Annotated in this window: 36 protein-coding genes; 22 read left to right on the top strand and 14 right to left on the bottom strand. The window is 64.3% G+C overall.

Annotation, left to right across the window (positions count from 1 at the left end):
- Positions 1–365: 365 nt before the first annotated feature.
- From HZB53_09495 to HZB53_09470, 6 genes are all read right to left on the bottom strand, one after another.
- Positions 366–1,196: a carbohydrate ABC transporter permease gene (locus HZB53_09495; GenBank protein ID MBI5877873.1), complete on the bottom strand. Its 831-nt coding sequence runs from the start codon at positions 1,194–1,196 to the stop codon at positions 366–368.
- An 8-nt stretch (positions 1,197–1,204) separates the two neighbouring features.
- Complete coding sequence (locus HZB53_09490; GenBank protein ID MBI5877872.1) at positions 1,205–2,092, bottom strand: sugar ABC transporter permease; 888 nt, start codon at positions 2,090–2,092, stop codon at positions 1,205–1,207.
- A 103-nt stretch (positions 2,093–2,195) separates the two neighbouring features.
- Positions 2,196–3,644 carry an extracellular solute-binding protein gene (locus HZB53_09485; GenBank protein ID MBI5877871.1) on the bottom strand — a complete coding sequence of 483 codons (1,449 nt, stop codon included), beginning with the start codon at positions 3,642–3,644 and terminating at the stop codon, positions 2,196–2,198.
- 169 nt (positions 3,645–3,813) lie between these two features.
- Positions 3,814–5,190, bottom strand: a complete 1,377-nt coding sequence (locus tag HZB53_09480; GenBank protein MBI5877870.1) for a beta-lactamase family protein — start codon at positions 5,188–5,190, stop codon at positions 3,814–3,816.
- 5 nt (positions 5,191–5,195) lie between these two features.
- Entirely contained in the window at positions 5,196–6,473 is a 1,278-nt protein-coding gene (locus tag HZB53_09475; protein ID MBI5877869.1) for a M24 family metallopeptidase, read from the bottom strand.
- Positions 6,473–7,297: a DUF1684 domain-containing protein gene (locus HZB53_09470; GenBank protein ID MBI5877868.1), complete on the bottom strand. Its 825-nt coding sequence runs from the start codon at positions 7,295–7,297 to the stop codon at positions 6,473–6,475. Before HZB53_09470 ends, HZB53_09475 begins: the two co-directional genes overlap by 1 nt.
- 314 nt (positions 7,298–7,611) lie before the next feature.
- On the opposite strand from HZB53_09470, the gene HZB53_09465 reads away from it, so the two are divergent.
- The 8 genes from HZB53_09465 to ssnA all read left to right on the top strand — a co-directional run bounded on the left by HZB53_09465 (position 7,612) and on the right by ssnA (position 15,356).
- Positions 7,612–8,559 (top strand): pyridoxal-phosphate dependent enzyme, encoded by a 948-nt coding sequence (locus HZB53_09465; protein MBI5877867.1) that lies wholly within the window; start codon positions 7,612–7,614, stop codon positions 8,557–8,559.
- A 19-nt stretch (positions 8,560–8,578) separates the two neighbouring features.
- Positions 8,579–8,827 carry a hypothetical protein gene (locus HZB53_09460; protein ID MBI5877866.1) on the top strand — a complete coding sequence of 83 codons (249 nt, stop codon included), beginning with the start codon at positions 8,579–8,581 and terminating at the stop codon, positions 8,825–8,827.
- Positions 8,828–8,849: 22 nt separating this feature from the next.
- Positions 8,850–9,377 (top strand): maleylpyruvate isomerase N-terminal domain-containing protein, encoded by a 528-nt coding sequence (locus HZB53_09455; GenBank protein MBI5877865.1) that lies wholly within the window; start codon positions 8,850–8,852, stop codon positions 9,375–9,377.
- 50 nt (positions 9,378–9,427) lie between these two features.
- A complete protein-coding gene (locus HZB53_09450) occupies positions 9,428–10,408 on the top strand; it encodes an ornithine carbamoyltransferase (GenBank protein ID MBI5877864.1) in 981 nt (326 codons plus the stop codon).
- A gap of 20 nt (positions 10,409–10,428) precedes the next feature.
- Positions 10,429–11,670: a threonine synthase gene (gene thrC, locus HZB53_09445; GenBank protein MBI5877863.1), complete on the top strand. Its 1,242-nt coding sequence runs from the start codon at positions 10,429–10,431 to the stop codon at positions 11,668–11,670.
- Between the two features lie 487 nt (positions 11,671–12,157).
- Positions 12,158–13,540: a pyridoxal-phosphate dependent enzyme gene (locus HZB53_09440; GenBank protein MBI5877862.1), complete on the top strand. Its 1,383-nt coding sequence runs from the start codon at positions 12,158–12,160 to the stop codon at positions 13,538–13,540.
- 19 nt (positions 13,541–13,559) lie between these two features.
- On the top strand, positions 13,560–14,027 hold the full coding sequence (locus HZB53_09435) for a hypothetical protein (GenBank protein MBI5877861.1): 468 nt from the start codon (positions 13,560–13,562) through the stop codon (positions 14,025–14,027).
- Positions 14,028–15,356, top strand: coding sequence for a putative aminohydrolase SsnA (gene ssnA / locus HZB53_09430; protein MBI5877860.1), 1,329 nt, complete (start codon positions 14,028–14,030; stop codon positions 15,354–15,356).
- Positions 15,357–15,409: 53 nt separating this feature from the next.
- Here the strand turns inward: ssnA and HZB53_09425 are convergent, their stop codons facing one another.
- Together HZB53_09425 and HZB53_09420 are read right to left on the bottom strand one after the other, a co-directional pair.
- Positions 15,410–16,495, bottom strand: a complete 1,086-nt coding sequence (locus HZB53_09425) for a beta-galactosidase (GenBank protein ID MBI5877859.1) — start codon at positions 16,493–16,495, stop codon at positions 15,410–15,412.
- A 126-nt stretch (positions 16,496–16,621) separates the two neighbouring features.
- Entirely contained in the window at positions 16,622–17,527 is a 906-nt protein-coding gene (locus HZB53_09420) for a homoserine kinase (protein ID MBI5877858.1), read from the bottom strand.
- Positions 17,528–17,853: 326 nt separating this feature from the next.
- Here HZB53_09420 and HZB53_09415 point away from each other — a divergent pair, with 326 nt between their 5' ends.
- Genes HZB53_09415 through HZB53_09400 form a run of 4 tightly spaced genes read left to right on the top strand, consistent with a single transcriptional unit; the run spans position 17,854 to position 21,179 of the window.
- Positions 17,854–18,858, top strand: a complete 1,005-nt coding sequence (locus HZB53_09415) for a diacylglycerol kinase family lipid kinase (protein MBI5877857.1) — start codon at positions 17,854–17,856, stop codon at positions 18,856–18,858.
- Between the two features lie 17 nt (positions 18,859–18,875).
- Positions 18,876–19,733: a hypothetical protein gene (locus HZB53_09410; protein MBI5877856.1), complete on the top strand. Its 858-nt coding sequence runs from the start codon at positions 18,876–18,878 to the stop codon at positions 19,731–19,733.
- Entirely contained in the window at positions 19,724–20,632 is a 909-nt protein-coding gene (locus HZB53_09405; GenBank protein ID MBI5877855.1) for an alkaline phosphatase family protein, read from the top strand. The genes HZB53_09410 and HZB53_09405 overlap by 10 nt, the downstream gene beginning before the upstream one ends.
- 19 nt (positions 20,633–20,651) lie before the next feature.
- Positions 20,652–21,179, top strand: a complete 528-nt coding sequence (locus HZB53_09400; protein MBI5877854.1) for an NUDIX hydrolase — start codon at positions 20,652–20,654, stop codon at positions 21,177–21,179.
- Here the strand turns inward: HZB53_09400 and HZB53_09395 are convergent.
- Entirely contained in the window at positions 21,176–21,430 is a 255-nt protein-coding gene (locus HZB53_09395) for a hypothetical protein (protein MBI5877853.1), read from the bottom strand. The genes HZB53_09400 and HZB53_09395 overlap by 4 nt on opposite strands.
- A gap of 283 nt (positions 21,431–21,713) precedes the next feature.
- A complete protein-coding gene (locus HZB53_09390) occupies positions 21,714–22,442 on the bottom strand; it encodes a histidine phosphatase family protein (GenBank protein MBI5877852.1) in 729 nt (242 codons plus the stop codon).
- 161 nt (positions 22,443–22,603) lie between these two features.
- Here HZB53_09390 and HZB53_09385 point away from each other — a divergent pair, with 161 nt between their 5' ends.
- A complete protein-coding gene (locus tag HZB53_09385) occupies positions 22,604–23,350 on the top strand; it encodes an ROK family protein (GenBank protein ID MBI5877851.1) in 747 nt (248 codons plus the stop codon).
- Here the strand turns inward: HZB53_09385 and HZB53_09380 are convergent.
- Entirely contained in the window at positions 23,347–24,423 is a 1,077-nt protein-coding gene (locus HZB53_09380; protein MBI5877850.1) for a hypothetical protein, read from the bottom strand. The two genes, HZB53_09385 and HZB53_09380, sit on opposite strands and share 4 nt — an antisense overlap.
- Before the next feature lie 599 nt (positions 24,424–25,022).
- Between HZB53_09380 and uvrB the strand changes: the two genes are divergently transcribed.
- From uvrB to HZB53_09335, 9 genes are all read left to right on the top strand, one after another.
- Entirely contained in the window at positions 25,023–27,077 is a 2,055-nt protein-coding gene (gene uvrB, locus HZB53_09375) for an excinuclease ABC subunit UvrB (protein ID MBI5877849.1), read from the top strand.
- Positions 27,074–27,922, top strand: a complete 849-nt coding sequence (locus HZB53_09370; protein ID MBI5877848.1) for a metallophosphoesterase — start codon at positions 27,074–27,076, stop codon at positions 27,920–27,922. The genes uvrB and HZB53_09370 overlap by 4 nt, the downstream gene beginning before the upstream one ends.
- A gap of 27 nt (positions 27,923–27,949) precedes the next feature.
- Complete coding sequence (locus tag HZB53_09365; protein MBI5877847.1) at positions 27,950–28,795, top strand: arginase family protein; 846 nt, start codon at positions 27,950–27,952, stop codon at positions 28,793–28,795.
- Between the two features lie 151 nt (positions 28,796–28,946).
- The gene (gene secD, locus HZB53_09360) at positions 28,947–30,494 is read left to right on the top strand and encodes a protein translocase subunit SecD (protein ID MBI5877846.1); all 1,548 of its coding nucleotides are present in this window, start codon (positions 28,947–28,949) and stop codon (positions 30,492–30,494) included.
- A 33-nt stretch (positions 30,495–30,527) separates the two neighbouring features.
- Positions 30,528–31,454 carry a protein translocase subunit SecF gene (secF, locus tag HZB53_09355; GenBank protein ID MBI5877845.1) on the top strand — a complete coding sequence of 309 codons (927 nt, stop codon included), beginning with the start codon at positions 30,528–30,530 and terminating at the stop codon, positions 31,452–31,454.
- Between the two features lie 133 nt (positions 31,455–31,587).
- Entirely contained in the window at positions 31,588–32,535 is a 948-nt protein-coding gene (locus HZB53_09350) for an alcohol dehydrogenase catalytic domain-containing protein (protein ID MBI5877844.1), read from the top strand.
- 238 nt (positions 32,536–32,773) lie between these two features.
- Positions 32,774–33,403, top strand: coding sequence for a hypothetical protein (locus tag HZB53_09345; protein MBI5877843.1), 630 nt, complete (start codon positions 32,774–32,776; stop codon positions 33,401–33,403).
- Entirely contained in the window at positions 33,400–36,054 is a 2,655-nt protein-coding gene (locus tag HZB53_09340; protein MBI5877842.1) for a hypothetical protein, read from the top strand. The genes HZB53_09345 and HZB53_09340 overlap by 4 nt, the downstream gene beginning before the upstream one ends.
- Positions 36,055–36,175: 121 nt before the next feature.
- The gene (locus HZB53_09335) at positions 36,176–38,869 is read left to right on the top strand and encodes a hypothetical protein (protein MBI5877841.1); all 2,694 of its coding nucleotides are present in this window, start codon (positions 36,176–36,178) and stop codon (positions 38,867–38,869) included.
- A gap of 18 nt (positions 38,870–38,887) precedes the next feature.
- On the opposite strand, the gene HZB53_09330 is transcribed toward HZB53_09335, so the two are convergent.
- The 3 genes from HZB53_09330 to HZB53_09320 are packed head-to-tail and all read right to left on the bottom strand — an operon-like array spanning position 38,888 to position 42,127.
- Positions 38,888–39,652, bottom strand: coding sequence for an NAD-dependent deacylase (locus HZB53_09330; protein MBI5877840.1), 765 nt, complete (start codon positions 39,650–39,652; stop codon positions 38,888–38,890).
- Between the two features lie 2 nt (positions 39,653–39,654).
- Positions 39,655–40,035, bottom strand: coding sequence for a response regulator (locus HZB53_09325; protein ID MBI5877839.1), 381 nt, complete (start codon positions 40,033–40,035; stop codon positions 39,655–39,657).
- On the bottom strand, positions 40,028–42,127 hold the full coding sequence (locus HZB53_09320; protein MBI5877838.1) for a GAF domain-containing protein: 2,100 nt from the start codon (positions 42,125–42,127) through the stop codon (positions 40,028–40,030). Before HZB53_09320 ends, HZB53_09325 begins: the two co-directional genes overlap by 8 nt.
- Between the last annotated feature and the right edge of the window lie 248 nt (positions 42,128–42,375).

Here is a 42,375-nt window from a genome sequence, read left to right as displayed (position 1 = left end):
CCCAGCGAAAGCCGGGGCCCAGAGTCAACACCCCTGGATGCCGGCTCCCATGAAAATGGATCGCATCCTGTGGTAGGGCCAGGTCTTTGACCTGGCCGACTGGACGGGTCAAAGACCCGTCCCACCATTGGCAGGACTATTATCATGCGCGGGGTGTGCGCCCCCGGCGCATCACCAACTTTCGCCGGCATGACGGCTTGGCCGCCAGCCGCGCCCAAGTTTCTGGGGCCACAACATGGCGGCCCCACCATGATATTCTCGCAATGACGCCTGAACGGTTACCAATAGACAAAGGCCCGTTTCGGTGTGAAACGGGCCGGACCGCAGCCCTCGCGGGGCTTGAAGACCCGCGAGGGCTATGCTGCTTATCCCTTGACCGCGCCCATTCGCACGCCTTCCAGGAAGTAGTTCTGGAAGACCAGGAAAAATACGATCATCGGGATTGCCGCGAGCGATGCGCCGGCGAAAATGATGCCGTAGTCGGTCATGAACTCGCCCTGCAGGTTGGCCACACCAACGGTCAGTGTGTAGTTCTGGGGGCGATTCAGTGCAATGACCGGCCATAGGAACTCGTTCCAATTGCGCACAAAAGTGAAGATCGCCAGCGCGGCAATCGCCGGTTTACATAGCGGCAGGATTACATTCCAGAAGACGCCGAACTCGCCGCAGCCGTCGATTCTGGCCGCGTCAATCAACTCGCCGGGCAGCGTCTGGATATACTGGCGCATCAGAAAGATGCCGAACACCTGCGCGGTGCCGGGCAGGATGAGCGCCCAGAGCGTGTCCAGCAATTTGAACTGATTGGAGATGATGAACAGCGGCGCCAGCGTCACATGGATCGGCACCATCAGCGTGCTGATAACCAGCCAGAACATCAGGTCGCGACCGGGAAACTGCTTCTTGGCAAAGGCATAGCCCGACAAGGTGTCGAAGATCATGTGAAACGACGTCACGCCGCCCGCGACCAGCAGGCTGTTGATCATCCAGTTGGTATAGTTCTTCGTGCCGCCGAGCAGGCGCCCGAAGTTGTCGAGGCTCCATTCCGGCCACAGGAGCGGCGTTAGCGGCGGTGTGCCCCTAATCGCGGTGAACGCGTTGACGAACAGCCAGTACATCGGAAAGAGCGAGATGATCGTCGTGGCGATCAGCGCGGTCCAGACGAGCATTCGCTGCGATCGTGAGCGGGTGGCGGGCATATGCAATCCTAATATTCGACGTCGCTGCGCAGGGCGCGAAACTGGAACACGGCCAGAACGCCGATCATCACAAACAGCACGAACGCCTGCGCCGAGGCGACACCGAAGTTCAAATCCTTGAAGCCGTTGTTGTAGATCTGCGTCACAATCGTCTGAGTCGAGTTGCCGACGCCGCTCGGCACCATCACATATATGCGTTCGAACACCTCAAACGAAGCGATCGTGTAGAGCACGACCAGATAAAGCGTCGTCGACTTGATGAGCGGCACGGTGATGTTCCACCACTTGCGGATCGGACCGGCGCCATCCAACTCGGCCGCCTCATAGTACTCGGTGGGGATGCTGCCCATGGCGGCGCTGTACAGCACGATCGCCGTGGCTGGCACAGTTAGGACCGCCGAGAGCGTGATGCTGCCGAGCGCGATATCCGGGTTGGACAGCCAGCGCACCGGCGCGATGCCGACGAGGCGCAGCAGGTAATTGGCGAAGCCCCACTGGGCGTTATAGATGTACGCCCACGTCATGCCGACGATCAGCGAACTGGTCACCGCCGGCAGGTAATACGCGGCGCGGAAAAACGTGCGCATACGATGGCTCAGCGGCTGGATCAGGCTCGCCAGCACCAGGCCGATGACGATACTGCTGGTCACCGTGAACGCACTGTAGATGAGCGTGTTCTGGATGGCGGATACAAACACGCCATTGAGCCGCGTGAAGGCGTCGACGTAGTTCTGGTAGATCGGATCCATCCAGGCGCCGCCGCGCACGAGACTGTACTTCTGAAACGAGATGACAAAGGCCCACAAGGTCGGAAACAGCACGAACACGGAGAAGGTGAGCATGCTGGGCAACACAAATAGATAAGACCAGCCGTGTTTGCGGACGAAATTGACCATAAGCGGACGCCTCAATGGCGGCAAGGTGCCACGTGCAGATAGATAGTGGCCGGCGGCGGAAATCCGCCGCCGGCCGAGTATTTCGCGAGCGAGACCGACGGAGCTACTTGCCGGAGATCAGCTTGTTCGCCTCGGGTGCGATCTGCTTCATCCCATCTTCGGGCTTCACCTTGCCGTAGATGATGTTCTGCAGTACCGGGTGAATCAGGCGTGTCAGCGGCGCCCAGTTGTCGATGATCGGCGTGACGTACATATCCGGCAGCATCGGGATGAATTTATCGAGCGGGTCGGCGATCTTCACCGACTTGCGCGCGCCGGGCGCCAGGTAGAAGCCGGTCGCCGCGGAGCCGCCTGGCGGCACGTCTTCCTGCACTTCGCCGCTCGTCAGATAGCGACCGAGGTCCATTGCCGCCTGCAGCTTGACTTTGTCCTTGATCGCCGTGACGGCAATCAAGCCGATGGCGCCGATCGTCAGCTTGTTGCCCTTGACCGTCGGCATTGGGTAGATCTCGAAGTTGACCTTGTCCGCCTTGGCCTGCGCGGCGAAACCGGTCGCGTCCGTGATCATCGCGAACTGCTTCTTGCTGAAGCCGCCCTTGACGGCCGCGTCCTGCATGGAGCCGAAGTCCGGCGGCGTGACCTTGGCTTCCAGCGTCAGCGACGCATAGCGCGCCAGGCCGGCGGCCGCGGCCGGGCTGTCGAAGCCGAACTTGCCGTCCGCCATCATCGGGCGAACGCTCTTGTCTTCGGCCATGAACATCGACCATGTGTTCACGACGCCGGGATCCACAAAACCGGCCCAGCCGTAGACCTGATCGCCGCTGGCGCGCTTGAACGTGGTCTTCTTGGCGGCATCGACGAACTGCTCCCAGGTCCAGTCCTTCGGCGGGAGCGGCACGTTGGCTTCGGCGAAGACATCCTTGTTCACGTACATGCCCATCGGCACGACCCACAGCGGCCACGCATACGCCTTGCCGTTCTTCAGGCGCACGGCATCCAGCAGGTTCGGCAGGATGTCGGCCTTGTCGCTGGCGGTCATGAATTCGTCGATCGGCGTCAGCAGATCGTCCTTCACGAACGCCGGCAGGCGGTCGGACGGCAGGCGCAGCAGGTCAATGCCCTGCCCGGTCTGCACGGCGGTCGTCAATTTGGTGAAGCCTTCGTCGTTGGGCGGGTAGCCGGTGATCTCGACTTTGATGTCGGGATTGTCGGCCATGAACTGCGCCACGGCGAGGTCAAACGGATTGGCGAACTGGTTGCCGGGCGTGTAGCCGAGCACCCACAGGTTCAGCGAGCCCTTGTAGCCGCTCGCGCTCTTGCGCAGGCCGCCCTTGGCGACCGGCTTCGGCGGTGCGGCGGGCGTCACGGCGGCGGCCGGCGCGGTCGTTGCGGCGGCCGGGGCCATCGTCGGCACGGCGGGCGGCTTGGTCGGCTGCGCGGCAGTTGTCGGCGCAGCGGCCGGCGCCATAGTCGGCGCAGCGGTCGGCGTCGCGCCGCAGGCGACAATGGCCATCAGAGCGATAGCCAGCGCCACAAATGTCAACTTCTTCATGATGCGTTCTCCTCCGAGAATAGGTTACTGCGTGTCAGAAGGTAGAAACCATGGGGCAAATAGCGGGCGTCGCGTTGCAGGACATCACCTCCTCAAAACGCTATGCACAGCCTGTAAAGTATAGCCATTTGCGCATGGCTGTCAAAGATCGCCAGCGTGCGCAGCCCGCCTATGGCCGTCGTGGCCGAATGCGCGTCCCATAGCGCAGCCAGCGGATCCGGCCCGCATCGTCACGCAGAAATTCGCCCGGCGCGTCCTCGGCGGGGTCGTCCAGCGCCAGCACGCGATCCACCCCGCAGAACGCCAGGCGCGTCGGCGACCTCGGCGGCTGAGGTGAATCCTTGGTCGGGTAGCCGCCGCGTGGGTTGAAGCGTGCCAACAGGTGGTCGTCTTCCACCGATACGATGACGTCTTCCAGCGCCACATTGAGCTCGGTCGGCGGCAGCGCATACGTGCCGGCATACTCGCCCAAGCGCTCGTGTGGCAGCGTCTGCACACCGGGTTTTGTCTCGCGCAAACCAAGGTACTGTTCAAGCGCCCACGCAACCATCTGGCGGTGCAGCATGGCCCCTTTATCAGCGTTGGTCAGAACGGTCAAGGCAAAATTGCGTTCCGGCACAAACAGGAAGGCCGACATCTGGCCATTGGTCGCGCCGCCGTGCTGCACGATCTGCGTGCCGTCAATCGTCTTGAGCATCCACGTCAAGCCCTGCATCATGCCGCCAAGGTCGCGCGCACAGAGCGGCGAGCGCATGAACGCCAGCGATTCCGGCGACAAGACGCGCGTACCGTCCGGCGCGCTGCCGTCGCCGAGATGGAAACGTGCGTAGCGCAACTGGTCTTTCGCGCTGGAAATAATGCTGCCACTCGGCCGCCGGCGCGGGAAGGACCAGCGCCGCGCCACCACGGCGCGCCCGTCGCGCACGTGGTGGCCAACCGCGAACCGGTGCGTGAGCACGTCGTCGGCGAAGAAGAACGAGCGGCCCATGCCAAGCGGCTCAATGACCAACGCGCGGATGGCCGCCTCCCACAACTGGCCGGTCACCACTTCGATGACGCGCGCGGCCACCCAGTAGTTGGCATTGTTGTATGACCAGAACACGCCCGGCGGCGTCAACTGCGGGAGTGTCGCCATGCTTGCGACGTAACGCGCGACCGCGTCGGGCCCGGGGCCGAAATCCTCGAAGTAATCGCCCGCCCAGCCGCTCGTGTGCGTCAGCAGGTGGCGCACCGTGACAATGGCCGCGGCCTCTTCATCCGGCAAGCGGAAATCCGGCAGGTACGTTCGTAGCGGCGCATCGAGATCAATCTTGCCCGCTTCAACGAGCCGCATGACTGCCGTGCCGGTAAACGTCTTAGTGGTCGAGCCGATCTGGAACAGCGTGTCACCCGTGACCGGCAGCGGATTTTCGACGCTGGTGATACCGTAGCCAAACGTGTGCGCCTTGCCCTCGATCAGCAACCCGACCGCGACACCCGGCACATTCAGGCGCGCCATGGCGTCGACGACAAACGCATCCAGTTCGCGAAAGTCGTGTTGGGTCATGGTCGTCACCGGATCAGAAACAGGTCGGTCTGCCGCCCATCGAGCCAGCGCATCGCGCCACCGCTTAGGAGCGCATCCTCCTCAAGCGCCATGCGCACGACCTGCCCGCCCCATTCCGGGACGGTGCGCTTGACGTTTAACTCGATGGAATAGCACGTATCGTCATAGATCGGGTAGTCGCCGCGCCCCGGTACCCCGCCCTGTTGATCCCACAAGCCGATGGTTGGTCCGGCCGCGTGGCCATGATGGCCGAGCGGGTGGCTGTAGATCGTCGGATCAACACCCTCGCGTTTGGCTTGGAGCAGAGCCGCCGCCAGCACGTCGTTGCCGGTGCGGCCAATCTGCATCGCCGCCATGTGGATATCCTGCAAGCGATTGCCGCCGGCCAGTGCGGCCCGCAGGCCGGCCGGCGCATCGTTCTCACCGGGCTTGAGGATGTACGCGTTCTGCTGGTGGTCGGTCGCCAGGCCGAGGTAGTAGAAGCCGACATCGCAGTGCAGCAGGTCGCCCGGCAGGATGAGCGTGCGCGCGTCGCTCTTATCGTCGGCCAGCTTGCCATGCGCCTGGATGTCGATGGTCGGATGAAACCAGGCGCGCAGGCCGAGCGACTGCATCGACTGGCGCAGCCACCAGGCCACGTCATCAGTCGTCGTGATGCCCGGCGTGATGACACGGCTGGAGAACGCCTCCGCGATCAACGCGTGTGCGAGCTCGGCGAGGCCGTCGTAGACGATCATCTCGCCGGGGATACGACGCTCCAGCCAGCCGACCGCCAGGCGTTCCGCGCCACGCACCCGCGCCATGAGCGACTCGCCGAGCGCGTTGGATAGCAGCGTGTATTCGTTGTGCGATAGCCCATCGCCAAACGCAAACGTGTCGGAGATGTTGAGACCGATGCTCCGCGGGTCACGTTCACCCACGATTCGTCGCAGGCATACGAATTGATCTTCGGCGTCCGGGTCCCAGCCTTTCTGGTAGAACTCGCCGTGCCCGTAGCGGTCGAGCGTCAGCCGCTCAACCGTGCCATCCGATTTGCGGAGGAACACCAGGATCGTCCGGCGGCGCGCCGCCATCGCCGGCTCGGGCAGCAGCGTCATGATCACCGGGTCTTCGTTGTACTCGCGGGCGCAGACGATCCAGATGTCAAAGTTCTCGCGCGCCATCAACGCGGGGATGACGGTATCCAGTCGCTCGCGCAGCCAGCGGTTGCGCACATCCATCTGCGCCCGCAGCGGCAGTATTTTTGCGCGATAGGCGTCCAGGGGAAACATGCCGCTCTCCATTAGTGCCGGCTGTTGTCGAACAATTCGCCGGCCTCGATGCGAATCGGCAGGTGGTTCTGCCGCGGCGGCAGCGGGCACGTGGCAAACGCCGTATACGCGCACGGCGGGCTGTACGCCTTGTTGAAGTCGAGTGTGATGCTGCCGTCCGGCGCCGTATCGGCATCCAGGTAGCGGCACGCCGGATACGTTGTGTCGCCGCTTGTGCGGTCGCGGAAGTAGACGCGCAAGGAACCCAGTTTGCCGAGCGCGACGAGACGGTGTTCCTGGCCGTGCAGTGCAAACACCAGCTCGCCCAGGCTCGGCATCGCCCCCACGTCCCCGGTGACGTCTGCAATCTCCACGTTACGCGGCAGATCATACGGCGCCAGCGTGGCAGGCACGCAATACGCGGCATCAATCGGATACCATTGTCGGCCCGGAAACCCCGCTCGCGTGTCCTTGCGGTGGTCCCACAGCCGGACGGCGAAGCGGCCGCGCCGCTCAATGACGACGAATCGCAGCCGCCCAAGCCAAACGACGGTCGGCGCGCCGGTCGAGTCCGGCCTCAGCACCGCCGTGGTGGCCGGCTGCCCATCGACCAGCGCCGGAGTGCCCGCCGTCACGCTCAGTGTGGCCTGCCCGCTGCGGAAGTCGATTGTGCCAACATGCGGTTCCGCCGAGCCGTCCGGGAGCAGCACATCGCACGCCGGGTCGGTCCCAAGCGTATTGAGTCCCTCATTCAACCAGTACAGGCCGGCCAACGCCAGCCAGCCCGTGTCGCCGTGCAATTCGTCTACCTTCTTCTGCCGGAACAGCCGGATACTGTCCAGGTACGTTTCGCTCATAGCTCGCTCCTGACCTGCCAATGCTGCCCACGTTGGGAGGGGGCGAGATTCTAAGGGGAGGTGCGCGGCGGCTGCGCCGCCGCGCACCTCCCCGTTAGCTTTTCCCCTGCTCCCCCGCGCGCGGGGGAGCAAGGGCCAGGGGATGAGGGCAACCTGGCGGCCGACTCCAAAATGAGAATTGCTGGCGCCACAGGCGGTCGACGGCCCGCTTCTACACGGTGCAGGCTGGTTGGGCGGGTCACTGACGTTCCTCATGGTCGAGTGGTGTATAATCTCGTCAGCACCATACAAATCCTCCACACGGGGCCGACATGCTGATTACACAGGAACAGATTGATGAAGCGCGCGGTATCATCAAGGGCAAACTCCACCGCACGCCGGTGGTGCCCGCGACGACAATCGGGAAGTTGATCGAAGCACAGTTGTATTTCAAGTGCGAAAACCTCCAGCGCACCGGTTCATTCAAGCCGCGCGGCGCGATCAACAAGCTCGCGCACCTCAGCGCCGAGGAAAAGGGTCGCGGGCTGATCGCGGTCAGCGCCGGCAACCACGCACAGGGCGTGGCCTATGCGGCGCAGCGCGAGGGTGCGCAGGCGACGATCGTCATGCCGGACAACGCGCCGCAGGCCAAAGTCGACGCGACGCGCGGCTACGGCGCGCAGGTCATACTCGGCGGCGATATTAACCACATCTTCGATCGCGCCTACGAGCTGCAAGCGCAGCACGGCTACACCTTCGTCCATCCCTACGATGACCCGTACGTCATCGCCGGGCAAGCCACCGTCGGCATGGAGATCCTCGAGGACCTGCCCGATCTTGACGTGATCGCCATCCAGATCGGCGGCGGCGGGCTGCTGTCCGGCGTCGCCGCGGCCATCAAGCTCAACAAACCATCCGTGCGCGTCATCGGCGTCGAATCGGCGTCCGGTACCGCACTGCAACTTGGCCTTAAGGAAGGCAAGCCGGTGCGCATCACGCGCGGCCCCACCATCGCCGAAGGCATGGGCGCGCCGTTCACGGGCGAGTTGAACATCGAACACGCTCGCGCCTACGTGGACGAGTTCGTGACCGTGGACGACGAGGAGATCAAGAACGCCATGCGCTGGGTCCTCCAGCGCAGTAAACTGCTGGTCGAGGGCGCCGGTGCTGGCAGCCTAGCCGCCCTGTTGAGCCGCAAAGCAGCCGTCAAGCCAGGCGCCAAAGTGGTGGCCATCCTCAGCGGCGGCAATATCGACTTCGAACGCCTGAAGACGATCATCTAATGACTGTGGAGAGCGCCTCATGAGCGAGGACTACATTCTCAGTATGCGCGTACAGGAACTGGAGCGACAAGTTGCCTTTTTGATGGCCGAGTTGGGCCTCAAAGACAAGTATGCCGGCCAGGCGCCAACGCAGCCGGCGGACGACGATGTGGTGGCGCTCGCCCGGTCGAAAGGCTTGATCGAAGCCATCAAACTTTACCGTCAGAAGCATGGCGTAGGACTGGCCGAGGCGAAAGCGGCGGTCGAAGCGCTCCTCACGGCGCGATAGCGACGAAGGAATAGAGGCCAACATGACGCAAGGCACATGGCCGCCCAGCAAAGCCGAGACAGTGGAGCGGCTGAATCAATGGTGGCGCGCGCTCCAGCAAACGCTTGATGGCTGGAGCGACACGCAGATGACCGAGCCGCGCGACGCGGCCGGCTGGAGCGTGAAGGATCATCTCTCGCATCTCATGGTTTGGGAGCGCGGGATCGTCGCCTTGCTGCGCCGCCAACCGCGCAATGAAGCGATGGGTTTCGACGAACCAACCATGCAAAGTATCAGCGAAGACGAAATCAACGCGCGAATTCAGCAGCGTTTCGCGACGGAATCCCTGGCTGCCGTGCGGGACGAACTGGACCGAACGCACGCCGCATTGATGGTGACGATTGAAGCCATGCCTCCCGGCGATTTGCTGAACAGCTACAACTACTTTCTGTCCGGCGAAGCAAACAACGACACAAGCCAGCCAGTCCTGGCCTCGATTTTCGGCAACAGCGGCGGTCACTTCGAGGAACACCTGCCCTGGATGCGCGCTATCGTTGCGCACATACCGTAGTCCGGCAGCGCCGATCAGTCGCAAGTCAACACCCTACATCAGGAGCACCAATGCAAACTGGTATGCGCGGTCGTGATTTCATCAGCGACCTGGACTTCAGCAAAGAAGAAATCGAGACGGTACTCGACGTCGCCTGGGACCTCAAGCGCAAGCGGGCGTTGAACGAGTCGCATGCGATCCTGCGCGACAAGGCGCTGGCGATGCTGTTCTTCTTCACCAGCACCCGCACGCGCGGCTCGTTCGAAGCCGGCATGGCGCAGTTGGGCGGGCACGCGGCGTTCATCGACTCGGACACGACGCAGATCTCGCACGGCGACACCGCGACCGAGATCGGCGAGATCTACGGCCGCTATTTCGACGGTATCGCCATCCGCCAGTGCGACTGGAACTTCGGCAACAAATATATCAATGCGGTCGCCAAGTCGTCGCGCGCACCGGTGCTGAACATGCAGTGCGACGTGTACCACCCGTTCCAGATCCTGGCCGACCTGATGACGATCATCGAGAAAAAGGGGCGCGACCTGCGCCGCAAGAAGATCGCCGTCTCCTGGGCTTATGCCGCATCGTACCAGAAGCCGATCAGCGTGCCCCAGTCGCTGATCCTGCAACTGACCCGCTTCGGCATGGACGTGGTGCTGGCGCACCCGCCCGAATACAAGCTGATGCCCGACATCGTCCAGCAAGCGCGCGACAATGCGAAGCGCTACGGCGGCGGCTTCGAGATCACCGACTCGATGGACGAGGCGTTCAAGGATGCCGACGTGGTCTACCCGAAGTCTTGGGGCGCCATGCTGACCACGCAGGACAACGCCGAGAGCGCGCGGATCGGCAAGCAGTACACGAGTTGGATCACCGACTCGCGTCGGATGAAGCTGGCCAAGGACGACGCGGTCTACATGCACTGCCTGCCCGCCGACCGCAACATCGAGGTCACCGACGAGGTGATCGACGGCCCGCAGTCGGTCGTGTTCGACGAGGCCGAGAACCGCCTGCACGCGCAGAAAGCCGTGATGGCGCTGACGATGTGCTAGGCGCGACCGTGAACTACCGTCTGCGGTGTACCGTTTGCGGCGAGACGTACGCGCCTGACAGCCTGACGTACGTCTGCCCGAAGCACGGCGACGACGGCCTGCTCGAAACGGTGCTGGCGTTTGAAGGCGATGCGCCCATTCGACCGCAGGCGGACGACGGGCACCCGAACTCGATGTGGCGGTACCTGAATCTGCTGCCGATCGCGGCCGAGCGCGTGCAGGGGTTGCTGGCCGCCGCCACACCGCTGACCAGCGCCGGCTGGACACCCTTGCACGCGGCCGAACGCCTCGGCCGCGCCCTCGGTGTCCCGCATCTGCGCATCAAGGACGACGGCCGCAACCCCTCGGCGTCGTTCAAGGACCGCGCCAGCGCGTTCGTCGTCGCCAAGGCGCTCGAGCGCGGCGAGACGACCATCACGACCGCGAGTTCCGGCAACGCCGGCGCCGCGCTGGCGTGCATGGCCGCCAGCGCCGGCATGCGCGCCGTGATCTTCGTGCCGCATACCGCGCCGCAGGCCAAGGTCGCGCAGTTGCTGATGTTCGGCGCAACGGTGTTTCTCGTGCGCGGCACCTACGACGACGCTTTCGACCTCTGCCTGAAGGCTTCCAGGAAGTTCGGCTGGTACTGCCGCAACACCGGATACAACCCATACACCGTCGAAGGCAAGAAGACCGTCTCGTTCGAGATCTGCGAGCAACTTGACTGGAGCGCGCCCGATCGGGTCTACGTCAGCGTCGGCGATGGCAACATCATCAGCGGCGTCTGGAAAGGCTTTACCGACCTGCATGCGCTCGGCTGGATCGACCGCACGCCCAAACTGGTCGGCGTGCAAGCGGCGGGCAGCGACGCGTGCTACCGCGCATGGCAACGCGCGCGAGCAACGGGTGCTCCGATCCAGATCGAACCAGTGAACGCCGACACGATTGCCGACTCAATCAGCGTGGGCCTGCCGCGCGACGGCGCGCGCGCGGTGCGCTCCGTCATCGCCAGCGGCGGCGAGTTCGTCACGGTGACCGATGACGAGATTCTGCGCTCGATGAAGGTTTTGGCTTCTGAGTCCGGCGTCTTCGCCGAACCGGCGGGCGCGGCCGGGTTCGCCGGACTGATCAAGCACGCGGCGGCCCGGCAGGTCGACCACGACGAGTCAGTCGTCGTGATCGTCACTGGCAACGGCCTGAAGGACGTGCCGTCAGCGCTCAAGGCGGCCGGCGCGGCCAACGTGATCGACCCAACGCTGGAAGCGGTCGAGCGCGCGATCTGACAGCTATGTGCCGCGCTTCCCGCCCCCGATAATACTGTTTCGATTTAAAGGTGCCCTAATCTGTCATGTATGTCCTGTGCGCACGCCGCCTCTAGCGGCGCGGCCGCTGCGAAGCAGCGGGCACAGGATGAAGCGCGAAGGCAGGGCCTATGTCCTTTGGCTCGTTACGCGCGCGAAACATCTGAAATGCCACATCCCAGATTCTTCGCGCGCGAAGCGTGTTGCGCTCCATCGGTCTTGCCTCCGCGCTGCTCATGACGTTCGCGGAATTGCTCGTAGGGCGACCCCGACCCGTTCGCCCCCTTTGGGGGGTTGCGGTCGCCCGGTGCTGGGCCGGGCAAGCCCGGCCCCTATAACAAACGTCATGTCGCGACGCATACCGCGCGCGGTATGGACCATCTCAGAATGACAGTGGATTAGGACATGTGTAACACAAAACAGAATAATGTCAAGAATGCCGGCGACCTGCCGGTCCGCAAGAGGTTCTATGTCTGCTATCCTCGGCCCCACCTTCGAAGAGATGCTGCACCCGCAAACGATCGACGCCTCCCTGCGCGCCCGCGCGCTCGACATGAAGGGACGCGACCCGCTCGACCCGATCAACCTGTTCAACATCACCTGGCGCGGCCCGAGCGACCAGATATACGCGCTGGTCTTGCCGCCGCAGTTGACTGGCGTGCAAACACCAATCGTCGCACTATATGGGCGCGATTTTCCGACCGGCGCGCACAAAGTCGGCGCGGCGTACTCGGTGCTCGTCGAGAAGGAGCTGTACGGCGAGGTCGATCCGCGCACGCACACGCTCGTCTGGCCGAGCACCGGCAACTACGGCATCGGCGGCGCGTGGGTTGGCTGCCGCATGGGTTTCGACTCGGTCGTGGTGCTGCCCGCCGGCATGAGCGCCGAGCGCTTCCAGCGCATCGAGTCGTACGGCGCGCGCATCATCAAGACGGCCGGGTCGGAGAGCAACGTCAAGGAGATCTACGACAAAACGCATGAACTGGCGCGCGACCCGAAGGTGCGCATCCTCAACCAGTTCAGCGAGATGGGCAACTACCGCTTCCATTACCACGTGACCGGCAACACAATCGCGGAGCTTGCCGGCGAACTGCAAAAGCGCGGCACCGGTTCCGGCGCGGTGTCCGCCTACTGCTCGGCGATGGGCAGCGCAGGCACGATCGCCGCAGGCGACCGGCTGAAGCAGGTCTGGCCGGACTGCAAGGTCGTCGGGCTGGAGCCGGTGCAGTGCCCCACCCTTTTCAACAACGGTTACGGCACGCACGACATCCAGGGCATCGGCGACAAGCACGTGACATGGATCCATCATGTGACCAACATGGATGCGATCATGTGCATCGACGACATCGAGTGCAAGAAGGGTTTGCAGGTACTGACCGAGGAGGCCGGCATGGAAGCGATGACCCGCCGCTTCGGCGTGCCGGATGACGCGGTGCGGCAGATGTCGCAGATGTTCGGCATCAGCGGCGTGTGCAACGTCCTGGGCGCGATCAAGACGGCGAAGCATTACCACATGGGACCGAACGACATGGTCGTCACGATCCTGACCGACGCGATCGACCGCTACCACTCCGTCATGGCCGATATGACGAAGACATACGGCGCGCTGGACGAGGCTGAGGCAACGGCCCGGCTCGTCTCGATCTTTCACGGCCAGAAGACCGACTGGATCAAGGAAGGCACCGAGGACAATCGCCGCCAGTGGCACAACCTGAAGTATTACACCTGGGTCGAGCAGCAGGGCATGAGCGTCGCAGAACTGGACGCGCAACTCGACCCCGATTGGTGGCTGGCGCACCAGGCGCGGGTCGCCGAAATCGACCGGCGCATCAGCGCATCGCGCGCCGCCTGAAGCGGATTCCGGTACTCCCATGTCTCCCGAAGATGTTGTCGTCGTCGCGATCATCAACAATGAGCGCGATTTCGCCATCGCCCGCGACGAAAGCTGGTACCGCATTCCGGCCGAACGTGCGCCGGGCGGCCTGCACGCCGACTATCTGGCACTGTACCAGACCAAGGCGTTCGGCGACGACGCGTACGCAATCAATTACTACGCGCGTATCACCGGCGTCGAGTTGCAAGAGCGCATCGCGCTATTCCCGGACGAGCCCGATCACCCGCGCGCGCACGCCCCCTACTACAAAGTCACGCTCGGGCCGTTGGTGCGCCTGCCGCATCCGATCATCAGCCGCAAGTGGCGGCGCGTGACGTTCCTGGTCACGACCGGCGAGCGATTCATGAACGCATGGGAACTCAACGATCTGGTGCTGGGCCGCGCGGAGGACGACATCGTCTGGCGTGCCATCCGCGAGTTGAACGAGGATGAGGCGGAGGAATAAATGCTGATCACGCACGGCGCCATCGCGACGCTTGGCAAGACGCCCCGGCTAATCGATGACGGTGCGCTGCACTTCGCGAACGGGCGCATCGATGCCGTCGGCACGACCGCCGAACTGAGCCGCCAGTTTCCCGGCGACGAGACGCTCGACGTACACGGCCAACTGGTGATGCCCGGCAACGTGTGCAGCCACACGCATTTCTATGGCGCGTTTGCGCGCGGCATGGCCCTGCGCGGCGAGCCGCCGAAGAATTTCGTCGAAATCCTGGAGAAACTCTGGTGGCGGCTCGATCGCGCGCTACTCATGGAGGACATCCGGTACTCCGCGCTCGTCTGCCTGGTCGACGCGATCCGGCACGGCACGACCAGCCTGATCGATCACCACGCCAGCCCCAGCGAGATTGACGGCTCGCTCGACACGATCGCGGCCGCCGCCATTGAGGCCGGCGTGCGTGTTGCGTGCGCATACGAGGTGACGGATCGGAACGGCGACGACGGCGCGGCCGCCGGGATCGCCGAAAACGTCCGCTTCCTGCAGGCGCAAAAGCAGCACCCGCACCCACTGATCGGCGCGTCGTTTGGCCTGCACGCGTCGTTCACGCTCTCTGACAAGACGCTCGACCGCAGCGTCGCGGCGGCACGCGCGCTCAACGCCGGCTTTCACGTTCACGTCGCGGAGGACAAAGCCGACCAGGCTGATTGTCTCAAGAAGTACAACCGCAAAGTCGTCGAGCGATTCGATGAGGCGCAGATACTCGGCGCGCAGACGATCGCGGCGCACTGCGTCCACGTGGACGCCTACGAGATGGACATCCTGCGCGAAACGCGCACGAAGGTCACACACCAGCCGCGCTCCAACATGAACAACGCCGTCGGCACCCAGGCCACGACGCAACTGCTCAAACGTGGCATCTGCGTCGGGCTGGGCAACGACGGCTTCTCAAACGACATGTTCATGGAGATGAAGGCGGCGTACCTGGCGCACAAGCAGGCGGCCGGCGATCCGCGTGTGATGGGCGCGGATGACGTGATGCGCGTGGCCGTCGGCAACAACGCGCAGATCGCCGCGCTGTTCTGGAGCGATCCGGTCGGCGCGCTGGAACCGGGCGCCGCCGCCGACATCGTCCTGCTCGACTACCGGCCGATCACCCCGCTCGATGCCGGTAACCTGCCGTGGCACATCATCTTCGGCGCGGGCGGCTCGAACGTCACGACGACCATCTGTGCCGGCAAGCTGTTGATGAAGGACCGCGTGCTGCTGACGCTCGACGAAGCCGCGATTGCCGCGAAGGCGCGCGAGCACGCCGCGCAAGTCTGGAAACGCATCTAGTCACTAGTAGCTAGCAACTAGCGGTGTCTTTGTGTTTGATTGTTGTGCGGCTATTATGGCGCGCCGGTGTTGGCCCGTTTCACGGCATCGTAAATCGGTTTGGGCAGGAACTGCGGGGTCACGAAGCTGAAGTAGTCCTGCACGCTGTGCTGCTCGGCCGGAAAGCGGAACGCCCACGGCGCAAACATGCGGCACCAGGCCCAATCGCGCAGGGCGATCTGGTACGCATCCAGCGTGTACTGCACGCGCTGGGACGGGCTGACCGCATAGGCCCAGCGCGGGTGATCGTTCCAGCCGCCTTCGGTGACGAAGGCAGCTTTGTCTTCGTCGCCGTTCTGCACCATAATGTCGCGCAGCAGTTCGGCGCGCCGGAAATTGATCGCCGCGATCGCCGGCGGCTCATCGGCCGGCGACTTGCGGCCGTAGGCGTGGATCGCCAGCGCATCGAATGAGTCGCGCGCGCCCTCGGCGTACATGGCGAGCAGATAGTGCAGGTCGTCCATCGCGCGCACGCCGTCACTCTCCAGCGTCGGCGACAGCGCGCCGGCCAGCACCACGGCGTCCGGGTTAGCTTCTTTGATACGCCGGTACGCCAGCTTGAGCAGGCGCGTATAGGCGGCCGGGTCCGGCGCGCGCCCGCCCCACTCGTTCGTCAGGTTCGGCTCGTTCCAGATCTGGATGTACTGGACGCGCCCGCGAAAGTGGCGCGCAAACTCGGCGACAAAGCTCGCGTAGTCGGCGAAGCGCTCGCCGCCCAGCAACTGCGATGGTGTGTTGATCGGTCGCGCCCAGTCGGGCACCAGATCGATGCGCGCGATAACCGTCAGGCCCTGCGCCCGCGCGTGGTTCACGACCGTGTCCGCGTGGCGGAAGTCGTAGACGCCGCGACGCGGCTCCGAATACGCCCAGGGAAAGTACTCGACAACCCACGGCGCGCCCATCTCGCGCACCATTTGCAGCGAGCGTTGAATCTTCCACTCTTCCACCTCGTCCGTCAGGCGCGTGTGGACGCCAGCCTTGGGGTTGTTCGTGTTGACTATCTGCTGCGGACCGACGTAGACGAGCGGTTGCGGGGGCGAAACGAAAACGACGACGGCCAGCAGGGTAATGACCAGTAGCGCCAAGCGCCGGCGGCTCATGCTCGTCACGGCGTAATCCGTAGGGGCAGACCTGTGTGTCTGCCCATCGCCGGGCAGCTCGCAAAGGCAGGCCACCGTGACCACCCGCTGGGCGAACACGCTGGTTCGCTCCTACGCCGCGGCGCGTTATGCCAACTCGATGCGCACGCCGTGCGGACTACCATTCAGCACCACCGCCCGGCCCGGCTGGCCGGCGCCCTGCGCCGTTTGTCTCATCGCGTCTGCGACGGCATCCGCGTTACCCATGACGATCGCGGCCATGCTCGACCCGGCCCCGCTCAGGAACGCGCCCAGCGCGCCGGCGCGCACGGCGGCCGCGCAGATGGCGTCAAAGCCGCGCACCAGTGACGCGCGATACGGCTGGTGCAGGCGGTCCTGCGTCGCCAGTTGTATCAGGTCGTAGCGTTGCTGTGCAATGGCCGCAACCCAGAGTGCGGCGCGTCCCACGTTGAACACGGCGTCGCCGCGCGTGATCATGTTCGGCAGCACCCCGCGCGCCTTCGCGGTAGAAAGCGAGGCGTCGGGCACGTAGACCACCACCTGCAACTGCGCGGGCCAGGCGAAGCTGACCGCGACCGAGCGCCCCTCGGTCATGTTGACGACGCACATCCCGCCCAGCAACGCCGGCGCGACATTGTCGGGATGCCCTTCCAACTCGACGGCCAGCGCCAGCAGTTGCTCTGGCCCCAGCGGGTTGCCATGCAGCCGGTTCGCCGCCACGAGGCCGCCCACGGCGGCGGCCGAACTGCTGCCCAGCCCACGCGCCAGCGGAATCAGATTGTTCATGCAGAGCCGCACCGGCGGCAGCGGCTTGCCAATTTCGTCGCACAGCCGCTGCATCGCCTTCACGACACGATTTGCGGCGGTACGCGGCAGCGTGGTATCGCCTTCGCCCCGGATAAATAACTCCAACTGGGGCGCGTCTTCGACTTCGATGGTATTATGCAGATCGAGTGCGAGGCCCAGGCAATCAAAGCCCGAGCCCAGATTGGCTGTTGTGGCAGGAATGTGGATGACGAACCGTGTGGACAATGAGCGCCTCTCGGCCGGGGCGAAAGTTGGCAGATGGCGCCCGATCGGCCGGTGCATTTCGGCGCGGCTATAGTAACACCGCCTGCCGTATAAGCAAAAACCCGAATGGTCATTGCGAGAATGTCCATGCCCGTATCGGGCACGCAGCGCTGCATGACGTTTGTTGTGGGGGTCGGGCTTGCCCCGACCCAGCAGCGGGCGACCGCAAAGGTCGCCTCTACGAGCAAAACCGCGAGGTCATTAGCAGGAGGCGAAGCCGACGAAGCAGTCTCGCCAGGCCGAGCGCCGAGATTGCTTCGCCCCCTGTGGGGGGCGCAATGACGCGCATGGGCGCCGTATCAGACCATTCCGAGAAACACTCCAATTGTAAAATCGTCCGTATTTGTCTAGAATCCCTCCAACCCGATGGACAGGAGGCAGCCATCAAGACCGCCAGACTCATCCTCAACCCAGTCGCCGGACGCGGCCGCGCCGGCACGCTGGTCGACGACATCCGGGGGGAACTGCGCGCCTGCGGCATCGAGACCGATCTGGCGCGCACCCGCTCGGTGCGCGATGCGGTCGATCTGGCGGAGCGGGCACACCGCGACGGCTTCGATCTGGTGATCGCCGCCGGCGGCGACGGCACGATCCATGAGGTGGCCAACGGCTTAATTCGCGCATCCAGCGACGGCGTGACGGGCACGCTCGGCATCGTGCCAATCGGCACGGGCAACGACTTCATCAAGTCGATCGGCGTGCCGAACGACTGGCAGGCGGCCTGCCATATCATCGGCGATGGCGCCACCCGCCGCGTCGACGTCGGCCGGCTGAACGACGACTATTTCGTGAATCTGGCCGGCATCGGGTTCGATGCGCAGGTGAGTATTGAGGCCGCCAAGATCAGATGGGCGCGCGGCATGGCCGTGTACGTGCTGGCGCTGGCGCGCAACCTGCTGCTCTCGTACCGCACGCCAAACGTGACGCTGGAAATGGACGGACGCCGGACACAACAGCGCATCACCATGGTTGCGATCGGCAACGGGCGCTGCGCGGGCGGCGGGTTCTGGCTGACTCCGCACGCCGAGATGGATGACGGCTTGCTGGACATCTGTGTCGCCGATCAGTTGAGCCGGCCGGGCATCATGGCGCTCATTCCGCACGTCATGCGCGGCACGCACGTTGGGCACAAAGCGATCACGATGTACCACGCGCGTCGAATCGTCGTCACATCGGACGAGCCGCTGCCGATCCAGTCCGACGGCGAGATCATCGATACGGCGGCGCACCGCCTGGAGGCCGAACTGGTACCAAATAAACTGGAGGTCTGCGCTCCGCGCAACCGGAATTGAACGTGCACACTCGACACTTGTCATGGGTCATCGTGCCGGGGCTGCTCGCCCTGGCGATATTGCTGGGCCTGACGTGGCAGACGTCCGCGGCGCCGGTCGCTGCGTCGTGGCCCGATGTGCCATCGCCGATTCGCGCCACGGGCGCAATCACCATGGACAAGTTCGTGTACCTGCCACTGATCTACCAGAGCACGGCCGCTTGCCAAGCGATACCGGCGGAGACATACGGAACACTGCCAGCGGGGGTAGTGTTACCGCTGCACCGCCCTGCCGAGGTCGATGCAGACATCAACCTCGGGTGGCGTGGCTACGCCCAATACGCGAACGCGCAACTTGTATTCAGGGCTATCGGTGGCGATACCGACCCCAACGCGCCTCAGTTTCCAAGTCTATTTGCTGACAACCGAGTACCTACGCTTACATCTGGATACCAAATATACGATTGGGACTGGGGGTGCAATTGCCGTCAGGGCCTTCACACTACGAATCCGAGTATTACTGTCCTCGGCATGGGAAGCGCGGCAAACGAAATCATCAGCGTGCCAAGCTCCGGTTACAATATCGGCAATGGGTATGGGGTGTTGATCCTGTATGCTGACACGACGCGCATCACTCTTAAGTACACTGCCGAAGACAGCGTCATAGCTGGATACACGCTTCATGTCGAAAACGTGTGCACAGAGCCGCGCCTGTTGCAGCTATATCGCGATATGAATGCTGCCGGACGCGGGCAGCTTCCAGCGCTACGCGGCGGCCAGGGTTTTGGTCGAGCCATAGGACAAGCAATAATAGTCGGCATTCAGGACAATGGTACATGGATGGATCCCCGCTCGTGCAAAGACTGGTGGCAAGGTCGAAATCTAAATTGTCAGTGATCTTTTTGTTTGTCGATGGCGTCGGGATCGGTGTGCGCGATCCGGCGGTCAATCCATTTGCCGTCGCGCATCTGCCGGTGCTGCGCGGATTGCTCGGCGACCTGCCGTTTCTGGATCGCCCCTCGCTTGAGGGCGCGCACGCACTCGTCATTCCGCTCGACGCCAATCTCGACATCGACGGGCTGCCGCAGAGCGGCACCGGCCAAACCACGTTGCTGACCGGCGTCAACGCCCCGGCGCACATCAACGAGCATTACGGCCCCTACCCCGACGAGCGGCTCGGCAAGCTGCTGGAGAACAACATCTACCATCGGGTACTCGACGCGGGCGGAACGGCCGCCTTCGCCAACGCGTACCCGGCCATCTTTATGGACCGCATCGAGCGTGGCACCGACCGGCGCTCCGCGATGGCGCAGGCGCCGGCGAACGCCGGACTACCCTATCGCGGGCACGCCGACCTGGCGGCCGGCCGCGCCGTGTCCGCCTCGCTGACCAACGAGCGCTGGCCGCATGCCGACAGTCCGTCGTTGATCACGGCGCACGAGGCGGGGCGCAACTTCGAACGGCTGTCGCGTGACTACGATCTCACGCTCTTCGAGTTTTTCCTGACCGATGTGGCCGGGCACCGTCCGGCGCGCATCTCGGCTGTTGCGATACTCGAGCGGCTTGACGAGTTCATCGGCGGGATTGTGGAGCTGATGGATTTGCAGAACAGCCTGCTGGTGGTCACGAGCGACCACGGCAACATCGAGGATAATTCCACACGGCGGCACACGCGCAACCCGGTGCCGGCCATTCTGGTGGGCAGTGGCCGGCACGAAGCCGCGCGTAGGATGCATTCGCTGGCCGACGTCGCGCCGGCTATTCTACATGCGATCGGGCTGGCGGACGCCGGCTAACACGATTGGGCGAGGGTTGATGAAACACTACGACGTGCTGGAATCGCGCCAACTGTTTCGCGGGCGCGTGTTCGGTCTGCGACAGGATCGCGTGCGGCTGCCCGATGGCCAGACCGCCAGTCTCGACATCATCGAGCATGGCGGCGCAGCCGTCATCGTGCCGGTGGATGAGCAGGGACGGATCTGGTTCGTGCGCCAGTACCGTCACGCCGCCGGCGAGGCGCTGCTCGAACTGCCGGCCGGCACGCTGGAGCCCGGCGAGCCGCCCGCAGCGTGCGCGGCGCGCGAGGTGCGCGAGGAGATCGGCATGGCGGCCGGTACCATCGAGCCGCTTGGCGGCAGCTTCCTTGCGCCCGGCTACTCGAGCGAGTTCCTGCACTACTTCCTCGCCCGCGAATTGACGCCCGACCCCGCGCCACATGACGCTGACGAGTTCCTGGAAGTTGTCCAGCTACCGGCCGCCGAGGCATACCGGCTGGCCGCCGCGGGGCTGATCCGCGACGGCAAGACGCTGGCCGGGCTCCTGCTCGCCCAGTCGCGGCTCTAACCCGTCGCGCGCTGGATGTGCCAGGTGTTGCCCAGCACGTCCTGGTGAATGTCGAACACGCCATCGCCGCAGTGCACGCGGAAGCAATGCCGCTCGACGCGGCCGCCCCAGCGGCGCGTGCGCACCGTCCAGCAGCGCTCGACGCGGCTGACGTGGTAATCACGCCCGTGCCAGCGGAAGCGCTGCGGAAAATATCCGAAGCGCCGCTCCCGCATCTGAATCGGTTCCGTGCGTTTGCGCAACCCGAGCATGGCTCGCCTCCGGCAGAAGATAAGAACGCCTGTTCTGTTCTGGATACTAGAACAGAACAGGCGTTCTGTCAAGTGCCGGGACGTGCAGGGTGTATTTCGGTTTTGGGGCGGCCATTGGGCCAACAAGCCGTCATGCCCGCGTAGGGGCGCATGGCCATGCGCCCGCATCCAGCGGTGTTGCCCCTGGACTCCCGCCTTCGCGGGCGTGACATATTGTAGTGCTTAAGGCTGGTTCGCCCCCAAACGCAAATGCTCTCGACATGCATGCCGGGCGCACGCGACGCTACGTGACCAGCGCGCGCGGCAGGAAGTCGACGCGATTCATGTAGACCACGCCGGTCTGCTTGTCCTGGAAGTCGAAGCGCGTCAGCGAGGTGTTGTTGAGCAGGAACCAGGTCGGGCTCGTCGTCGGATCGGGCAGATCGACCGCCGCGGCCAGCAGGTAGTTGAAAAATGCGCCGTGGCTGACGATGGCGACCCGGTCATCGCTATCGCCGTGACGGGCCAGCAGGTCGTGCAGCACCCGCTTGGCGCGCGGAAAACGCTCGCTGGCATGCTCGTACGGGCGATTCCACCAGCCGGCCTCGCTCACGCTGGCCGGCAGCTCGCAGTCGGGGAAGTGCTGGCTATAGTAGCTGCGCGTGCCGCCGGGGCGGCCGTGATTTTCGCCCGTCTCCTCGTCCTCAAGATAGATGCCGCCGACTTCGAACAGATCATCGCGCGCCACCAACGGCATGTGCAGCGCTTTGGCGATCGCGGTCGCGGTGGCCATTGCGCGGGTCATCAGGCTGCAGTAGATATGGGTGATGCGGACGTCGTCGATCTGCTGGAGATCGCGAGTCTGCGCGTACCCGGAACCCGCTGCATGGCGCAGGTGCGCGGCCAGGATCTCGGCCTGCTGCACGCCGATCTCAGTCAGGCGCGGATCGTCGCTGCGGCCCTTGCTCGATCCCGTCGAATCCCACAGGTGGTTGTTCTCCGATTGGGCGTGCCGGATGAAGTACAAGCGCATAATGAAAAAGGTCCCTTTCGATGGCGCCGGCTGTCGCGCAATCTTCCGCGCTTGCCAGCGACCGCCATTCGCGTACAATTCAAGCGACGGCGACAACGCCGAACGCGCAAACGATTATACACCACTGACTGGCGCACCGGGCGCGCCAGAGCGGAGCCCCAATGAGAACGCTTGGTATCGATATCGGCGGCAGCGGCATCAAAGGCGCGATCGTGGAAACCCACAGCGGCAAATTGATCGCCGAGCGCTACCGTCTGCCCACCCCGCAGCCGTCCAAACCGAAAGCGGTGGCGCGCACCGTCGCCGAGATCGTCGCGCATTTCGAATGGCGCGGCCCGATCGGCTGCACCTTTCCGGCGATCGTGCATCACGGCGTCATCCTCAGCGCGGCCAATGTGCACAAAGCGTGGATCGGCGCCGACTGCCGCCGCGTGCTGCGCGAGGCGATCAAGCAACCGGTCACGGTGACAAACGACGCCGACGCGGCCGGAGTCGCCGAGATGAAATTCGGCGCCGGCAAGGGCAAGCATGGCCTCGTGATTATGATCACGCTGGGCACCGGCATCGGCGGCGCGATATTCTACAACGGCGTGCTGGTGCCCAACGCGGAACTGGGCCACCTGCAAATCAGGGGCGTGGACGCCGAGGCGCGCGCGGCCGCGCGCGTGCGCACGGAGGAGAACCTAAGCTGGAAGCGTTATGCCCGCCGGCTCAACGAATACCTGTCATACGTTGAGTTTTTGTTCACGCCTGACTTGTTCATCATCGGGGGCGGCATCAGCGCCGATCACCGCAAGTTCCTGCCACTGCTATCACTGCGGACCAAAGTCGTGCCAGCCCGACTGCGTAACGACGCCGGCATCATTGGCGCTGGCATGATGGCACTCGGCCCCCGTCGGCGCACCTAGCGCCGTCGCATTACGCGCAGGGAGCGGTCGCTCGACCACGGCGCGTACGGCGCCATAGTGATCGCGGCCAGTTGCAGCAGCACGGAATCGTAGTTGACGCGCCAGCCCCTGAAGCTGCGCCAGGCCGCCTCGCTATCGTCTACCAACGGAACGCCGGCCGCCGCCATCTCCGCCCAGGCCGCGTCGAACTCCTGCCGGCTGATGCTGATCGGATCATCGACTTCAGGCGACGCATGATGCGGCGGAAGGAAGACGTCCGCGATGCGGCGCAGCGCGAGGTAACCGGCACGAATACACAGGTCGGCCTGCGGGTCGTGCGGCATGGCGACGACCGCGTTCACCAGTGCGGCGGCATCCAGCACCGCGCCGGCCGCCGTCACCCACGAATGGTCAGGCTGCGGGGAACGGAAGAACGCCAGCGCCGCCAGCGACGTGTGGCTCTCCTCGATATCGGCAAACCACGCCTCCCAGGACGCCCAGACCGAATTCAGCGCACCCAGCCCGTGGATGCGATTGTAGCGACTGATCATCTCCGGCGCCGAGGGCGGCGATCCGGCGCGTACTTCCAGCATGGTCACAGCCGCCTCGCGGCGCGCGAACGCCGAGTACATCGTTGGCAGATATGAAATGAGCACCGCGACAAGCATCAAGCCGATCGCCGCTTCCCCGAAGACCACGAGCAGGCTGGCGGCATTGGGCGGCTGCACGAAGCCCAGCGTAAACAGAGACGAGCCGCTCAGCGCCAGCGCAGCACCGATGTCGTCGGCGCCGAGCGCCCAGTACGCTAGCGCAAACGCGACCCAGATCAGCACGATCCAGGAAGCCAGCAGCGCCAGCAGCGTCACGGGCGCGAAAAATGCCATGGCGCGATCGCGAACTTCATACGTGAGCGCGCGCGACGCGCGCCGATCAAATACCGACCGCCACCATCGAAAGACAAAGCGCGTGATCGGATCGGTCACGCTGCGCGGAAGGATAAACGTGGCAATCATGGAGCGCAATGTGGCTCCGATGACGAACGCGCCGGCGCAAAACGCCAGCAGGCGCACCAATAGTTGAACGGCGGTTTCGATGGACATGGCCAATGGTCTCGGACGGATTCGGAGTCGGCAGGCAGATATTACCACAGCGAAGATCACTCGCGCAAAGCGTCGATGTAGTTGGGTGCAGTGCAGTTCTGGGGCGCAGAGAAGCCAGGAGATGGCTAACACCACGGCATGCCCGCGTGGGGGCGCACATGCCCAAGCCCGCGTAGGGGCGCATGGCCATGCGCCCGCATCCAGCGATGTTGCCTCTGGACTCCCGCTTTCGCGGGAGTGACGATGTGGACGGCTGAATGGTCGTGCGCCCAATCTCGCCCCCAATCTGAAATACACCCGATATAGTTGCGGCAGCAATTCTCATTTTGGCCTGGCCCCTTCTCCCCCGCGCACGGGGGAGAAGGGGAAAAGTGAATGGGGAGGGCAGCATTACTTACTCGTCGAATCGGTTTGCGTGATAAACACCTGAGCACCAGCGCATGACAAGCCGCCATTGGAAAGTACCCGTCCAATGCCAAATTGAGAATTGCTGTAGTTGCGGCACACCACTTGGCAGTTATGCAAGGGCATCCTATAATGAGAAGTCGAACAGCCGTTCCAATCACAGGCGCGCCGGGCATCCAGGGGGCAGCATGAGCGAATTCAAAGTCATATCCGATTTCCAGCCAACCGGCGACCAGCCGCCGGCCATACAAAAGTTGACCGACGGCATACGCCAGGGCTTCCGGCACCAGACGCTGCTGGGCGCCACCGGCACCGGCAAGACCTTCGTGATGGCGAAGCTGATCGAGGCGATTCAGCGGCCGACGCTCATTATTGCCCACAATAAGACGCTGGCGGCGCAATTGTACTCGGAGTTCCGCGAGTTTTTTCCGCAAAACGCCGTCGAGTATTTTGTATCGTACTACGACTACTACCAGCCCGAAGCCTACGTCCCGCAGCACGACCTCTATATTGAGAAGGACGCCAGCATCAACGACGAGATCGACCGGCTGCGCCTGGCGGCCACATCGTCGCTGTTTTCACGTCGCGATGTCGTGATTGTTGCGTCCGTGTCATGCATCTACGGTCTCGGCTCGCCGGAGGACTACGGCAAGGTCGTCCTGTCGCTCAAGCGCGGCGAGGTGCGCCGCCGCGACAACGTGTTGCGCCACCTGGTCGAGGTGCACTACGAGCGCAACGACCTGCAGTTGTCGCGTGGCAAGTTCCGTGTGCGCGGCGACACCCTGGAAATTCAGCCCGCCTACGAAGAACTGGCATACCGTGTCGAGTTCTGGGGCGACGAGGTCGAGCGCATCGTCGAGATCGACCCGCTGACCGGCGAGCTCATCGTCGAGAAGGCGCAGATCGACATCTACCCCGCCAAGCACTTCATCACGCCGCAGGAAAAACTCGCCCAGGCGATCCAGGCGATCGAGGCTGAACTGGACGAGCGGCTCAAGGAGCTCAAATCAGCCGGCAAACTGCTGGAGGCCCAGCGTCTTGAACAACGCACGAAGTACGACGTCGAGATGATGCGCGAGGTCGGCTACTGTTCCGGTATTGAGAACTACTCGCGGCATCTGTCGCAGCGCGCACCGGGCAGCGCCGGCTGGACTCTGCTCGACTACTTCCCGGATGACTTTCTGACGATCATCGACGAAAGCCACATGAGCGTACCGCAGATCCATGGCATGTACAACGGCGACCGCGCCCGCAAGGAAGTGCTGGTGGATTACGGCTTCCGGCTGCCGTCCGCAATGGACAACCGCCCGCTCAAGTTCGAGGAGTTCGAGCGCAGGGTATATCAGACCGTCTACGTGTCGGCCACGCCCGGCCCCTACGAGCTCAAACAATCGCAGCAGGTGATCGAACAGATCATCCGCCCGACCGGCCTGATCGATCCGGAAGTGATCATCCGGCCGATCAAGGGACAGGTCGACGATCTGGTCGGCGAGGCGCGCGTACGCATCAGCCGGCACGAGCGCGTGCTGGTCACAACGCTGACCAAGAAGATGGCCGAAGATCTGGCTGACTACCTGGCCGAGCTCGGTATCAAGGTCCACTACCTGCACTCCGAGATACAGACATTCGAACGTGTCGAGATTCTGCGCGATCTGCGTCTTGGCACGTACGACGTCGTGGTCGGTATCAATCTGCTGCGCGAAGGACTCGACCTGCCGGAGGTCTCGTTAGTGGCCATCCTCGATGCCGACAAGGAGGGCTTCCTGCGCAGCGAGAGCTCGTTGATCCAGACGATGGGTCGCGCGGCGCGGCACGCCAACGGACAGGTCATCATGTATGCCGACAAGGTGACCGACTCGATGAAGCGCGCGATTGACGAGGTGACGCGTCGCCGTGTGAAGCAGGTCGCTTATAATGAGGCGCACCATATCACGCCACAGAGCATCGTCAAAGCGGTCCACGACCTGACGGAGCGGGTCAAAACGGTTGCGGAAGCCAAGCCAACATACGGCACGCGCCCCGAGATACCGCGCGACGAAGCCGCCCGGCTCATCAAGGAGTTGGAAAAGCAGATGAAGACGGCCGCGCAGAACCTCGAATTCGAGAAGGCGGCGCTGCTGCGCGACCAGATCATCGATCTGCGCAAACTGAACGAGGACGACAAGCTGCCGGAATGGGAGCGCCTCCGCAAGCAGGCACGCGAATTCGAGCTGGCCGAGGCGAAGCGCACGCAAACGCGATGATGCTACCCACTCCGCGCCGCCGCTTCGCCAGCCGCGCATTCTGGTATGCGCTGAGCACATTCACACACGCCATCGGCCGCCTCTGGCGCAACCCGACACAGTATGAGCCGGTCGTCGAGCATGTGGATGTGCCGATCGCCGGGCTGCCAGGCGCATTCGACGGGCTTAAGATCGCCCACATGAGCGACTTTCACGCCGGCCCGCATGTCTACGCCGAGACGCTGCGCCGTGCGGCCGAGCGGACGCTGAGTTTGGGCGCCGACCTGATCGCGCTGACCGGCGATTTCGTCCACCGGTCGATCAAGTATATGCCGGCCTGTGCCGACGCGCTCGGCATCTTGCGCGCGCCGCTCGGCGTGCACGTCGTGCTGGGTAATCATGACTACTGGAGCGACGTGCGAGTTGTGGCGCGGCAACTCCGCCGCGTCGGCCTGCATCCGATGCACAACGAAGCGCGCCAGTTAAGGCACGGCGACCATGCGCTTTACGTCATCGGCGTGGATGACGTGCGCTTTCGTCGTGCGGACTTGTCGCGGGCGTTGGACGGTGTGCCCGATGGCGCGTTCAAGGTCATGCTCGTGCACGAACCGGATTTCGCCGACTTTGCCGCGCCGGGCATCGCGCTCCAGTTGTCCGGTCATTCGCACGGCGGTCAGATCCGGCTGCCGCGCATCGGCGCGTTGTTGCTGCCTTCGCTGGGCCGCAAATACCCGGCCGGCCTGCAGCAGACCGCGCACGGCATGTGGGTCTACACCACGCGCGGCGTCGGCGTGGCCATGCCCCCGCTCCGCTACCACTGCCCGCCGGAAATCAGCCTGCTCACACTGCGCCAGTCCGGCGGCTAGCGCACATCCCATGACGGAGGAATCAGCATGAATATCGCAATCGTTACGCTGCCGTGGCAGCTCGGCTCGCGAGAAGTCGGGCACGGGCGCGGGACGGAAGCCATTCTTGGCGCCGGCCTGGCCGCGCAACTGCAAGCCAAAGGCCATCAGGTCGGCGATGCCACGCGCGCCGAGCTGTCGGCGGACGAAGCGCGTCTGTACGGCGCCTGGCTGAAGGCCGGTCTGGCCAACGGCCACCTGGCCGACGGCATCGCCACGCAGCGCAAGGCGGGACAGTTCGTCGTCGCGCTCGAATCCGACTGCACGGGGGCCGTTGGCGCGCTGGGGGGCATCCGGCGCAGCGGCGTGAAGCGGATCGGCATGATCTGGATTGATGCGCATGCCGACTTCAATACGACCGAGACGTCGCTCAGCGGCATGCTGGGCGGCATGCCGGTCGCCATTGCGGCCGGCCTGTGCCTGGAGCGACTGCGCAAGCAGTCGGGACTGGACGAGCCGATCCGGCCTTCCGACGTAATCATGGTCGGGCTGCGCGATGTCGACCCGCTGGAGATGGACCTGCTCAAGGCGCACGGGGTTGAGATGGTGGACGCCGACCCGGACGCCGTGCGGAGCACCGTCGCGCGGCTGTCGCAGCGCGTGGATGCCATCTACGTCCACACCGACTGGGACGTGCTGGATCCGAAATACATTCCGACGGCCGGGCTGCCCGTGCCAAACGGCCCGAGCCTGACCGATCTGGCGCGCATCGTCAGCGTGGCCGCCGCCGATCCCAAGGCCGTCATGGTCGGCTTTGCCGCCTTCAACGCCGACCGGGACCCGGACGGCACCGTTGCGCGCAACCTGGCGAGCGTAGTGTCCGACTCGTTGTAAGTCAGATCGATTGAACCGAGAGCGCGGAGACGCAAGTTTCCGCGCTTGGCTGAGCAAATTGCCGTCGCGAAATAACTTTGTATTCGCCCCGCTTTCGGCTATAATTTCATGTCGGCGCTTGCGCCGCAACTCCCTGCCAAAAGGATTCGCGATGAACCAACGCAGTCCCAGGGCGCTCATTGCCGTGCTATTGCTGGCGGCTGCGGCCCTCTGGGTTGACCTCGATTTCAGCCACGGCGAATGGTACAAGAGCCTGCTATTCTGGCGCCCGGCCGAAAGCCGGGACCTGAAGGTGGTGCTCGGCCTCGATCTGCAGGGCGGCCAGGAAGTGCTGCTGCAACCGGATCCCGGTCCCGGCCAGATCATCAAGAGCGATGACATCGTGGCGGCGATCGTCGTCATCACAAAGCGCATCAACGCACTTGGCGTGGCCGAGGCGCTGATCCAGAAAGTGGGTCTCGACCGGATTGCGGTTCAACTACCCGGCGTGAAGGACCCCGATCAGGCGATCAAGACCTTTGGACAGACCGGCTTGCTGGAGTTCATCGACACCGGCGAAGTGTCGGTGCCGGAAGGCACGCTGGTCACGACGACCGGGTTCTCCGGCTCGGCGGACAGCGGCACACCGGCCGCATCAGCGACGAGCGCGCCGACGACACCGGCCACGCGCGCGCCAACGCTTTCGCCTACCGGTGCCGCGACAACTCCGCTGTCCGGCACAACCGGCGTAACTGCCACGGCGTCGGTCACGCCATCGGCGCCGCTCAGCCCAACGCTTCCGCTGACGCAGACGCCAGCCCTCGGCCCCTACCGCACGATCATGACTGGCATCCACATTGAATCCGCTCAGGTCGGTTTTGACCAGACGACCAACGAGCCGATCGTGCAGTTCACGCTCAAATCAGACGGCGCGCGCATCTTCGCCGACTACACGTCGAAGAACGTTGGCCGTTATCTGACCATCGTGCTGGACAAGCGCGTCATCTCGTCGCCGCGCATCCAGTCGGCCATCCTGCAGGGTTCCGGCCAGATTTCCGGCAACTTCACGCGCGACTCGGCGGAGTCTCTCTCCGTCCAGATTCGCTACGGCGCGCTGCCAGTCCCGCTCAAGATACTGTCGAGCCGCACGGTCGGGCCGACGCTGGGCCAGGACAGTATCAACAAAAGCCTGCTCGCCGGACTGATCGGCATCGGCGCGGTTGTAATCTTCATGCTGCTGTACTACCGCCTACCAGGATTGCTGGCCAATTTGGCGCTCATCCTGTACGGCGGACTGGTGTTCGCCATCTTCAAACTGCTGCCCGTGACGCTGACGCTGGCGGGTATTGCCGGCTTCGTGTTGTCGATCGGCATGGCCGTAGACGCGAACGTGCTCATCTTCGAGCGCATGAAAGAGGAGTTGCGCGCCGGCCGTTCGCTGCGCTCCGCGATGCGGGCCGGCTTCGAGCGCGCATGGCTCTCCATCCGCGACTCGAACATCTCCAGCCTGATCACCTGCGCCATCCTGTTCTGGTTCGGCTCCAACTTCGGCGCGAGCATCGTGGCCGGGTTTGCGCTGACGCTGGCGATCGGCATCCTGGTCTCGCTGTTCACGGCCATCTTCGTCACGCGCACGCTGATGAACTTCGTGATCGACAGCGAGCTGGTCAAGAACCTGTGGTGGTACGGCGTTGGCAGCAGCAACGAGCCGGGCGCCTAAGGCGGGAACCGCCAATCGACTTCGAGGCTAAACATGATTGACATTGTATCCAAACGATACTGGTTCTTCGCCGTATCGCTGCTCGTCATCCTGCCGGGGCTGTACTCGCTGGCAACGGCCGGGCTGAAGCTGTCCATCGCGTTCACCAGCGGATCGCTGCTGGAGCTGCGAGTGAACAGCGTGACCAACCAGACGCTCGCAGTCGCCGATGTGCGCCGGATTGCCGGCGAGCGAATCAGCAGCGACGCGGTCATCCAGATCGGCGGCGCCGACACTATCATCATCCGCAGCAAGCCGATGAAACAGGACGATAAGGTTGCGCTCGTCGTTGATCTCGAGGCCATGTATGGCAAAACCACCGAATTGAGCTTCGAAACCGTCGGGGCGGAGGTCAGCCAGGAAGTCACGGGCGCCGCAGTCAATGCCGTCATACTGGCGTCGCTGGCGATCCTGGCGTGGATTACCGTGGCTTTCTACCGGGTGCCCAAGCCTTATCGCTACGGCGTGGCAGCCATTATCGCGATGCTGCACGACGTGGCGGTTGTGATCGGCATGGCCTCCATCCTGGGGCAGTTGTTCAACTTCGAGATCGATGCGCTCTTCCTGACCGCTCTGCTGACGGTCATCGGCTTCTCCGTGCACGATACCATCGTCGTGTTCGACCGCATTCGCGAGAACGTCGTGCGCCATCGCGGCATGGCGTATGAGTCGATCGTCAATCACAGCATCGTGCAGACGCTGGACCGTTCGATCAACACCACGCTGACCGTCCTGCTGACCCTGTTTGCGCTCTGGCTTTTCGGCGGCATCACCATTCGCAACTTCGTGCTGACCCTGCTGCTCGGCATCTTCAGCGGCTCGTATTCCTCGATCTTCAACGCCGCGCAGATCCTGGTGGCGTGGGAAAGCGGCGAGGTGGGGCGCTTCTTCCGCCGCCTGCGCGGACAAGCGACCGCCTAGATTCAGGCCAGTAGCCAAACGGGAGAGCACGAATGCTCTCCCGTTTTTTGTTGCCCGCGCGATGCCGTGTGGTATCATCATAGCCGGGGAACTTGTTCACAGGCGTAGACGTCTAATGACTGAACGACCATGGATGCGTGCTGTCGTGTTTGACGGAGTACTCGCCGTGCGCGATGTGCCGCGACCGGTACCCGGCGACGGCGAAGCGCTCGTGCGCGTGCGGCTGGCGGGTATCTGCAACACGGATATCGAGATCACGCGCGGCTACGCCGATTTTTGCGGCATCCTGGGACATGAATTCGTCGGCACGGCCGAAACCGGTTCGCTGGCGGGTCGCCGGGTCGTGGGCGAGATCAACTTCGCCTGCGGGCACTGTGCGATGTGCATGCAGGGGCGGCGTTCCCATTGCTTGAGCCGCCGCGTGCTGGGTATCCGGCACGCCGACGGTGCGATGGCCGAATGGTTGAGCATACCCGCCGAGAACCTGCACGCCGTGCCGGACGAGGTCACGGATCGGCAGGCCGTGTTCACGGAGCCGCTGGCCGCCGCGCTGGAGGTGCTCGAGGGCGCGCACGTGCGCCCCAGTGAACGCGTGCTGGTGCTGGGCGACGGCAAGCTCGGTCAACTCGCGGCGCGGGTCGTGGCGCTAACCGGCGGCGATGTGACGCTGGTTGGCCGGCACACAACGAAACTGGCGCTGGCCGCGTCGTGCGGTATAGGAACGTGCACGGAGGCAGACGCCGATCGGCTGACCGGCGCCGACCTGGTCGTAGACTGCACGGGCAGCGCGGCAGGCTTCCAGTTGGCGGCGCGGCTGGTCCGCGCGCAGGGTCGCATCGTGCTGAAGAGCACGTTCCATGGAGAGCAGTCCGTGGCGCTGACGCCAATTGCGGTCAACGAGGTTACGGTCATCGGCTCGCGCTGCGGACCGTTTGCCGCCGCACTGCGCCTGCTCAGCCGCCGGCTGGTCGATGTCGAGTCGCTCATCTCCGACACCATGCCGTTGAGCGCGGGAATCGCGGCCTTCGACCGCGCTCAGTCGAGCGGCGTGCTCAAGATACTGCTTGCCGTGGATGCGTAGCGTGTTGCGATTGAGAGCCGCCGGGTGTATCCTCTGGGTTGGCGCACTCATGCTCGGCGTTTTGGCATGCGGAAACGGCACGGCCGAGCCGGCGCCAGCGGCCAACGTGCAACCCACGGTTGCGGCTTCGGCCGGCGCATCGCGAGCGCCCGACGCGACGCCCACCGACGGAGCCGCACCGGCAAGCGGCGAATTGGCAGCCGCCATCGCGCGCACACGGGCGACCGGAATCTACCGGATGAGCGCCGAGATCGTGACCAGCGCAAGCTCCGGTGAAACGACGAAGACCGACGTCTTTGTTCGCTACGAGGCGGAATTCCGGGACGGGGCAAGCCGTATGGTATTCGATCGCGGCGCGTTCAACGACTTGATTGGCGGCGGCAAGCGCATCGAAATCGTCAACAAGGACCGACGGTCGTACCTGCGCGGCAGCACTTTGTACGGTACCGTCGAACCGGATCGGTGGTATTCGCTGTCCGAGGGCGCCCTTCTGCCGCCGCCCTTTGACGGATGGCAACTGCTATCCGCTACCCGCGCCGACAGCAGCCGCATGCGGTTCGCCGGCAATATCGCGATGGACGGTATGACGTGCGCGGCGCGCACTGCTTCATTCATCGGCGACGGCACGGCGCTTATCGAACTGTCGGTGCGCGGCGCAAACGGCGATTTCAGCCGCGTCGATCAGGCGGATGTCCGCCTCGTTTTGTGCCCGGACGGATTTGTGCACGCATTGGACTTCACGGTATCGGCGCACATTCCGGATGCACCCTCCGAACGGACGGCAACCGCCATCGCACTGCGCTATTACGACTTCAATGCCGCAGACATCATCGTCTCTGCGCCAGCCGGCGCTGTCGAGGTTCAATGAACACTCCAACACAGTTTGTCGTACACGTCGCACAATTCTGCGTCACGGCTGCCCTGATTCTGTCGCTGCTCGGTTGCGACTCGCCGGCGACCGTGCCGCCCGGCGCGCCGGTTAATGTAACGCCGGCGGCATCCGCCACTAACCCGGCGCCGACGAGCGCCGGCGCGGCGCCCACGGCGACCGTCGGCCCGCGCGTCGTCGATACCCCGGTGCCAACGGCGCCGCCCGCATGCACGGCGCCCGGCATCATCGAACCGGTATCGTTCACGTCGCTGCCCGGCACGGTGAGCGAGCCGGATGGCATCGCGTGGCTTGCCGGTCGCGTCTATGTGACGGGGCGACTGACCGGCAATCTCGGCGTCATCGAGGGTGACGCGCTGGCGCAAGTTGGGCCGCTGGCGCCGATACCCACCGTCATCGTTGCAGATGGCCGGCAAAACCGCCTGTATGCGGTGGTCAACAACGAGCAGTCGATCGCGGTGCTGGATGGCACGCAAGTACGCGCCACGATTACGCTCAGCAACTCGGAGCTGTCGACTTACCACCGGATCAGCGCCCTCGCGTTGGATCCGGCGCGCCAACGACTGCTGGCCGTCGTCGACGGCACCATTGCGTCGGTCGCGATGATCGACACGCAGACATTGGCGGTATCGCGGTGGTACCCGCTGGCGGGATATCGCAGTTCACTGCGCATCGCGCTCGACCCGTCCGGCGCAACAGTGTACCTGGCGAACTCCAGGAGCATCGAGACGCTCGACCTGGATTCCGGGCGCATCGTGAATACCGTCGCGCTGCCGGACTACTCCTACAGTTTCTTCGCGTACGACGCACCAACCCGTCAGTTCATCGTGGACCAGCAGCCCGGAGAGAACGATCTGGCGGCGATGGTTGACGGGCAGTTCACAGCGCACGTTTCGGTTGGGGCGCATGCCACCGCGCCCCTGATATCCGGGCGGCGTCTGTATATGGCGGCGGGCATCAGCAATACGGTGAACGTCGTCGATCTGGATACGTTCCGCCTGATCGCGACGATTCCGGTTGGGCTTACGCCGCACGCGCTCACGGCCGACTCAACCGGTTCCTACGTCTACGTGTCGACCGGTCGGTCCTATGCCCAGGTCTATGTGATCGACACGCGCACCAACGCCGTCGTCAAGGTCATTCCACTTTCGGCCCAGCCCAAGCAACTCATCGCCGACGAAACGCGGAACCGTTTATACGCGCTGATGCCGTCATCTTCGGAGGTGCTCGTCACCGATGGTCGCCGCGTGCTGAGCGCCATCCCGATCGAGCGCTCCGCCGGGCTGATGGCGCTGGACGAAAGCACCGGGCGTCTGTATGTCACGGATTTGCAGTCGAACAACCTGATCGCCGTTGACGCGGTTGCGGGGCGCGTGATAACCCGGCGGAATGTGCCGATGCAAGATCAGTTGAGTGCCGTCGCCGTCGATCCCGTCACGCAACGGGTATTCGCCAATGACCGCGCCTTCGCGCTGGCCGATCTGTCGCCATCCGGGGCGTTTTCAATCACGAGCTATGCGCTGATCGGGACGAGCCTGCCGCCTTACCGCCTGGTCGCCGATCCGGTCGGCGCGCACTTGTATGCACTGGCGGATAACGGGACGCCGGGCTCGAACGGCGGCACCATTATCTACACGATCGACAGCCGGACGCTGAAGGTTGACAGCCAATTCGGGCAGCGCAATGTGACCGCCTTAACGTTGGACAGCACGGCGCAGCGCGTATATTGGACCACGATGCACCCCATTGAGGGCGTCAGCCGCTTGAATGTAGCCGACACCCAGCCGCGCAACTACCGGGCAGAACTGACACTGGCGTCGCTGGGGCGCGCACTTGAGATCAACCGGCGAACGAGCCATCTGTTCGTCGCGCGCGCCTCCAGCGTCACGCCGCCGCGCGCGGCCGCACTCGATGTGCTGGACACGCGCACGCTCGGCGCCGCGGCATCGCTACCGCTCGACGCCGACCCCGTTGCCATGGCGATTCTCGGCGACCGGGTCTTCATTGCGCATTCTGCGGGCCGCACCCAGACCGTCGCCCGCGACTGCGCGACCGCCGTGCCTGCCGGCCCGACCACCACGCCCACGCCGACGGAATACCCTTCGCCCACCCCGGCGCCAACGGCGACGGTGGCGCCCACCACGGCACCGCGACCGACGCCAACCGTCGCGGCGAGCACAGCGTGCAGCATGCCGGTTGCGCGGTGGGTACAGAATCGCGGCAACCAGGATTTTGATCTGCGCGCGAATCTCGGCTGCCCGAGCGAGCCATCGCACACCGTCCAGTTGGGGCGGCAGTCGTTCCAGAAAGGCGTCATGGTCTGGCGCGCCGACAATCGCAAGATCTATGTGATCTACAATAACAACAGTTGGGCGGTCTACGACGACACGTGGGACGCGAGCCAGCCGGAAGGCGGCACCGAGAACCCGCCGCCCGGCCTGCGCGCGCCCAAGCGCGGCTTCGGCAAGCTATGGCGAGAGCGGCTTGGCAGCGCAGACGGTTCGCTGGGCTGGGCCATCGTGGATGAGCGCGCGCTGAACGGCGACGTGCAAACGTTTGATAAGGGACTGGCACTGAGCGATGAAACGTCGGCCGTATGGTTACTCGTTTCGGGAGGCCGCTGGCGCTAGGTCGTTCGGCGCTCAGTCAGCCCGAACCAGCGCAGCAACGCATCGCCGGATCGATGGTTTGCCGGCAACATGGCGCGCATGCCGGTGTGATGACGGCGCCTGTCACAGAGTGGGAGGCAACATGAGCGCGTGGCCGCAGTGGCTGTACCGCCTCACATCGTTGGCATGCGGCCTGGCACTGCTGCTGGCGATGCTGGGTTGCGATGAGGCCAGGACGCCGGCACCCGCCGGTTCGGACAGCTCGCCGGCCGCGCCAGCGGCTCAATCTGCTGCCCCGCCCGCTCAAGTCACGACGCCAGGCGCGGCGGGGGCCGGCACCTTCACCACACCGGCTGCGGCGACTACTTGCACCGTCCCGGCCTTCTCCGAACAGATCGCCCTCACATCGCTGCCCGGCACCGTGCGCTATCCGCGTTGGCTGGCGATGCTCAATGACCGTCTCTACGTGACCAACCGGGTGAGCAACAGCCTCGCCGTGGTGGAAGCCGAGAAGCTGACGCAGATCGTCCCGCTAAACGCCGCCCCGAGCCTGATCACGGCGGACGAGCGAGCCGGACGGCTGTATGTGATGAACGAGAACGAGCGGAGCATCTCGCTGCTGGAAGGCACGCAACTGCGCGCGACGCTGCCGATCTCAAATCCGCGCCTGGCAAGTTACCAGCAGTTTGGCGGCATGGCGCTGGATGCGGTCCGCAATCGGCTCTATGCGGTGGTCACCGGCGACGGCAGTGCGATTGCGGTGATCGACACGCAGCGCTTCACCATCACGCGCTGGATTGCGCTCACCGGCTGGCGCACGGCAACCCGGCTCGGCCTCGACCCGTCCGGCCAGGAGCTCTACCTCGCGGGCTACGACCGCATCGAGGTCATCGATCTAGCATTGGGCGTCGTCGTGCGCGCCGTGCCGCTGCCGACATCATCGTACAGCGTGTTTGCACTCGATCCGCAGACCGGGCGCGTGTTCGTGGACCAGTATGACAACGGAGAGTATATCGCGGTCGTCGAGAACGGGCAGGTTGTCACCCGCATACCGGTCGGCGCGTCCGCCAACAGCGCGCTCGTCGTCGGGCGACGACTGTACGTGTCGGCGAGCTCCAGCAGCACGGTCAGCGTGATCGACATCGACTCGCTGCGCACGCTCGCCACGGTGTCGGTCGGATCGCAGCCGGCCGCGCTCGCATCCGATGCACGCGGCGAAAAGGTGTACGTTGCCATCGAAGGTGCGTACGGACGTGAAGCCGGCCGCATCGACGTCATCGACACGCGCACGCTTGCGGTGGTAAGGCTGATACCGCTGATGGCACAGCCAACCCAACTGCTGGCCGACGAAACACGCGGCCGGCTGTACGCGCTGATGCCGTCCTCCAGCGAATTGCTGATTAGCGACGGGCGGCGCGTGCTTGCCTCGGTGCCGCTGGAGCGCTCACCGGCTCAGATGGCGCTTGACGAACAAGCCGGGCGGATCTACGTCAGCGACTGGGAAACCGGCGCAGTGACCGTTATTGATGCAGCCAATGCGCGTGTGTTGGAGCGTCGGGCACTGGCCAAACCATACCGCACCGCGATTGCGGTTGACGCGCAAAACCGGCGCCTGATCGTCAACAACCGCGCCTTCGCGCTGGACACACTGGCGCCCGCCGGCGGCTTCACATTGACCGGCTACACGATGGCGTACGGAGACGGAATCACTCCCAGTTGGCTGCTGGCCAATCCGGCTTCGGCGCGCATCTACGCAATCGCTTCCAACGGGGTGCCGGGATCCAATGGCGGCCTCATACTGTACGGCATCGACAGTCTGGCGCTGCGGCAGGTCGTTATGTCTGGCGAGCGCAACGTTGCAGGCGTCGCACTGGACAGCGCCTCCGATTCCATCTTCGTGGCCGCCAATCACCCGATGGCCGGGACGACGAAGCTGTTCAACTTCCGCGCCGCCAACCTCGCGCCGATCAGCGCCTTGCCGGCGCCGACGCGCATCAGTGCGCTCGCCATCAACCCGCGCACGCGCCACCTCTTCGTCGCGTACGGAGACAGCTATTTCAGCGCGGCGCCGCCGAATCCGCTGGCAAACCAGATTGATGTGCTCGACGCCCGCACACTGGGCCGCGTGGCGACCATCCCGGTCAGCGCTGACCCGTCCGTTATGGCCGTGCTGGGCGACAGGCTCTTCATCGCTCACGCCAGCGGCCGGACGCTCACGGTCATCCATGACTGCGTCGGTTCGCCGCCGCCGGCGCCAACACCCACGCTGACTCCGACCCCCTACCCGACGCTGCCCCCGGTTGCGACGCAGCCGCCGACCCCGACGCCATCGCCAACGCCACGCCAGGCGCCCACTGCAATCAGCACGCCTACGCCCGTCGCTAGCTGTCCGTTACCGATGGCGTCGTGGGTGCGTGCAGCCGACGACTCGACGTTTGATATTCAAGCGAATCTCGGCTGTCCGGCCGGGCCGCCGAGTCCGCTGCGCCTGGCGAAGCAGGCGTTCCAGAACGGGGCAATGGTCTGGCGGGAAGACACGCGCACGATATATGTCATTCTCGACAGTGGAACGTGGTTGCTTTTCAACGATACATGGGATGCCGGCCAGCCCGAAGGTGGCACCGAGCGACCTCCCGCGTCCGAACTGCGCGCCCCCAAGCGCGGTTTCGGCAAGGTCTGGCGCGAGCAACTGGGCGGCGCAACCGCCGCACTGGGATGGGCGGTGGAAGACGAACGCGCGGTCAGCGGCGAAGTGCAGATGTTCGAGCGCGGTCAGGCGCTGCGTGAGGGCACTGGCGCGGCATACCGGCTTATGAACAGCGGATCGTGGAAATAGCCGAGATCGAAGGCGTGGTTACGAGCGATTGTCCAGCGCCGTCACAAGCGCCGGCAGCGCCTCAGCCACATTACGGCGAATGACCACGTCCGCGTACGGGTCGAGGTACGTCTCGGAGAGGTTGACGATGATCGCTCGAGCACCGTTGCGCAAGGCTGTTTCCGGCCAGCTGGCAGCCGGATGCACCTCAAGCGATGAACCGGCCACCAGGATCACGTCACAGCGTTGCAGTTCTGCGTAGACTTCGCGAAGCACCGCTCCCGGCAGCAGTTCGCCGAACAACACGACGTTGGGCTTGAGCAGCCCGCCGCACAAGGCACAGTACGGCACGTCGCCCTGCTCGATGATGCGCCGGATGGGCTCGTCGTCACGGTAGATCTGCCCGCACGACAGGCAGACCAGTTCCTGCGCCGTGCCATGCACCTCCAGCACGCGTCGCGAACCGGCGCGCTGCTGCAAGCCGTCAATATTCTGGGTGATGACGGCGCGCAGGACGTCGCGCTGCTCCAGATCGGCCAGCGCGCGATTCGCCGGATTGGGGTTGGCGCTGTGCAGTGACTTCAGCAGCGGGCCGCGCCACGCGTAGTATGCGCGCGGGTCACGCATGAAGGCGTCGATCGATGCAACTCGGGCCGGATCGGTGCGCGTCCACAGGCCGCTGCCCGGCGTGCGGAAGTCGGGGATGCCCGACGCCGTCGACATGCCGGCGCCGGTCAGCGCCACCACATGCCGCGCGCGGCCCAGCAACTCGGCCGCGCGCGCAATCTCACTCTGCTCCGGCACGTCTACGAACCGCCGGCCGCCTTGTTCAACAAGGCGCGCACGCGCCCGGCGATGATCTCCGGGTCGGCCGGCTTGGCCAGGTAGTCGTCGGCGCCCGCCATCAGGCTATAGGTGCGATCCGCCTCATGCCCCTTGGCCGTCAGCACCAGAATGGGAATGTGCGCGGTCGTTGGGATCTCTTTCAGGCGCAGGCAGGCTTCAAAGCCGGCCATCACCGGCATCATAATATCCATGACGATCACATCCGGCTGGTCGCTCTGTGCGCGGTCGAGCCCCTCCAGCCCATTGGATGCCGTGACAACCTCAAAACCCTCTTGCTGCAGCGTAAACTCCACAAGTCGCCGGGAGCTTGGATCATCCTCCACGATCAGGACCTTAGCCACGGGTGTTACCTCCTGGATTTGGCGTATCTACCGGAATGGTGAACCAGAAACAACTGCCGGCGCCCAGCGTGCTTTCGACGCAGATTCGCCCGCCATGCGCTTCGACAATCTGGCGGGTGATATACAGGCCGAGTCCGGTGCCGCCAAGGCGCGGCATGGACGGCTGCCCGACCTGAAAGAAACGCTCAAACAGGTGCGGCAGCGCATCCGCTGGAATGCCGATGCCGGTGTCGGTAACTGACACGCGCAATTCGCCGGGTGATTCGATGCCGGCGCCGATGGTGACGCGTCCATGTTCCGCCGTGAACTTGATGGCATTACCCACCAGGTTGACCAGTGCCTGCGTCAGACGGCGCGCATCGGCGCGCACCCTGGGCAGACCGCCCGGCACGTCGGTTTTAAGCAGGATTCGCCGCTCGCCTGCCAGCGATTGGAAGCGCGCCACCACCTGGCTCGCTATCGCAGACGTGTCGACCGACTCGAAGTCCATTTCGATTGGCCGCCCGGCATCGAGCCGCGAGAGATCGAGCAGGTCGTTCACGATCTGGGCCAGGTGGTCGGTCTGCTGGCTGACGATGGACAGGAATTCGCGGCGCGTCTTATCGTCGGTGACCTTATCGTTCGTCAGCAGCTTGACGAAGCCGCGAATCGAAAACAGCGGCGTACGCAACTCGTGCGAGACGGTCGAAATGAAATCGGATTTTAGCTGATCCAGTTCGCGCTCGCGGGTCACATCGTGGACGACCACGACGTGACCCGCCCAACCGGCCGTCGCGCTTGGCACCGGCGACGCAAAAACTTCAAACGCTTTCTTCAGCGGCTCGCCGGTCTGCACCGAGCGCTCCGCTACGGCGTCGTGGCCGTCGAGCGGCAGATCCAGGCCAAACTGATTGACCGGATACGGCACATCGCGCACCAGTTGGCCGGTGAGTTGGCTCGCGGGCACGCGCACCATGTCGATCAACGCCGGATTGACGTTAGCGATGCGCCCGTCGCCATCCAGCAGCATGACGCCGTCAACCATATGGTTGAGAATCGCCTCGATGCGTCGTTTTTCCGCGCGCATGGCATCAAACAGGCGGGCGCGGCTGATCGCTACGGACGCCTGGTGGCCGAGCGACACCACCAATCGCTGTGTGTCACCGTCGAATGCGTTGATGCTGGCACTGTCAACGCTCAGGGTGCCCATGACCCGGTCATCAACCATGAGCGGCACGACAATCAGCGACCGCACGCCGGTGCCGTGATCGATGAAATCCGGATCGCGCAGGGTGTCGAGCGCCACCTGGGGCGTCTTGCGCGCCAACGCGCGCCCGGCGATGCCGGAACCGGCGCGCATGGCCAGCGAGTGCGGCGCCTGCCCTCGCCCCTGCTTGCGCGACGCCGCGCGCGGGTCCAGCACCTCGCCGCGCAGCAGATGGATGACCGCTTTGCCCGCGCTGGGCACGGCCAGCGTGATCTGCTCGACCGCCATCTGTAGCACTTCATCCACCGACAGGTTCTGCGCCAGCGCCTGGGTCACGCGAAAGACCGCATTTGAGGCGCGCAGGCGGCTCTCGGTCTTCTCGAACAGCCGCGCATTGACAATCGCGATCGCGGCGTGATTGGCCAATAACGTCGCCAGCGTCACCGCTTCGTCGCTGAATTGCGTCGGGCGATCGTTGAGCGCGTATAGCAGGCCGATCGACTCGTCCTGGATGATGAGCGGCACGCAGATCCACGCCTGCGCCGCAACCGGCAGCGGACCCGCCAGCGGCTCGCCGCTGTCATTGACCACATGCGGCTTCTGCGTGCGCATGACGTGCGCGCCAATGCCGTCCCAGAGGCTGCGGCGAAACAACTCGTCCGCCTCGGCGTCGGGCACCGCGTGCGCCGGGTGCGGGTGCAGCGTCAACTCGCCGGTATCCGCGTCGCGAATTACAATCAGCGCCTCGGCGGTGCCGACCAATTCGCACGTCGCCGCCACAATCGCGTCAAGCGTCTCCTGAACATTGAGCGAGGCGGCCACCATGGCCGTAATGCGCTGAAATGTTATCAGGCGCTCCGTATCGCGCGCAGATGACAGGCGGGCATTGTCCGGGGCGGTGGTCATAGGTATCGTAGGTGCCGCAGGATGCGAACCGGGCGGAGCGCAATGGTAATGCGCCGGCCCATGATGACCATATTCTACCCACATGGCGAAGTGATTGCAAGTCGTATCCAGCAATTCTCAATTTGGCTTTGTACGGGTACTTTCCAATGCCGCTTGCGATGCGCTGGCTCTCAGGCGCTTGTCACGCAAGCTGGCCCGCCGAAAAAGTGGCGCTGCCCTCCCCCCCGACCCCCTCCCAACTTCGTTGG

The sequence above is a fragment of the Chloroflexota bacterium genome (genome assembly GCA_016235055.1).
Lineage (GTDB): Bacteria > Chloroflexota > Anaerolineae > JACRMK01 > JACRMK01 > JACRMK01.
This window is presented reverse-complemented; position numbering and strand designations above follow the sequence as displayed.

Excerpts from the sequence above, each read along its gene's own strand:
- HZB53_09345 (MBI5877843.1), top strand. The coding sequence starts at position 32,774 with ATGAGCGCCGAGATCGTGACCAGCGCAAGCTCCGGTGAAACGACGAAG.
- HZB53_09335 (MBI5877841.1), top strand. The coding sequence starts at position 36,176 with ATGAGCGCGTGGCCGCAGTGGCTGTACCGCCTCACATCGTTGGCATGC.
- HZB53_09490 (MBI5877872.1), bottom strand. The coding sequence starts at position 2,092 with ATGGTCAATTTCGTCCGCAAACACGGCTGGTCTTATCTATTTGTGTTG.
- HZB53_09470 (MBI5877868.1), bottom strand. The coding sequence starts at position 7,297 with ATGAGCGAAACGTACCTGGACAGTATCCGGCTGTTCCGGCAGAAGAAG.
- HZB53_09370 (MBI5877848.1), top strand. The coding sequence starts at position 27,074 with ATGATGCTACCCACTCCGCGCCGCCGCTTCGCCAGCCGCGCATTCTGG.
- HZB53_09350 (MBI5877844.1), top strand. The coding sequence starts at position 31,588 with ATGCGTGCTGTCGTGTTTGACGGAGTACTCGCCGTGCGCGATGTGCCG.
- HZB53_09480 (MBI5877870.1), bottom strand. The coding sequence starts at position 5,190 with ATGACCCAACACGACTTTCGCGAACTGGATGCGTTTGTCGTCGACGCC.
- HZB53_09495 (MBI5877873.1), bottom strand. The coding sequence starts at position 1,196 with ATGCCCGCCACCCGCTCACGATCGCAGCGAATGCTCGTCTGGACCGCG.
- HZB53_09485 (MBI5877871.1), bottom strand. The coding sequence starts at position 3,644 with ATGAAGAAGTTGACATTTGTGGCGCTGGCTATCGCTCTGATGGCCATT.
- HZB53_09475 (MBI5877869.1), bottom strand. The coding sequence starts at position 6,473 with ATGGAGAGCGGCATGTTTCCCCTGGACGCCTATCGCGCAAAAATACTG.
- HZB53_09400 (MBI5877854.1), top strand. The coding sequence starts at position 20,652 with ATGAAACACTACGACGTGCTGGAATCGCGCCAACTGTTTCGCGGGCGC.
- uvrB (MBI5877849.1), top strand. The coding sequence starts at position 25,023 with ATGAGCGAATTCAAAGTCATATCCGATTTCCAGCCAACCGGCGACCAG.
- secD (MBI5877846.1), top strand. The coding sequence starts at position 28,947 with ATGAACCAACGCAGTCCCAGGGCGCTCATTGCCGTGCTATTGCTGGCG.
- HZB53_09395 (MBI5877853.1), bottom strand. The coding sequence starts at position 21,430 with ATGCTCGGGTTGCGCAAACGCACGGAACCGATTCAGATGCGGGAGCGG.
- HZB53_09320 (MBI5877838.1), bottom strand. The coding sequence starts at position 42,127 with ATGACCACCGCCCCGGACAATGCCCGCCTGTCATCTGCGCGCGATACG.
- HZB53_09365 (MBI5877847.1), top strand. The coding sequence starts at position 27,950 with ATGAATATCGCAATCGTTACGCTGCCGTGGCAGCTCGGCTCGCGAGAA.
- HZB53_09460 (MBI5877866.1), top strand. The coding sequence starts at position 8,579 with ATGAGCGAGGACTACATTCTCAGTATGCGCGTACAGGAACTGGAGCGA.
- HZB53_09425 (MBI5877859.1), bottom strand. The coding sequence starts at position 16,495 with ATGAGCCGCCGGCGCTTGGCGCTACTGGTCATTACCCTGCTGGCCGTC.
- secF (MBI5877845.1), top strand. The coding sequence starts at position 30,528 with ATGATTGACATTGTATCCAAACGATACTGGTTCTTCGCCGTATCGCTG.
- HZB53_09340 (MBI5877842.1), top strand. The coding sequence starts at position 33,400 with ATGAACACTCCAACACAGTTTGTCGTACACGTCGCACAATTCTGCGTC.
- HZB53_09455 (MBI5877865.1), top strand. The coding sequence starts at position 8,850 with ATGACGCAAGGCACATGGCCGCCCAGCAAAGCCGAGACAGTGGAGCGG.
- HZB53_09440 (MBI5877862.1), top strand. The coding sequence starts at position 12,158 with ATGTCTGCTATCCTCGGCCCCACCTTCGAAGAGATGCTGCACCCGCAA.
- HZB53_09450 (MBI5877864.1), top strand. The coding sequence starts at position 9,428 with ATGCAAACTGGTATGCGCGGTCGTGATTTCATCAGCGACCTGGACTTC.
- ssnA (MBI5877860.1), top strand. The coding sequence starts at position 14,028 with ATGCTGATCACGCACGGCGCCATCGCGACGCTTGGCAAGACGCCCCGG.
- HZB53_09390 (MBI5877852.1), bottom strand. The coding sequence starts at position 22,442 with ATGCGCTTGTACTTCATCCGGCACGCCCAATCGGAGAACAACCACCTG.
- HZB53_09435 (MBI5877861.1), top strand. The coding sequence starts at position 13,560 with ATGTCTCCCGAAGATGTTGTCGTCGTCGCGATCATCAACAATGAGCGC.
- HZB53_09415 (MBI5877857.1), top strand. The coding sequence starts at position 17,854 with ATGGGCGCCGTATCAGACCATTCCGAGAAACACTCCAATTGTAAAATC.
- HZB53_09385 (MBI5877851.1), top strand. The coding sequence starts at position 22,604 with ATGAGAACGCTTGGTATCGATATCGGCGGCAGCGGCATCAAAGGCGCG.